The 56,444-nt window shown below is 72.4% G+C and carries 53 protein-coding genes (2 of these 53 running past the window's edge); 28 read left to right on the top strand and 25 right to left on the bottom strand.

What is annotated here, in order from left to right:
* A protein-coding gene (locus tag NDW01_RS04150) for a sensor histidine kinase (protein WP_252816707.1) crosses the window boundary here: on the bottom strand, positions 1–160 show its beginning. The gene continues 1,094 nt to the left of window position 1, outside the view; only the first 160 of its 1,254 coding nucleotides appear in the window; its start codon is at positions 158–160; its stop codon lies off the left edge, out of view.
* Between the two features lie 165 nt (positions 161–325).
* Between NDW01_RS04150 and NDW01_RS04145 the strand changes: the two genes are divergently transcribed.
* The 4 genes from NDW01_RS04145 to NDW01_RS04130 all read left to right on the top strand — a co-directional run bounded on the left by NDW01_RS04145 (position 326) and on the right by NDW01_RS04130 (position 5,764).
* Positions 326–559, top strand: coding sequence for a hypothetical protein (locus NDW01_RS04145; protein ID WP_252816706.1), 234 nt, complete (start codon positions 326–328; stop codon positions 557–559).
* 41 nt (positions 560–600) lie between these two features.
* Positions 601–1,368, top strand: coding sequence for an ABC transporter ATP-binding protein (locus tag NDW01_RS04140; protein ID WP_252816705.1), 768 nt, complete (start codon positions 601–603; stop codon positions 1,366–1,368).
* Positions 1,365–3,917 carry an FtsX-like permease family protein gene (locus tag NDW01_RS04135; protein WP_252816704.1) on the top strand — a complete coding sequence of 851 codons (2,553 nt, stop codon included), beginning with the start codon at positions 1,365–1,367 and terminating at the stop codon, positions 3,915–3,917. Before NDW01_RS04140 ends, NDW01_RS04135 begins: the two co-directional genes overlap by 4 nt.
* 197 nt (positions 3,918–4,114) lie before the next feature.
* The gene (locus NDW01_RS04130) at positions 4,115–5,764 is read left to right on the top strand and encodes a long-chain fatty acid--CoA ligase (RefSeq protein ID WP_252816703.1); all 1,650 of its coding nucleotides are present in this window, start codon (positions 4,115–4,117) and stop codon (positions 5,762–5,764) included.
* A gap of 56 nt (positions 5,765–5,820) precedes the next feature.
* Here the strand turns inward: NDW01_RS04130 and NDW01_RS04125 are convergent, their stop codons facing one another.
* The gene (locus NDW01_RS04125) at positions 5,821–6,018 is read right to left on the bottom strand and encodes a DUF3072 domain-containing protein (protein ID WP_252816702.1); all 198 of its coding nucleotides are present in this window, start codon (positions 6,016–6,018) and stop codon (positions 5,821–5,823) included.
* 68 nt (positions 6,019–6,086) lie between these two features.
* Entirely contained in the window at positions 6,087–6,545 is a 459-nt protein-coding gene (locus tag NDW01_RS04120) for an Lrp/AsnC family transcriptional regulator (RefSeq protein WP_252816701.1), read from the bottom strand.
* Between the two features lie 133 nt (positions 6,546–6,678).
* Here NDW01_RS04120 and NDW01_RS04115 point away from each other — a divergent pair, with 133 nt between their 5' ends.
* The gene (locus tag NDW01_RS04115; protein WP_252816700.1) at positions 6,679–7,527 is read left to right on the top strand and encodes a tryptophan 2,3-dioxygenase; all 849 of its coding nucleotides are present in this window, start codon (positions 6,679–6,681) and stop codon (positions 7,525–7,527) included.
* Positions 7,528–7,539: 12 nt separating this feature from the next.
* Positions 7,540–8,715, top strand: coding sequence for a kynureninase (kynU, locus tag NDW01_RS04110; protein ID WP_252816699.1), 1,176 nt, complete (start codon positions 7,540–7,542; stop codon positions 8,713–8,715).
* Positions 8,716–8,720: 5 nt separating this feature from the next.
* Here the strand turns inward: kynU and NDW01_RS04105 are convergent, their stop codons facing one another.
* Positions 8,721–10,352 (bottom strand): alpha-amylase family protein, encoded by a 1,632-nt coding sequence (locus NDW01_RS04105; RefSeq protein ID WP_252816697.1) that lies wholly within the window; start codon positions 10,350–10,352, stop codon positions 8,721–8,723.
* Between the two features lie 317 nt (positions 10,353–10,669).
* On the opposite strand from NDW01_RS04105, the gene NDW01_RS04100 reads away from it, so the two are divergent.
* A complete protein-coding gene (locus NDW01_RS04100) occupies positions 10,670–11,698 on the top strand; it encodes a mechanosensitive ion channel family protein (protein ID WP_252816695.1) in 1,029 nt (342 codons plus the stop codon).
* 101 nt (positions 11,699–11,799) lie between these two features.
* Here NDW01_RS04100 and NDW01_RS04095 read toward each other — a convergent pair whose 3' ends face one another.
* Entirely contained in the window at positions 11,800–12,213 is a 414-nt protein-coding gene (locus NDW01_RS04095) for a MarR family winged helix-turn-helix transcriptional regulator (protein ID WP_252816693.1), read from the bottom strand.
* Between the two features lie 106 nt (positions 12,214–12,319).
* Between NDW01_RS04095 and NDW01_RS04090 the strand changes: the two genes are divergently transcribed.
* From NDW01_RS04090 to NDW01_RS04075, 4 genes are all read left to right on the top strand, one after another.
* Positions 12,320–12,814 (top strand): universal stress protein, encoded by a 495-nt coding sequence (locus NDW01_RS04090; protein WP_252816691.1) that lies wholly within the window; start codon positions 12,320–12,322, stop codon positions 12,812–12,814.
* A gap of 155 nt (positions 12,815–12,969) precedes the next feature.
* Positions 12,970–13,968 (top strand): alpha/beta hydrolase, encoded by a 999-nt coding sequence (locus NDW01_RS04085; protein WP_252816689.1) that lies wholly within the window; start codon positions 12,970–12,972, stop codon positions 13,966–13,968.
* A gap of 126 nt (positions 13,969–14,094) precedes the next feature.
* On the top strand, positions 14,095–15,117 hold the full coding sequence (locus NDW01_RS04080; RefSeq protein ID WP_252816687.1) for an SDR family oxidoreductase: 1,023 nt from the start codon (positions 14,095–14,097) through the stop codon (positions 15,115–15,117).
* Complete coding sequence (locus NDW01_RS04075; protein ID WP_252816685.1) at positions 15,114–15,461, top strand: hypothetical protein; 348 nt, start codon at positions 15,114–15,116, stop codon at positions 15,459–15,461. The genes NDW01_RS04080 and NDW01_RS04075 overlap by 4 nt, the downstream gene beginning before the upstream one ends.
* A 35-nt stretch (positions 15,462–15,496) precedes the next feature.
* Here the strand turns inward: NDW01_RS04075 and hpnH are convergent, their stop codons facing one another.
* The 7 genes from hpnH to hpnC all read right to left on the bottom strand — a co-directional run bounded on the left by hpnH (position 15,497) and on the right by hpnC (position 23,456).
* A complete protein-coding gene (gene hpnH, locus NDW01_RS04070; protein ID WP_252816683.1) occupies positions 15,497–16,501 on the bottom strand; it encodes an adenosyl-hopene transferase HpnH in 1,005 nt (334 codons plus the stop codon).
* 64 nt (positions 16,502–16,565) lie between these two features.
* Positions 16,566–17,156, bottom strand: coding sequence for a phosphorylase family protein (locus NDW01_RS04065; protein WP_252816681.1), 591 nt, complete (start codon positions 17,154–17,156; stop codon positions 16,566–16,568).
* Positions 17,153–19,306, bottom strand: a complete 2,154-nt coding sequence (gene shc / locus NDW01_RS04060; protein WP_252816680.1) for a squalene--hopene cyclase — start codon at positions 19,304–19,306, stop codon at positions 17,153–17,155. Before shc ends, NDW01_RS04065 begins: the two co-directional genes overlap by 4 nt.
* Positions 19,306–20,319 (bottom strand): polyprenyl synthetase family protein, encoded by a 1,014-nt coding sequence (locus tag NDW01_RS04055; RefSeq protein ID WP_252783656.1) that lies wholly within the window; start codon positions 20,317–20,319, stop codon positions 19,306–19,308. Before NDW01_RS04055 ends, shc begins: the two co-directional genes overlap by 1 nt.
* Positions 20,316–21,767 (bottom strand): hydroxysqualene dehydroxylase HpnE, encoded by a 1,452-nt coding sequence (gene hpnE / locus NDW01_RS04050; protein ID WP_252816678.1) that lies wholly within the window; start codon positions 21,765–21,767, stop codon positions 20,316–20,318. The genes NDW01_RS04055 and hpnE overlap by 4 nt, the downstream gene beginning before the upstream one ends.
* A complete protein-coding gene (hpnD, locus tag NDW01_RS04045) occupies positions 21,764–22,621 on the bottom strand; it encodes a presqualene diphosphate synthase HpnD (protein WP_252783658.1) in 858 nt (285 codons plus the stop codon). Before hpnD ends, hpnE begins: the two co-directional genes overlap by 4 nt.
* Positions 22,622–22,625: 4 nt before the next feature.
* Positions 22,626–23,456 (bottom strand): squalene synthase HpnC, encoded by an 831-nt coding sequence (gene hpnC, locus NDW01_RS04040; protein ID WP_308211629.1) that lies wholly within the window; start codon positions 23,454–23,456, stop codon positions 22,626–22,628.
* A gap of 188 nt (positions 23,457–23,644) precedes the next feature.
* On the opposite strand from hpnC, the gene NDW01_RS04035 reads away from it, so the two are divergent.
* Positions 23,645–25,015, top strand: a complete 1,371-nt coding sequence (locus NDW01_RS04035) for an MGDG synthase family glycosyltransferase (protein WP_252816674.1) — start codon at positions 23,645–23,647, stop codon at positions 25,013–25,015.
* Here the strand turns inward: NDW01_RS04035 and NDW01_RS04030 are convergent.
* Entirely contained in the window at positions 24,972–25,862 is an 891-nt protein-coding gene (locus NDW01_RS04030) for a DMT family transporter (RefSeq protein WP_252816671.1), read from the bottom strand. The genes NDW01_RS04035 and NDW01_RS04030 overlap by 44 nt on opposite strands.
* Positions 25,859–26,734 (bottom strand): DMT family transporter, encoded by an 876-nt coding sequence (locus NDW01_RS04025; RefSeq protein WP_252816669.1) that lies wholly within the window; start codon positions 26,732–26,734, stop codon positions 25,859–25,861. Before NDW01_RS04025 ends, NDW01_RS04030 begins: the two co-directional genes overlap by 4 nt.
* A 289-nt stretch (positions 26,735–27,023) precedes the next feature.
* On the opposite strand from NDW01_RS04025, the gene NDW01_RS04020 reads away from it, so the two are divergent.
* Together NDW01_RS04020 and NDW01_RS04015 are read left to right on the top strand one after the other, a co-directional pair.
* Positions 27,024–27,773, top strand: a complete 750-nt coding sequence (locus NDW01_RS04020) for a nucleotidyltransferase domain-containing protein (protein ID WP_252816667.1) — start codon at positions 27,024–27,026, stop codon at positions 27,771–27,773.
* A 122-nt stretch (positions 27,774–27,895) separates the two neighbouring features.
* Positions 27,896–28,111 (top strand): hypothetical protein, encoded by a 216-nt coding sequence (locus tag NDW01_RS04015; protein WP_252816665.1) that lies wholly within the window; start codon positions 27,896–27,898, stop codon positions 28,109–28,111.
* Between the two features lie 40 nt (positions 28,112–28,151).
* Here the strand turns inward: NDW01_RS04015 and NDW01_RS04010 are convergent, their stop codons facing one another.
* From NDW01_RS04010 to NDW01_RS04005, 3 genes are read right to left on the bottom strand one after another with little or no spacing between them, the layout of a single operon-like run.
* On the bottom strand, positions 28,152–29,000 hold the full coding sequence (locus NDW01_RS04010) for a GNAT family N-acetyltransferase (RefSeq protein ID WP_252816663.1): 849 nt from the start codon (positions 28,998–29,000) through the stop codon (positions 28,152–28,154).
* A 38-nt stretch (positions 29,001–29,038) separates the two neighbouring features.
* Complete coding sequence (locus NDW01_RS44220) at positions 29,039–29,143, bottom strand: DUF397 domain-containing protein (protein WP_406567680.1); 105 nt, start codon at positions 29,141–29,143, stop codon at positions 29,039–29,041.
* Positions 29,143–29,955 (bottom strand): Scr1 family TA system antitoxin-like transcriptional regulator, encoded by an 813-nt coding sequence (locus NDW01_RS04005; protein ID WP_252816662.1) that lies wholly within the window; start codon positions 29,953–29,955, stop codon positions 29,143–29,145. The genes NDW01_RS44220 and NDW01_RS04005 overlap by 1 nt, the downstream gene beginning before the upstream one ends.
* Positions 29,956–30,102: 147 nt before the next feature.
* Between NDW01_RS04005 and NDW01_RS04000 the strand changes: the two genes are divergently transcribed.
* Positions 30,103–30,840, top strand: a complete 738-nt coding sequence (locus tag NDW01_RS04000; protein ID WP_252816660.1) for an ATP-binding protein — start codon at positions 30,103–30,105, stop codon at positions 30,838–30,840.
* Positions 30,841–30,980: 140 nt separating this feature from the next.
* On the opposite strand, the gene NDW01_RS03995 is transcribed toward NDW01_RS04000, so the two are convergent.
* Positions 30,981–31,745, bottom strand: a complete 765-nt coding sequence (locus NDW01_RS03995; protein ID WP_252816657.1) for an NAD(P)H-dependent oxidoreductase — start codon at positions 31,743–31,745, stop codon at positions 30,981–30,983.
* Between the two features lie 71 nt (positions 31,746–31,816).
* Between NDW01_RS03995 and NDW01_RS03990 the strand changes: the two genes are divergently transcribed.
* From NDW01_RS03990 to NDW01_RS03980, 3 genes are all read left to right on the top strand, one after another.
* The gene (locus NDW01_RS03990) at positions 31,817–32,797 is read left to right on the top strand and encodes a GlxA family transcriptional regulator (protein WP_252816656.1); all 981 of its coding nucleotides are present in this window, start codon (positions 31,817–31,819) and stop codon (positions 32,795–32,797) included.
* Between the two features lie 93 nt (positions 32,798–32,890).
* Entirely contained in the window at positions 32,891–33,619 is a 729-nt protein-coding gene (locus tag NDW01_RS03985) for an SDR family NAD(P)-dependent oxidoreductase (RefSeq protein WP_252816654.1), read from the top strand.
* Between the two features lie 45 nt (positions 33,620–33,664).
* A complete protein-coding gene (locus NDW01_RS03980; RefSeq protein WP_252816652.1) occupies positions 33,665–34,474 on the top strand; it encodes a M15 family metallopeptidase in 810 nt (269 codons plus the stop codon).
* A 10-nt stretch (positions 34,475–34,484) separates the two neighbouring features.
* Here the strand turns inward: NDW01_RS03980 and NDW01_RS03975 are convergent, their stop codons facing one another.
* Together NDW01_RS03975 and NDW01_RS03970 are read right to left on the bottom strand one after the other, a co-directional pair.
* Positions 34,485–35,429, bottom strand: coding sequence for an MBL fold metallo-hydrolase (locus NDW01_RS03975; protein ID WP_252816650.1), 945 nt, complete (start codon positions 35,427–35,429; stop codon positions 34,485–34,487).
* A 22-nt stretch (positions 35,430–35,451) separates the two neighbouring features.
* Positions 35,452–36,702: a CynX/NimT family MFS transporter gene (locus tag NDW01_RS03970; protein WP_252816649.1), complete on the bottom strand. Its 1,251-nt coding sequence runs from the start codon at positions 36,700–36,702 to the stop codon at positions 35,452–35,454.
* A 23-nt stretch (positions 36,703–36,725) separates the two neighbouring features.
* Between NDW01_RS03970 and NDW01_RS03965 the strand changes: the two genes are divergently transcribed.
* Positions 36,726–37,397, top strand: coding sequence for a FadR/GntR family transcriptional regulator (locus tag NDW01_RS03965; protein WP_252816647.1), 672 nt, complete (start codon positions 36,726–36,728; stop codon positions 37,395–37,397).
* Positions 37,398–37,584: 187 nt separating this feature from the next.
* Positions 37,585–38,736 (top strand): epoxide hydrolase family protein, encoded by a 1,152-nt coding sequence (locus NDW01_RS03960; protein ID WP_252816645.1) that lies wholly within the window; start codon positions 37,585–37,587, stop codon positions 38,734–38,736.
* Between the two features lie 81 nt (positions 38,737–38,817).
* Here the strand turns inward: NDW01_RS03960 and NDW01_RS03955 are convergent, their stop codons facing one another.
* Both NDW01_RS03955 and NDW01_RS03950 read right to left on the bottom strand, forming a co-directional pair.
* On the bottom strand, positions 38,818–39,321 hold the full coding sequence (locus NDW01_RS03955) for a MarR family winged helix-turn-helix transcriptional regulator (RefSeq protein WP_252816643.1): 504 nt from the start codon (positions 39,319–39,321) through the stop codon (positions 38,818–38,820).
* A 9-nt stretch (positions 39,322–39,330) separates the two neighbouring features.
* A complete protein-coding gene (locus NDW01_RS03950) occupies positions 39,331–40,329 on the bottom strand; it encodes an ArsR family transcriptional regulator (protein ID WP_252816642.1) in 999 nt (332 codons plus the stop codon).
* A gap of 59 nt (positions 40,330–40,388) precedes the next feature.
* On the opposite strand from NDW01_RS03950, the gene NDW01_RS03945 reads away from it, so the two are divergent.
* The 3 genes from NDW01_RS03945 (at position 40,389) to NDW01_RS03935 (ending at position 43,496) form a co-directional block, all read left to right on the top strand.
* Entirely contained in the window at positions 40,389–41,588 is a 1,200-nt protein-coding gene (locus tag NDW01_RS03945) for an MFS transporter (RefSeq protein ID WP_252816640.1), read from the top strand.
* A 65-nt stretch (positions 41,589–41,653) separates the two neighbouring features.
* Positions 41,654–42,604 carry a DNA polymerase domain-containing protein gene (locus NDW01_RS03940; RefSeq protein ID WP_252816638.1) on the top strand — a complete coding sequence of 317 codons (951 nt, stop codon included), beginning with the start codon at positions 41,654–41,656 and terminating at the stop codon, positions 42,602–42,604.
* A 196-nt stretch (positions 42,605–42,800) separates the two neighbouring features.
* Complete coding sequence (locus tag NDW01_RS03935; protein WP_252816637.1) at positions 42,801–43,496, top strand: nucleoside triphosphate pyrophosphohydrolase; 696 nt, start codon at positions 42,801–42,803, stop codon at positions 43,494–43,496.
* 30 nt (positions 43,497–43,526) lie between these two features.
* Here the strand turns inward: NDW01_RS03935 and NDW01_RS03930 are convergent, their stop codons facing one another.
* Positions 43,527–44,024: an LURP-one-related/scramblase family protein gene (locus NDW01_RS03930; RefSeq protein WP_252816635.1), complete on the bottom strand. Its 498-nt coding sequence runs from the start codon at positions 44,022–44,024 to the stop codon at positions 43,527–43,529.
* A gap of 236 nt (positions 44,025–44,260) precedes the next feature.
* A complete protein-coding gene (locus tag NDW01_RS03925) occupies positions 44,261–47,281 on the bottom strand; it encodes a tetratricopeptide repeat protein (RefSeq protein WP_252816633.1) in 3,021 nt (1,006 codons plus the stop codon).
* 489 nt (positions 47,282–47,770) lie between these two features.
* Here NDW01_RS03925 and NDW01_RS03920 point away from each other — a divergent pair, with 489 nt between their 5' ends.
* The 5 genes from NDW01_RS03920 (at position 47,771) to NDW01_RS03900 (ending at position 55,657) form a co-directional block, all read left to right on the top strand.
* Positions 47,771–49,810, top strand: coding sequence for a translocation/assembly module TamB domain-containing protein (locus NDW01_RS03920; protein ID WP_252816631.1), 2,040 nt, complete (start codon positions 47,771–47,773; stop codon positions 49,808–49,810).
* Between the two features lie 23 nt (positions 49,811–49,833).
* Entirely contained in the window at positions 49,834–50,586 is a 753-nt protein-coding gene (locus NDW01_RS03915) for a DUF429 domain-containing protein (protein WP_252816629.1), read from the top strand.
* Between the two features lie 148 nt (positions 50,587–50,734).
* Positions 50,735–51,730, top strand: coding sequence for an aldo/keto reductase (locus NDW01_RS03910; RefSeq protein WP_252816627.1), 996 nt, complete (start codon positions 50,735–50,737; stop codon positions 51,728–51,730).
* 217 nt (positions 51,731–51,947) lie between these two features.
* A complete protein-coding gene (locus NDW01_RS03905; protein ID WP_252816625.1) occupies positions 51,948–53,681 on the top strand; it encodes an ABC transporter ATP-binding protein in 1,734 nt (577 codons plus the stop codon).
* A complete protein-coding gene (locus tag NDW01_RS03900; RefSeq protein ID WP_308211628.1) occupies positions 53,678–55,657 on the top strand; it encodes an ABC transporter ATP-binding protein in 1,980 nt (659 codons plus the stop codon). The genes NDW01_RS03905 and NDW01_RS03900 overlap by 4 nt, the downstream gene beginning before the upstream one ends.
* 134 nt (positions 55,658–55,791) lie before the next feature.
* Here NDW01_RS03900 and NDW01_RS03895 read toward each other — a convergent pair whose 3' ends face one another.
* Positions 55,792–56,444, bottom strand: the 3' portion of a protein-coding gene (locus NDW01_RS03895) for an NADP-dependent oxidoreductase (protein ID WP_252816623.1). The gene runs 271 nt beyond the window's last position; the window shows 653 of its 924 coding nt (coding positions 272–924); its start codon lies off the right edge, out of view; its stop codon occupies positions 55,792–55,794.

Here is a 56,444-nt window from a genome sequence, read left to right as displayed (position 1 = left end):
GCAGCCCGACGCCGACGAGGCAGAGGACGCCGACGACGATCAGTACGAGGGCGGTGAGCAGGGCGAGGGTCGCGGTGCCCAGGCCGCCGACCAGCCGCGCGAGCGCCTCGATCGGGTCGCGCAGCGCGCGTCTGAGCGCGCCGTCGTTCCCGTCCGCCATCCGTTCCTCCCCGAAGATCGGTAGCCACTTTATGACGGATAGCGACCGTTGGTGACGTAACGCCCGAAGAGTGGTGCCTGCTGTACCACGACCGGGTAGCACGTGGGATCGCCGCAGGTCACAGCCGTCCGTAGCGTCGGGGTCAGACCTAAGGGAGGATCCACGATGAACGACCCATATCGGCTCAGCGGCCCCCAGGCGGACCCCGGCACCCCGGACCGGAACGGCATCGGCGCGCGGCGCGCGCTCCTCTGGACGGTCCTGGTGGTCAGCGCCGCCGGGAACGCCGTGACCTCGATGAGCGGGCTGCCCGTCGCGGTGAGCGTGTCGTGCGGCGTCGTGACCATCCTGTGCATCGCCGGCCTGCTCGCGGACCGGTCCCGGCGGAGGCGGGCGTGAGACGGCGCGAAGCGGCCGGCGTCCGGACGGCGGAGGCGGACGTGAGACGGCGGGAGGCGGCCGGCGTCCGGACGGCGCACCCGGGCGAGGTGATCGGCCTGGACCGGGTCACGAAGGTGTACCGCACGGGCACGGTCGCGGTCACCGCGCTCGACGACGTGTCGCTGACCGTGCCCCGCGGAACGTTCCTCGCGGTGATGGGGCCGTCCGGGTCCGGCAAGAGCACGCTGCTGCAGGTCGCGGCCGGGCTGGACACCCCGACGTCGGGCACGGTCACGGTCGGCGGCACGGACGTCTCCGGCCTGAACGAGGCCCGGCGCACCGTGCTCCGCCGCGACCGGATCGGCTTCGTGTTCCAGGGCTACAACCTGCTCCCGGCGTTCACCGTCGAGCAGAACGTCACCCTCCCGCTGCGCCTGGCCGGCCGTGCCCCCGACCGGGACTGGATCCGCGCGCTGGTCGGCCGCACCGGCCTGGCGGAGTTCCTGCACCGGCGCCCCGCGGAGCTGTCCGGCGGCCAGCAGCAGCGCGTGGCGATCGTCCGGGCGCTGGCCGCGCGGCCCGACATCGTGTTCGCCGACGAGCCGACCGGCGCGCTGGACGTCCGCAGCTCCGGCGACGTCCTCACGCTCCTCCGCGAGATCGTCGACGAACTCGGCCAGACCATCGTGATGGTCACCCACGACCCGGCCGCGGCGGCCCGCGCCCACCAGGTCCTGATCATGGCCGACGGCCGGATCGTGGACGTGATGCGCGAGCCCGGTGCGCCGGCGCTCGCCGCCCGGCTCACCTCGCTGGGAGCCCGATGATGCTGCGGATCTCGCTTCTCCTGACCCGCGGCCGGACCGGCGCGCTGGTCGCGATCGTCGGCGCGGTGCTGGGCGGGGCCGCGTTCCTGACGGCCACGGGCGTGCTGGCGGAGTCCGGCCTGCGCTCGCACCCGCCCGTCGAACGTCTCGCCGGGGCGGACGTCGTCGTCGCCGCCCGGCAGTCGGTCGCCCAGGACGGGGACCTGGACGAACCGCTGCCCGAACGCGCCCCGGTCCCGGCGCGGCCGGCCGGGCTGCTGGCCGCGCTGCCCGGCGTCGCCTCCGCCGTCGGCGACGTGAGCCTGCCCGCCGCCGTCATCGGGCGGAACGGCGCCGTCGTCGACGCCGGAGATCCGCGTACCGCCGGGCACGGCTGGTCGTCCCGGACGCTGCCGGGGCCCGGCTCCTTCCAGGGCACTCCCCCGGCCGGCGCCGGGGACGTGGCGCTCGACGCCGCCACCGCGGCGCGCGCCGGCGTCCGCCCCGGCGACCGGGTGACGGTCGTGGCCGCCGGCCGGCGGGGCGGCTACCGGGTGTCCGCCGTCGTCGACGGCCCGCCCGGCGTCTACTTCGGCGACGCCGTCGCGGCCCACCTGGCGGGCCGGGACGCGGGCCCGCGGCGCGGAACGGTCGACCTGGTGGCGCTGCGCGCCGCGAAGGGCACCGCTCCGGGCGCCCTGGCCGCCCGCGTCCGCGGCGCCCTGCGGGCGGACGGCCACGGCGACCTCACGGTGGCGTCGGGCGGGGCGCGCGGCGACGTGGAGGAGCCGGAGGCGGCGACGGGCCGTACGGTGCTGTTCCTGCTCGCCGGCTCGATCGGCGGGGTCGTGCTGATGATCGTCGGTTTCGTCGTCGCGGGCGCGCTCTCGGTGTCGATCGCCGGGCAGCGCCGCGACCTGGCCCTCCTGCGGGCCGTCGGCGCCACGCCGCGGCAGGTCCGCCGCCTCATCGCCGCCCAGACCGGGGTGGTGGCGCTGATTCCGCTGCCCTTCGGCGTGGCGCTCGGGTACGTCCTCGCCGGCCGGTTCGGCGGCCTGCTGGCCGACCACGGCGTGCTGCCGAGACGCCTGCCGCTCGCCTGGAGCCCGCTCCCGGCCGTCACGGCGGTCCTGCTGCTGTCCGTCGCGGTGCGGGTGTCGGCGCTGGGCGCCGCGTTCCGCACATCGCGGATGCCGGCGACCGAGGCCGTCGCCGAGTCGCGGGCCGAGCCCCGTACGCCGTCGGCCGTGCGGACCCGGATCGGGCTGCTGATCATCCTGGCCGGGATGACGCTGAGCGTGGTGCCGCTGTTCCTGCGCACCGCCGAGGCGACGGCCGCGACCGGCTCGGCCGGTCTCCTGGCGGTCATCGGACTCGGCCTCGCGGGCCCGGCCCTCGTCCGGCGCGGCAGCGGCGCGCTGCTGCGGCGGCTGCCGCCCCGCACGTCCCCGGCCACCTGGCTGGCCGTCGGCAACGGCCACGGTTACGCGCTGCGGGTCGGCGGCGCGGTGACGGCGCTCGGCATGGCGGTGACGTTCACGCTGAGCTACGCGCTCACGCAGACCACGCTGCTGGCCGCGACCACCCACCAGGCGAGGGCGGCGACGCACGCCGACGTCACGGTCACCGCGCCCGCGCTCGGCGGGGTCCCCGCGGGCCTGGCCGACGAGATCCGCGCGACGCCGGGCGTCGCGGCCGCCGTGCCGGTGGCCACGACGACCGTCCTGTGGCCGTATCGCGAGGACGGTGACCGGACCGTCGCGTCGTACCAGGCGCTCGTCGCCGGACCGGACATCCCGGCCGTCCTCGACCTGAAGCGGCGCGCCGGCGACCTGGGCCGGCTGACGGGCGCCACCATCGCGGTGAGCAGGACCACCGCCCTGGCCCGGGGCGCCGGGGTCGGCGATCGCGTCACGGTGATCCTGGGCGACGGAACGCGGGCCGCCGCCCAGGTGGTCGCGACGTACGACCGCAGCCTCGGCTTCGGGGACGTCGTCGTCTCCCGCGACCTGGCCGCCGGTCACACGACGGCCGGCCTGGTGGACCGGATCCTGGTCCGCGCCGTGCCCGGGCGGGCCGAGGCGGTACGGCACTCGCTCACCGCGCTCGCCGCACGGGAGCCGGGCGTACGGGCCGACGACGCGCGCGGCGTGATCAGGAACGCGCCGACGCCCCCGGAGGTCTGGGTGAACGTCGTCGTGCTCGCCGTGCTCCTGGGCTACGTCCTGCTCGCGGTGGCGAACCGGCTGGCGGCCGCGGCGGCGCAGCGCCGCGACGAGTTCACGGCGCTCCGGCTGATCGGGGCCACCCCCCGGCAGATCGTCGCGATGGTACGGCGCGAGGCGGCGCTGGTCGCGGTCGCGGCCGTCGGCGCGGGGGCGGCGTTGTCCGTGGTGCCGCTGGCCCTGCTGGGCGCCGGGTTCCTCGGCCGGCCCTGGGCCGCCGGGCCGGTCTGGCTCCTGCCGGCCTGCGCCGCCGCGGTCGCGGGCATCGCCTGGCTGGCCACGGAGATCCCGGTACGCGGCGCGCTCCGAGCCGCCCCCGCGGACGTCCTCGCCCAACGCTCCTGACCCGCCACCCGCAAGCCGGCGCGCAGGCCCACGAGCCGGATGGCGGGCGGTCTGTGCCGAGGATTCTGGTGGCGGGGGCGACCAGAATCCTCGGCGGTGACCGGGGCGGGAGCCGGCTGATCGGCGTAGACCTTACGTAACGGGACATCGTTGACGGGGTGACGGTGCCGCTCCTAACCTGCTACCGACCGGTCGGTATGTCCGTCGGAAGGGCCGTGATGTTCGCCAGCACGATGCAGGAGTTCCCCCTCACCGTTTCCGCGATTCTGCGGCACGGCGCCCGCGTGTACGGCGGGAGCGAATGCGTGACCTGGAAGGGCGGCGGGGAGCCGCGCCGGGCGTCGTACCGGCAGGTGGCGGAGAACGCCGAACGGCTCGCGGCGGCCCTGACCCGGCTCGGCGTGGGCGCGGGCGACCGGGTGGCGACCTTCTGCTGGAACAACCAGGAGCACCTGGAGGCGTACTTCGCCGTCCCGGGGATGGGCGCGGTGCTGCACACGCTGAACATCCGGCTGTTCCCGGACCAGCTCGCGCACATCATCGGGCACGCCGAGGACCGGTTCATCCTCGTCGACGACACCCTCGTCCCCCTGCTCGCCCGGGTCGCCGACCGGCTGCCGACCGTCGAGGCGTTCATCGTCGTGGGCGACGGCGACGCGTCCGCGCTGGGCGACGCGCGCGTGCTGCGCTACCACGAGCTGCTGGCGGCCGAGGAGCCGGGGTTCGCCTGGCCCGAGCTGGACGAGCGGTCCGCCGCGTCGATGTGCTACACCAGCGGCACGACGGGCGACCCGAAGGGCGTGGTCTACTCGCACCGTTCGACGTTCCTGCACGCCATGGTGGCCATGTCGGCGTCGCTGATGGGCATCACCGAGGCGGACCGGGTGCTGGCGATCGTGCCGATGTTCCACGTCAACGCCTGGGGCCTGCCGTACGCCGCGTTCCTGTCCGGCGCCACGCTGCACATGCCCGGCCCGTTCCTCCAGCCGGAGCACCTGACCGCGTTCATCGCCGCCGAGCGGAGCACCGTCTCCTCGGCCGTGCCGACCATCTGGAGCGCGATCCTCAACTACGGCGCCGACCAGGAGCTCGACCTGTCCTCGCTGCGGGCCGGCACCTCCGGCGGCGCCGCCGCGCCCCGCGCGCTCCTGGAGGGCTTCGAGCAGAAGTACGGTCTCCGGATCATTCAGGGCTGGGGGATGACCGAGACGAGCCCGCTCGGCGGGATGGCCTTCCCGCCGCCCGGCGTCGAGCCGGGCACCACGGAGGACGTCGACTGGCGCCTCAAGTCGGGCCGCGTGGCGGCGGGCGTGGAGATGCGGATCGTTGACGCGGCGGGCGAGGAACTCCCCTGGGACGGCGAGTCCGTCGGCGAGATCGAGGTGCGCGGGCCGTGGATCACCGGCTCGTACCATCGCGACCCGGCGCCGGAGAAGTTCCACGACGGGTGGCTGCGCACCGGCGACATCGGCACCATCGACGACCGCGGCTTCTTCCAGATCACGGACCGCGCCAAGGACGTCATCAAGTCCGGCGGTGAGTGGATCTCCTCGGTCGAGCTGGAGAACCACCTGGTCTCCCACCCTGCGGTGCTCGAAGCCGCGGTGATCGGCATCCCGGACCCGCGCTGGGACGAGCGTCCGCTGGCCTTCGTCGTCCTGCGCGACGGCACCTCGGCGACCGCGGCCGAGCTGGCCGACTTCCTGTCCGGCAAGGTGGCCCGCTGGCAGGTCCCGGAGAACTGGGCGTTCGTCGGGGAGATCCCCAAGACGACGGTCGGCAAGTTCGACAAGAAGCCGCTGCGCGCCCGCTACCGCGCCGACGAGGTCAAGGTCGAACGCCTCTGACGGCCGCGCCTCGACGGACTCAGGCGGCCCGGTCACCGGTCGCGCAGGCGTGCCGGTCAGCCACCTCGCAGGCGCTTGCTGCGGCCCTGCAGCTCGTCGATCAGCTCGGACGCCTGCGCCTTGGACAGGTTCTCCGGCACGTCCTCGCCCGCCTCACGGGCGAGGGTGCGCAGGTAGGACTCCTGCGGTCCGGTCATCGGCTCGTCACCCGTCGTCCAGTCCTCGGGGTCCTTCTCCACGGGCCGTTCGGTCATGTCCCCTCCTCCGGTCATCGAACTCAGGTTCGATGGACTACCCCTCTTCAGGGGAGGGAAACCGCAGGTCAGAGATGCGATGGCGGTGTGAGGGGCCGCCAGGCGATCGGCGTGGACAGGACCATCGCCGAGCTCGTCTCGCCGTGCGAGGCGAGGCGCACCAGGATGCGCTCGAGCTCGGCGACCGAGGTGGTGGCGATCAGGACCATGGAGCAGACGTCTCCGGTGAGCCGCGACACCTGGAGTACCTCGGGGATGTCGTCGAGCAGCTCGGGGTGCACGGTGATGCAGCGGGCGCCGTAGCACTTCATCCGGACCTGGGCGACGACGGGGAACCCGGCCGCCGCCGGGTCGACGCGAGCGTGATAGCCGGTGATCACCCCGGCCTCCTCCAGCCGGCGGACCCGCTGGGCGACCGTCGGCGCGGACAGGTGCACCCTGCGGGCGAGCTCGTTGTACGACAGCCGGGCGTCCTCCTGCAGCGCCCCGAGGAGAGCCCAGTCCACCGCGTCGAGGTCCGGTTTCATGCTCGTAAGCCTAAACCCCGGATCCGCTCGCATTCGTAAGAAAACAGGGGTGCTGTGCCTCCCGTCGCCCCTTTGATGTCTGAATCGTCCTGCACACAATGGTCAGTGCCCCGAGTGACGAAGGAGGTCCGAGGTGACGGCCGATGCACTGTCCGGCTGCCCTGTCCTGCACTCCGCCGACGAGCCCAGGCTCGACTTCGGCGGCACCACGCCGTACGAGGACTACGTCCACGCCGCCACGCTGCACGACCTTCAGCGGCCGGTCACCGACGAGCCGCTGGAGCGGTCCTTCCTCGTGGTCACCCAGGTCATGGAGCTGTACTTCGGCCTGCTGGCCTTCGACCTGACGTACGCACGGGACCGGCTGGCCGGCGACGACGTCCGCGCGGCCACGACCGCGCTGCACCGCTGTGTTCTCCACGTCAAGGCGCTGCGGGCCGCCTGGCTGCCGATCGCGCGGATGACGCCACGGGAGTTCAACGCCTTCCGCGACGCGCTCGGCGAGGGCTCCGGCTTCCAGTCGGCGGCGTACCGGCAGGTGGAGTTCCTGCTCGGCGAGAAGTCCGCGTCGATGCTCGTCCCCCACCGGTCGGTGCCCGCCCAGCACGCCGAGCTGTCACGGGCGCTGACCGAGCCCGGCGTGTACGACGCGGCGCTCGCGCTGCTGGCGCGACGCGGGCACGCCGTACCGGACGACGTGCTGAACCGCGACCTCACCCGCCCGTACGCCCCCTCCCCCGCCGTCGAGGACGTCTGGGCGAAGATCTACGCGACCGACGAGGGCGAGCTGCTGCGGCTCGGCGAGGCGCTGACCGACGTCGCCGAGGAGTTCACCGGCTGGCGGCACGACCACCTGATGGCCACGCGCCGCGCGATGGGCGCCAAGACCGGGACCGGAGGCTCGGCCGGGGTGTCCTGGCTGGAGAAGCGCGCCCGCCGGGACCTGTTCCCGGAGCTGTGGACCGCCCGTTCCCACGTCTGAAGGATCACGTTCATGGACCTGACCGCACGCGCCGCCGAGCTCGACGCCGAGGATCCCCTCGCGCGCCTGCGCGCGGAGTTCGACCTTCCGCCCGGCACCGTCTACCTCGACGGCAACTCCCTCGGCGCCCCGCCCCGGCGCGTCGCCGACCGGATGCAGCGGGTGGTCCGCGAGCAGTGGGGCGGCCGGCTCATCCGGTCCTGGTCGGAGGGCTGGTGGGAGGCGCCCCGGCGGGTGGGCGAGCGGATCGCGCCGCTGCTCGGCGCCGCGCCCGGCCAGGTCGTGGTCGCCGACTCGACCAGCGTCAACGTCTTCAAGGCGCTGGCCGGCGCCGTCCGGCTCGCGCCGGGCCGGCCCGAGATCGTCGTCGACGCCGCGACGTTCCCCACGGACGGGTACATCGCGACGTCGGTCGCCGAACTGACCGGCCGGGTGCTGCGGACCGCGGACCTCGACGACCTTCCGGCGGTGCTCGGCGAGCGGACCGCCGTGGTGCTGGCCAACCACGTGGACTACCGCACGGGCCGGCTGCACGACATGGCCGCCGTGACCGCGCGCGTGCACGCGGCCGGCGCGCGCGTCGTGTGGGACCTGTGCCACAGCGTCGGCGTGCTCCCGCTGGCTCTGGACGCCCTCGACGTCGACCTCGCGGTCGGCTGCACCTACAAGTTCCTGAACGGCGGACCGGGCGCACCCGCCTTCCTGTACGTGCGGCGTGACCTACAGGAGGCCTTCGACCAGCCGCTGTCGGGCTGGAGCGGCCACCGGGAGCCGTTCGCCATGGCCCCGGACTACGTCCCCGCCGACGGGATCGAGCGGGGCCGCTGCGGCACTCCGGACATCCTGTCCCTGCTGGCCCTGGAGGCCGCCCTGGAGGTGTGGGACGGCGTCGACCTGGCCGACGTGCGCGCCAAGGGCCTGTCGCTGACCGACTTCTTCGTCGCGTGCGTGACCGAGCTCCTGCCGCCGGGCACGGTCGAGGTGCTGACCCCACGGGACGAGCGGCGCGGCCACCAGGTGTCCCTTCGCCACCCCGGCGCCGAGGCGGTCATGGCGGAGCTGATCGCCCGTGAGGTCATCGGCGACTTCCGCGCCCCCGACGTCCTCCGCTTCGGCCTCGCCCCGCTGTACGTCAGCCACGCCGACGCCCTCCACGCCGCCCGTACCCTGGCGGACGTCCTCGGCTGAGAGTCTCAGATGATGGCGGTGGTCGCCTCGTCGTCGATGAGGCGGAGCCAGCGGTAGCCGTAGCCGGCCAGCTCGATCTCCCGGCCGAGCTCGTTCGCCGGCGCGTCACCGAAGATCTGGCGGACCTGCTCCACGCCGGTCAGGTCCAGGTCGTCGGGCAGCTTGACGCGCACCGGGTCGGCGGAGACGTTGTGCAGGGTCACGACGCGGCCGTCCCGCCACCGGTACGCGAGGCCGAGCACGCGCGTGTCGCCGACGTCCAGGATCTCCCACTCTCCCCAGCCGAACTCGGGGCACTCGCGGCGGACGCGGATCGCGCGGCTCGTCCACGAGCAGAGGGAGTCGGGGTCCTGGCGCTGGCCGATGACGTTCACCTCGCGGAAGCCGTACTCGCCGTCGGCGAGGACCGGGCGGTAGACCTCCTTCGCCCGCGAGAAGCCGCCGTTGGGGCGGGCGGACCACTGCATGGGGGTACGGACGGCGAGCCGGCCGCGCAGGGACAGGTCCTCCCCCATGCCGATCTCGTCGCCGTACAGGATGACCGGCGTGCCGGGCAGCGCGAGGGTGAGCGCGAGGACGAGGCGGATCCGGCGGGGGTCGTTACCGAGCATGGGCGCGAGCCGCCGCCGGATGCCGCGCCCGTACACGCGGTGGGTCTCCTCGGGGGCGAAGGCGGCGAAGACCTCGTCGCGTTCGGACTCGCTGAGCAGGCCGAGGTTCAGCTCGTCGTGGTGGCGGCAGAAGTTGGCGAACTGGCCGCCGACCGGATGCGGCGGCCGGTTCCGCAGCGCCTCGGCGAGCGGTGTCGCGTCGCCGCGGGCGTGCGACAGCCACTGGGCCGCGCAGCCGCGGAAGTCGAACAGCATCTGCACGCCCTCGCCGCCGTCGAGGCCGAAGTAGCGCTGCTGTTCCTCCGGGGAGACGTTCGCCTCGCCGAGGAAGATGGCGTCGCCGCGCCGCCGTTCGAGGAACTCGACCATCGACCGCAGGAAGGTGACCGGGTTGTCCCGGCAGTCGGTGCCGACCGTCTCGATCATGAACGGCAGCGAGTCGACCCGGAAGCCGGAGATGCCCAGCTCCAGCCAGAAGCCGAGGATCTTGTTCATCTCATCGCGGACCTCGGGCTTGGTGATGTCCAGGTCCGGCATAAAGTCGTAGTACCGGTGCATGTACCACTGGCCTCTGGCCTCGTCGTAGGACCAGGTGCCGTCCTGCTCGCCGGGGAAGGCGACCTCGCTGGGCTCCTTGCGGGGGTGGTCGCTCCAGACGTAGTAGTCGGGCCGGTCCCGGAACCAGCGGTGCTCGTTGCTCGTGTGGTTCAGCACGAGGTCGACCAGCACCCGGATGCCGAGGTCGTCGGCGGTGCGGAGCATCTCCACGAAGTCGCCGAGACTGCCGAACCGCTGGTCGACCGCGTAGTAGTCGGTGATGTCGTACCCGTCGTCGCGCAGCGGCGAGGGGTAGAAGGGCATCAGCCACAGGCAGTTGACGCCGAGGCCGCTGAGGTAGTCCAGCCGTCTGGTCAGGCCGGACAGGTCGCCGACGCCGTCGTCGTCGGTGTCCAGCCAGGTCGCCACGTCCACGCAGTACACGACCGCGTTCTTCCACCACAGGTCACTGGTCGCCTTGTCCGTCATGGGCGGCTCTTTACCCTGCTTTACCCGCAGTGCACGTGACCACGAAACGGGCCTGGTCCGCAGGCCCGTCCGCATCGTGGAACCCCACCAGGTCAACCGGCCAGTAACGATCTTGGCCGCACTCGGCCAACCGGCAGGTGAGCACGGAGATGAGCGGCGCGTGATCACCCATGTGCGACATTCCGGTGAAAAGCCGTCTACCAGGCTTTTCACCGGAAACCGCCTCATAGCACCGCATGACGGTGGCGAGCTGGCTACGCTCGCTGATTCGCGGCCCCCGGCCGGCTCAATCCCGACGAAAGTGGAGGAACTCGAACGTGCACTGGCAGCGACTCGTGGTGGCCGTGGCCGTGACCGTCGCCGCGGCGGGAACGGGAATCGGCCTGCGCGCGCTCCTCGCCCGGCTCGCGCACCGCGCGGGCAACACCCGGTGGGCCTGGGACGACCTGTTCGTCAGGCTGCTGCGCGACCTCGCGGTGGTGCCGTGCACCGTCCTCGGCCTGTGGATCTCGGTGCTGACACTGCACCTCAAGCCGGGCATCCGGACGATGACGGGCCGCACCCTCGTGGCGGTCCTCATCCTGACCATCTCGATCGCGATCGCCCGCTTCGCCGCAGGGGTCGTCTCCTCGATCGCGCTGGCCCGGTCGGGCGTCGCGCAGTCCGCGACGATCTTCGTCAACATCGTCCGGGTCGTGGTCGTCGGGATCGGCGCGCTCATCCTCCTGCAGAGCCTCGGCGTCTCGATCACCCCGTTGCTGACCGCCCTCGGCGTGGGCGGCCTGGCGGTCGCGCTGGCGCTGCAGGACACACTGGCCAACCTGTTCGCCGGAGTGCACATCCTGGCGTCGAGGAAGGTGCAGCCGGGCGACTTCGTACGGCTGGACAGCGGCCAGGAGGGCTACATCGTCGACATCAACTGGCGGAACACCACCATCCGCCAGCTCCCCGACAACCTGGTGGTCGTGCCGAACTCCCGCTTCGCCGACGCCATCGTGACGAACTTCCACCGGCCGGCGCAGGACATGTCGATCTCCGTCAAGGTCGTCATCGGTTACCACAGCGACCTGGATCACGTGGAGAAGGTGACCCTCGACGTGGCCCAGGAGGTGATGGCCACCGTCGACGGCGGCGTCAGCGATTACGAGCCCTCGGTCCGGTTCAACACGCTGGGCGAGACGAGCGTCGGCTTCTCGGTCAACCTCCGTACCCGGGAGTTCACCGACCAGTACGTCGTGGTCCACGAGTTCATCAAGCGGCTGCATCGGAGGTTCCGCGACGAGGGGATCGACCTTCCGTTCCCCCAGGGCGGCATCCTCCTCGCGAGCGCGGCCCAGCCCCGCTGACGGCGTCGGCCGGCCGGTTCCGACCAGCCACTCGGTTCGGACGACCCGGCCGGCTGGAGCCCGCCCGGTTCGGACGAGCCTGCCGGTTCGGGTGAGCCGGTTCAGACGAGCCGGTCGGTGATGGCGGACAGGCGGCGGACGAGGGACACGGCGTGGTCGCGTTCGCCGGCCGACAGGTCCGCCCAGAGCTCGGCGAACCGGCCGACGATCTCCTGCCTCTTCTCCTCGAGCACGGCCCGGCCCGCGGCGGTCAGCGCGACGCACCTGCTCCGCCCGTCGCTGGCGTGCGGCGTACGTTCGACCATTCCCCGGCGCTCCAGCGCGGCCAGGGCGCGGGTCACGGTGGGCTGAGCCAGCCCCGCCCGCTCCGCCACCGCCGAGATCCCGCGGTCCCCCGCGACGTCGATCGCCCCCAGGACGACCAGCTGCGGCACCGAGATGGCGTCCCCCTGGACCATGTTGGCCGCGCCGCCCGTACGCCGGGCCGCGCGGAGGAGGTCCAGCACCGCATCCACGAAGGCTTCGAAAAGGTCGGCCTTTTCGTCACTTCCGGTCGTTACAGGACCCCGGTCCGTCATGTATATAGCGTACTATGGAGTCTGAGTGAGGAGACGGGCCACCATGGACGAGTCATTCATTTCCAGCCCCGACGGCGCCGAGCGGGACGCGCGGCACAGACCGCTGTACGTCGTGGGCGTGGACGGATCCGACTCCGGCCGGGCCGCGCTGTGCCAGGCGGCCGACGAGGCGGGCCAGGCCGACGCGCGGATCCTGTGTGTGCACGTGCGCTGCCAGCCGAGCATCGGCGAGATGGCCGCGCTCGTCGCCCCCGGCGCCGCGCTGGCCAGCCGGGACTGCCGGGACCTCATCGAGATGCAGGCCTGGCTGGACTGCGTTCAGATCCTGGATCCGCTCCCCTGTCCGTGGGAGTTCCAGGTCGTCATGGGCCGTCCCGACAAGATCCTGCGTGAGGTCACGATGACCCGGCACGGCGACGCGCTGTTCGTCGGGCAGTCGCCGCGCACCGGCCGATGGGCCCGGCTGTTCCACCGCTGTCCGGCGCGCCGGCTCGCCCGGGCACGGGAGTACTCCGTCCACCTCGCGATCACGCCGTGACGGACCGTCCGCACGGCTGCATGGAGGGGCCGTTTTAGTCCTCCCGTGCCAATCGCCGCTCCGTTTTCGTGCCGGACACGCGCAGCGAACGGGCCGCGGTTTCCGCAAGGGTGATGACTCCTCGTCGCGCGAGCACGGAAAGCGGGAGTCGGCGCATGGTCGGTGGCGGATTCACGCGGGGCCTCACCGGAGTCCTCCTGGCGGTCACCGCCTCGGTGGGCGTCCTGTCCGGTACGGCGGACGGCGCCGTGCAGCGGGTCGCCGCCGGCGACGGCGCGAAGATCACCGCCGAGCACTGGATCGACGCGCGCACCGTCGACCTGACCGTCCGCTCCCCGGCGCTGGGCGCCTCGGTGCCGGTCCGCGTCCTGGTGCCGCGCACGTGGAAGCGGGCCACCAAGGTGTCCTGGCCCGTCGTGTACGCCTACCACGGCGGCCGGGACACGTACGTCTCGTGGACCCGCAGCACCGACATCGCGAAGGTCTCCGCGTCGTACGGCGTCATGGTCGTGATGCCCGACACCGGATGGGCGGGCTGGTTCACCGACTGGTGGAACGGCGGCCGGCGCGGCACCCCGAAGTGGGAGACCTTCCACACGAAGGAGCTGCTCCAGCTGATGGAGCGGAACTACCACGCCGGCACGCGCCGCGCCACGATGGGCGTCTCCTCCAGCGGGTACGGCGCGGTCAAGTACGCCGCGCGGCACCCGGGGATGTTCGAGTACGCCGTCTCGCTCAGCGGCGTCCTCCACCTCACCCAGACCGGCGTGCCCGCGCTCGTGATGTTCGAGGCGAGCGAGAAGTACGACCCGTTCCGCATCTGGGGGATCCCGGGCATCGACGACAGGAACTGGAAGGCCAACGACCCGTACGAGCTCGCGTCGAAGCTCAAGGGCACCGGGCTCTACCTCGCCAGCGGCCTCACCGGGCTGCCCGGCAAGAACGACCCGGCGGGCGGCGAGGCGGTCGAGCTGCAGGAGGTCGTCTGCGGAGCGACGACCACCGCGATGGTCGACCGGCTCCACAAGCTGCACATCCCGGTCACCGCGCACATCTACCAGAAGGGCTACCACGACTGGTCGACGTGGCAGCCGGAGATGCACACCGCCTGGCCGCTGATGATGAAGGCGATCAAGGCGAAGAAGCTCGCCTGAGCGGTCGCCCCCTCAGGACCTCGTCGTCCCGTTAACCCGCGAGGCTCGCGGGTAGGGGCGGAGCGTTGCCATGCCGGGCCGGTGGGCGGGCCGGCGGCTTCTCGAACGCTCGTGAGGGGTGATGGGATGACGGACCGCAACAGCAGACCTCGCGTCGTCGTGGTGACCGGCGCGAGCGGGGGCATCGGACGCGCGGCGGCGCGGGAGTTCGGCGCGCGCGGCGACAAGGTGGCCCTGCTGGCACGGGGCGAGACCGGGCTGCGAGCCGCGGCGGAGGAGATCCGCGACGCCGGCGGGCAGGCGCTGCCGATCCCCACCGACGTCGCCGACTGGGAGCAGGTACGCGACGCCGCCGACCGCGTCGAGGAGGAGCTCGGGCCGATCGACGTCTGGGTGAACGTCGCGTTCAGCTCGGTGTTCGCCGAGTTCAAGGACATCGACCCGGCGGAGTTCAAGCGCACCACCGAGGTGACCTACCTGGGGTTCGTGTACGGGACGAAGGCGGCGCTCGACCGCATGCTGCCGCGCGACCACGGCGTCATCGTGCAGACCGGGTCGGCGCTGGCCAAGCGAGGGATCCCCCTGCAGTCGGCGTACTGCGGGGCCAAGCACGCGATCCAGGGTTTCCACGAGTCGCTGCGGACCGAGCTGCTGCACCGGAAGAGCAACGTCCACGCGACGATCGTGCACATGCCGGCGGTCAACACCCCGCAGTTCGACTGGGTGGAGAGCAAGCTGCCCAAGCACGCGCAGCCGGTCCCGCCCATCTACCAGCCGGAGGTCGCCGCGCGGGCGCTCGTGTACGCCGCCGACCATCCGAAGCGCCGGGAGTACTGGGTGGGCGGCAGCACGGTGGCGACACTGCTGGCCAACCGGATCGCCCCGAGCCTGCTCGACCGCTACCTCGCGCGGACCGGGTACAAGTCGCAGCAGACCGACCGGCCCCGCGACCCGCACCAGCCGGCGAACCTCTGGAAGCCCGCCGACGGCCCCGACGGGCGCGACTTCGGCGCGCACGGCAGCTTCGACGACAAGGCGCACCCGCGCAGCGTCCAGACCTGGGCGGCGGAGCACCGCGGCCTGCTGGCCGCCGGCGCCGGGGCGGCGCTGGGCCTGACCGGCGTCGGGCTCCTGCGGAACGGACGATGACGGCGCCGATGAGGGCGCAGCCGCTCGCGCGGCTGACCTGGGGCACGCTCCTGATCACGGCACCGGGCACGGTGCTGGAGACGATCACCGGCCGGCCCACCACGGCCTCACAGCGCTGGGTGCTGCGCGTGCTCGGCGGCCGGCACGCCCTGCAGGCCGGGATCGACCTCGCCATGCCGACCCCGACGGTACTGCGGCTCGGCGCCGCGGTGGACCTGCTCCACGCGGCGACCTGCGCGGGGGCCGTGGCGTTCCTGCCGCTGTGGCGGCGCCCGGCCGCCGTGGACGGCGTCGGCGCACTCGTCCTCGCGACCGGCGCGCTCGTGCACGCGCGAACCCGGTGACCGCGCAGACCAGGTGACCGCGCAGACCAGGTGGGTCAGCCGCTGCGTACGGCGCGCAGAGTCTCCTTCAGCGAGGACAGGGTGGCGAACACGGCCGTGGGCTCGTAGCCGCAGTGCGCCATGCAGTTGGCGCAGCGGGGATCGCGCCCGCGGCCGTAGGAGTCCCAGTCGGTCTCCTCGACCAGCTCCCGGTAGGTGCGCGCGTATCCGTCGGCCATCAGGTAGCAGGGCCGCTGCCACCCGAACAGCGAGTAGGACGGGATCGCCCAGGCCGTGCACGGGAAGTCGACCCGGCCTTCGAGGAAGTCGAGGAACAGCGGTGAGTGGTTGAACCGCCAGCGCCGCCGGTTGCCCCCGGCGAACGCCTTGCGGAACAGCCTCGTCGTCTCCTCGACGCCCAGGAAGTGCTCCTGGTCGGGCGCCTTCTCGTAGGCGTACGCCGGGGAGATCATCATCTGGTCGACGGCCAGGTCGTCATTCAGGTAGTTCAACACGTCGATGACCGTCTGCGGGCTGTCGGTGCTGAAGAACGTCGTGTTCGTGGTGACCCGGAACCCGCGGCGCCGGCACTCCTGGACGGCGGCCACCGCCTTGTCGAACACGCCCTCCCTGCACACCGAGGCGTCGTGGCGTTCGCGCAGCCCGTCGAGGTGCACGGTCCAGGCGAAGTACGGCGACGGCTCGAACTGGTCGATCTTCCTGGGGATGAGCAGCGCGTTGGTGCAGAGGAAGACGTACTTCTTGCGGGCGACGAGCTCACGGACCATCCGGCCGATCTGCGGGTGCATGAGCGGTTCGCCGCCCGCGATCGACACCATCGGCGCGCCGCACTCCTCGACGGCGGCCACCGCCTGTTCGACGGGCATGCGCCGGCGCAGCACGTCGGCGGGGTGCTGGATCTTGCCGCAGCCCGCGCAGGCGAGGTTGCACGCGAACAGCGGCTCCAGCTCCACGAGCAGCGGGAACCTCCGGACGCGCCGCAGTTTGCGGCCCAGGATGTACGCGCCGATGCGCAGGCTCTGACGGACCGGCATGCTCATGCGTCCTCCTCCGTCGGGGAAGTGACCCGAGGCACGGTGCTCACGGCTCGCGCGCTCCGCTCGCTCATGACATCGCCTCCGCCGTGGTCCCCGCCCAGGCGACCAGGACCGGGGTGACGCGGCGCAGCCGGCTCCGGGCGGTCCGGACGCGGCGGACGGTACCGGGCCGCAGCAGCGGCATGGCCGGGGTGTCGACGATGACGCGCACGGCGACGAAGGGCCTTCCGATGGCGACCTCGGCGAGCGGCCCGGTCTCCATGTCGACGGCGCGGACGCCGGCCGCCGCGAGGCGCAGCCGCTCCCCGCCCGTGACGAGGCGCGGCGAGGTGAACAGCGGTCCCGTGCGCGGGTCCAGGCCGGCGAGCGTCAGCCGTTCGGCGATCGGACGGACCGACGCGCACCGGATGACCCGTTCGCCGAACCGCACCTCCGTCGCCACGAGCACGTCACCGGGGCGCAGCCCGAGGTCGAGCGCGCCGCCGAACCCGGTGACCGCGAGCGCGGCGTGCTCGGGCAGCCGGGCGGCCGCGCGGGCGGCGCGCCGCGGTCCGAGGCCGGTCCGTACGACGCGGACGTCGCGCGCGGACGACGGCAGCCCGCGGCGCACGGCCCGCCGCTCGACGCGCAGCGCGGTGCAGATCACCAGCCCGCTCACGTGCCCTCCGCGAAGCCGCCCGCGGCACCGTCCACGGAACCACCCGCGGCATTGCCCACGGAGCCACCCGCGACATTGCCCACGGAGCCACCCGCGAGACCGCCCACGGAGCCACCTGTGGAGCCGTCTGCGAGAGCGTCCACGGAGCCACCTGTAGGGCCGCCCGCGGAGCTACCCGCGGCACCGGCAGTGGGCCCCTCCACGAGACCGTCTGTGGAGGCGTCCGCACGCAGGTAGCGGCCGAGGGCGCTGATCGGGAAGACGAGCCGGTACAGGTGGTAGTTGATGTAGAAGTCGCCGGGGAAGCCGGTCCCGGTGAAGTAGGGCTCGTCCCAGGTGCCGTCCGCGCGCTGGGCGCCGACGAGCCACGCCACGCCCCGTTCGACGGCCGCCGAGCGCTCCCCCGCCGCCAGGAGCCCGATGAGCGCCCATGCGGTCTGGGACGGGGTGGAGTGGCCGCGCCCGATCCAGGCCGGGTCGCGGTACGACCGCAGGTCCTCGCCCCAGCCGCCGTCGTCGTTCTGGTGCCGTTCGAGCCAGGCGACGGCCCGCCGGACGCACGGCCGCTGCGGGCGCACGCCGGCCGCGACCAGGGCGGGCAGCACCGCCCCGGTGCCGTAGACATGGTTGGCGCCCCAGCGGCCGAACCAGGAGCCGTCCGGCTCCTGGGCCTCCAGGAGCCAGACGACGGCCCGGCGCAGCACGTCCCCGTACTCCGCCGGGCGCTCGTGCGCCAGCGCCTCGACGACGTGCGCGGTCACGTCGGCGGACGGCGGGTCGATCACGGCGCCGAAGTCGCAGAACGGCAGCCGCAGGCACAGCTCACGGGTGTTGTCGGCGTCGAACGCGGCGAACCCTCCGTCGCGGGACGCCATCCCGGCCATCCAGCGCAGTCCCCGGTCGATCGCGGGCCGTACGCCCGGAAGCGCGACGCGGCGCAGCGCGAGGATCACCTCGGCGGTGTCGTCGGTGTCCGGATAGCCGTCGTTGTCGAACTCGAACGCCCAGCCGCCCGGCGGCAGCGACGGCCGCCGTACGGCCCAGTCGCCGGGGCCCTTGACCTCCTCGTCGAGCAGCCATTGACCGGCCCGCACGAGCGCGGGGTGGTCGCCGGGCACGTCCGCGTCGCGCAGGGCGTTGACGGCGAGCGCGGTGTCCCACACCGGTGACTGGCACGCCTCCAGGCGGCGGCCCCGCTCGTCGCGGATCGTGAACCGGTCCAGCCCGGCCAGGCCCCGGCGCATGACGGGATGGTCCACGTCGTAGCCGGACAGGTGGAGGGCGATGAGCGAGTACACCCACGGCGGCTGGATGCCGCCCCAGGAGCCGTCCGGCTCCTGCCGGGCGACGATCCACTCGACGGCGCGGCGCAGGGCCGCGCGCCGCAGGCCGGGCACGGGTCGCCGTTCGTAGCGGTGCAGCGCACGGTCGAGGGCGCCGAAGAACCCCTCCCAGCCGAGGCGCGGCCGGCGGCGCGGCCTGCGGCCGGTGCGCAGCTCGTCCAGGTCGAACGGCAGCGGGCGGACCGGGCGCCGCGCGCTCACGATGGTCAGCGGCACCACCGTCTGCCGGGCCCAGCACGCCCAGTCATAGACGTTGAGCGGGAACCACGGCGGCAGGAACACCAGCTCGGGCGGCATGACCGGCAGGTCCGTCCACGGCCACTGCCCGAACAGCGCCAGCCAGATGCGGGTGAAGACGCGGCTGGCCTCGATCCCGCCGTGCCGACGCGCGAAGGCGGCGGCGGCCCGCATGTGCGCGGCGTCGGCCGGATCTCCGGCCAGCCGCAGCGCCGCGTACGCCTCGATGGTGGTGGACAGGTCGCCGGGGCCCTCGTGGAAGTTGGCCCACGAGCCGTCCGCGCGCTGCTCGGAGCGGATCCAGCGGGCGGCCTCGGCGGTGTCGTCGGCGTCGCGGACGCCGAGGAACTCCCGCAGCAGCAGGTCCTCGGCGTCCATCGTGACGTTCGTCTGCAGCTCGGCCTTCCACCAGCCCTCCTCGGCCTGCAGGCCGAGGAGGTGGTCGCAGGCCGCCTTGAGAGCCACGTCGGCCTTGAGAGCCACGTCGGCCTTGGGTGCCACGTCGGCCTTGAGAGCCACGTCCGCCGTGAGAGCGACGCCGGCGCCGGTCGTACGGGTGTCTGTGTCCACTAGTGGTCCCGGGATGCGATGAAACGGATGATCTCCCCGAACTCCTCGCGGACGCCCCGGGGCAGGTCCAGGGCGGCGAGCTGGCGCTCGGCCGCGTCGAGCCGGTGCTCGGCCTCCGCCTCGGCCCACGCGCGCCCGCCGGCCTCCTCGACGAGCCGGGCGGCCTCGGCGAGTTCGGCCTCCGAGAGCGGGTCCGGCTGGGCGAGGAGCTTGGCCAGGCGCTCACCGGCGGTCGTCCCGCTCGTGATGGCGGCGACGACCGGCAGGCTCTTCTTGCGCGCCCGCAGGTCGGCCAGGACCGGCTTGCCGGTGACCTCCGGCGCGCCCCAGATGCCGAGCAGGTCGTCGGCGAGCTGGAAGGCCAGGCCCGCCTGCGCGCCGAAGGCCGCCAGCGCCGCGACGAGGTGCGCGGGCCCCTCGGCGACCATCGCCCCGATCGAGCAGGAGCAGGCCAGCAGCGAGCCGGTCTTGTCCGCCGACATCCGGCGGCACTCCTCCAGGCTCACGTCGGGCCGCCCCTCGAACTCCAGGTCGGACGCCTGCCCGGCGATGAGGCGCTGGGTGGCGGCGGCCAGCCCCCGCGCCGCCCACACCCCGCCGCGCGTGCCCTGTTCGAGGAGGAGCTCCCCGGCCAGGACCAGCAGCGCGTCGCCGGCGAGCATGGCGGCCGACCGGCCGAACACGGTCCAGGCGGAGGGCCGGTGCCGGCGGACGCGGTCCCCGTCCATGATGTCGTCGTGCAGCAGCGAGAACGCGTGCACGAGCTCCACCGCGGCGGCGGCCGGCAGGCACGACCCGACGTCCGCGCCCGCCGCGCGGGCCGACAGGATCGCCAGCGCGGGCCGCAGCGCCTTGCCGCCCGGTGTGGCGGGCCGGCCGTACGGATCGCTCCAGCCGAGGTGGTACCCGGCGACCCGGGCGGTCAGCGGGTCGAGCCGCGCGACGGCGTCGCGGAGCACCGGTTCGACGAGCGAGCGGGCGCCGGAGACCGACGGCGGGGCGATCGCCGTCATGAGGCGCTTCCCGTCAGGCGGCTCCGGACCAGACGGGCGGCGGTGAGTCCGCTGCGCACGGCTCCCTCCATCGTGTCGGGCCAGCCCGTGTCGGTCCACGAGCCGGCGAGGTACAGCCCGGGCCACCGTGTGTCGGGCCCGGGCCGGAGTGCGCCGCTGCCGGGCGCCTGGCGGAAGGTCGCGCGGCGTTCCCGGGTGACGAAGAAGTCCCGCAGCCCGGCGTGGCGGGCCGCGGGGAACAGCTGCTCCATCGCCGGGACGAACTCGGCGCGGAGCTTGGCGGCCGGCTCGTCGATCCAGCGGTCCGCCGCCGACACCGAGACGGCGAGGTACTGGCCGGTACGGGCGCCGGAGGGGCGGGTCCGGTCGAAGATCCACTGCACGGGCGAGTCGACGACGGCCGCGAACGGCAGGTCGGTGACCGGCCGGTCGTAGTGAAGGTGGACGTTCACGATCGGGCTCTCGCCGAGGCCGGCCCAGCGCTGCCGGTCCGGGGCGGCGTCCCACGGCACGAGGTGCGCGGCCTGCCGGTGCGGGGTCGCGACGATGACGGCCGCCGCGTCGATCCGCTCGCCGTCCACCACGACCACCGGCCCGGGCTCGATCGCGGTGACCTTGGCAGCCGGCCGTACGCGGCCGCCCCGCTTCTCGATCGCCGCCGTCGCGGCGGTGCCGTGCAGGTCGCCGAGGGGCACGACGGGCACGCCGATGTCGGCGGCGTCCGCCCGGCCCAGCAGCGCGGTGCGGAAGACCATCGCGGCCGGCCCCAGGGCCGCCTCCTCCACGCCGATGTTCAGGGCGGCGACGGCGAACAGCTCCCACAGCGCCCGCCGTGCCGTGTCCCGCTGCCCGTGGGCGGCCAGCCAGTCCCCCAGGGCGATCCCGTCGAGCTCGGGGCCGGCGGGGTCGAGGCGGCGCAGGGCGAGCGCGCAGCGTACGGCCCGCATCCGGTCGGCCGGCCGCAGCAGCGAGTAGGCCGCCAGGGCCGGCATCAGGTGCAGCGGCCCCGGCAGTGTCGCGCGCCGGAGCCGGCCGGGCCGGCCGGCGGGCGTGAGCACCCGCAGGTCGAACCGGTCCTGGAGGCGGACCCGGTCGGTCCCGCCGAGCCGGTCGAGCAGGCCGCGGTAGGCCGTGCAGCAGCGCAGGAAGACGTGCTGGCCGTTGTCCACGACGAGCCCGTCCCGCTCGAAGGAGTGGGTGGCGCCGCCCAGCCGGGGACGCGCCTCGTACAGCGTGACCGGGAGACCGGCCTCGCCGAGCGCGAGCGCGGCGGTGATGCCCGCCAGTCCGCCGCCGACGACGGCGACCGGAGCCATCGCGGCGTGACGGCCCGGCGGATCCACCGGCCGCCGGGCGCTCGACGGCGCCGGCCGGCCGGCGCGGCCCGCCACGGGCCGCCCGCCGGGGCCCGGCGCGCCGGGCCGCCCGTCCAGCACCGACGGATTCACCGGCCCGCCCCGACCAGGGCGCGGGCGGCGACCATGGCCTTCTCCCACGTCGGCAGCGCCGAGCGGGCGGCCAGGGCGGCGGTCGGATCGGTGGCGATCCGTTCGAGCAGCGACTGGTAGATGCCGGCCATCGCCGCCGTGCAGGCCGCGCTGCGCCGGTCCAGCAGGGGCAGCAGCCGCAGGCCGCGCAGGTACCAGCCGCGGGCCCGGTCGGCCTCGAACCGGATCAGCGCCGCGAGCCGGTCCGGCGGGTCGGTGAAGGCGCCGTCGCAGTCGAGGTCGAGCGTGCAGCCGAAGCGGTCCAGGTCCTCGGCCGGGATGTAGATCCGCCCGATCAGGCGGTCCTCCCGTACGTCCCGGAGGATGTTGGTGAGCTGCAGGGCGATGCCGAGGGAGTCGGCCAGCGGCGTGGCGGCCTCGACGTCGTCGGCGCCGAAGACGCCGAGCGAGAGGCGGCCCACCGATCCGGCGACGCTGCGGCAGTACGTGACGACGTCCTCGGCGCGGGCGTACGTCGTGCCGCGCACGTCGGACGCGCACCCGTCGATGAGTTCGTTGAACGCCGCCAGGGGGATGGGCAGGCGGCGCGCGGCGTCCCGGAGGGCGACGAGCACCGGGTCGCCGGGGTCGGGCGTGCGGCGGTGCAGGGCGGCGCGCTCCTCCTCCAGGCGAGCCAGCCGCCGGTGGGCGGGCCCGTCACCGTCCCCGATGTCGTCGATCCGGCGGGCGAAGGCGTACACGGCGCTGAGCGCGCGGCGCTTCGGCCCCGGCAGCAGCCGGATGCCGTAGGAGAAGTTCCGCGCCTGCGTGCGGACGATCTGCTCACAGCTTCGATAGGCGTCGGATACGCTCACCGGCTCACCTTCCTGTCGCGAGGACGCGCAGCCACGTCGTCAGCAGCCGCGTCCGCCGGGGGCGGACGGCCCGGCCGAGGACGTCGTGGTCCGCGGCCACGAGCGCGGTGATCGTGGCGCGGCCGCCCGCGATGTAGCCAGCCACGGCGACGCGCGCCGGGCCGGTCAGCTCCGAGACCAGGGAGGTCCCGGCGTCCAGGAGCGCGCCGGCCCGGGTCGTCTGCAGGGCGACCGCGCGGCGCAGCCGGTCCGGGGTCTTCGCGCGCGCGAAGTCGTCGTCCGTGCAGCCGAACCGGCGCAGGTCGGCGCCCGGCAGGTAGACCCGGCCGCGCGTGTAGTCCTCGCCGACGTCCTGGCAGTGCTCGATCACCTGCAGAGCCGAGCAGACCTGGTCCGAGAGGGCGCAGCGCCGCCGGTCCGCCGCGCCGAACACGTGCAGCACGATGTGGCCCACCGGGTTCGCGGACAGCTCGCAGTAGGCGAGCAGGTCCTCGAAGCTCTCGTAGCGGGTGACCGCCTGGTCGCGCCGCCCGGCCCGGATCAGCCGCCGGAACGGCTCGGCCGGGATCCCGTACTCGCCGACGGTCCGTTTCAGCGCCCCGACGGCCGGCACCTGCGCGACGCGCCCGGCGTAGAGACGTGCCAGGTCGTCCTCGACGACGTCCAGCAGGCGGAGCCGGTCGGCAGGCGGGGCCTCGTCTCCGATGTCGTCGATGAACCGGGCGAAGCCGTACACCGCCATCAGGTGCCGGCGGTACCCGCGCGGCAGCAGCCGCGACGCCACCGGAAAATTCTCCCGGCGCGCTTTGTATATGACACCCTCTGCCGATGACACGGCTTCACGATTTCCCTGGAGAGACGACGTAAACGACTGGGCGGCCGATAACAGCCGAGCAGACCGTATATCGACGATGATTTGACTCTTCAGAGATCAGCAGGTTGCCCTCATCAGGGAGAACTCATACTGACGACGCCGCCGTCGAGCGAGGAAAAGGCCCGCCAACAAGGACTCACGGAACTCTAATGAAAAGCACCGAGAAAGCCCACCTGAGCATTCCCGGAAATGGACCCGGCACCGGCCTCCGCGTACTCGTCCTCAGCGCCGGGATGGGCGCCGGTCACGACGCCGTCGCCGTCGAACTCGCCGCCCGGCTCGCGGCCGCCGGTCACGACGCCGACGTCGCCGACGTGCTCGACCTGCTCCCGCTGGGCCTCGGGCGCGTCCTGCGGGCCTGGTACGGCTGGATGATGCGGCGTGCGCCCTGGTCGTACGCTCTGATCTACCGCGTGTTCTTCTCGCCCGGCCGCCGGTCGCGCGCGGCCCCCGCCGACCACCGGGCGCGCGCGACCTCGGCCGACCGCCGAATACCCGCGGTCGCCGCCGAACACGGGCCACGCGCGGCCTCCGCCGGCCGCCGGACACGCGCGGTCGCCGCCGAACACTGGGCACGCGCGGCCTCCGCCGGCCGCCGGGCGCTCACGGCGTCCGCCGGGCGGCGGCCGGCGTGGCTCGCGTCCCCGCTGACCGTGCTGGCCGCCGCGCGCCTGGACCGCCTGCTGCGCCGGCGTTCGCCGGACCTGGTCGTCTCGACGTTCCACCTCGCCGCGCAGGCGGCCGGGCACCTGCGCCGCGCGGGACGGTCACCGGCCCCCAGTGCGGTGCTGCTCACCGACTTCGCGGCCCACCGGCTGTGGCTGCACCCGGGCGTCGACCGCTACCTGTGCCCCTGCCCGGAGACGGCGCGTGACGTCGCCGCCGCGACAGGTCGTCCCGCCGCCTGCCACGCTCCGCTGACGCGTCCCGCGTTCCAGAACGCGCGGGCCGACGCGGCGGCGGTCCACGCCCGGCTCGGCACCCGGCCGGAGGACCGTCTGGTCCTGGTCTCGGCGGGCTCGTGGGGCGTCGGCGAGGTCGAGGAGACCGCACGGGTGCTCGCGCGCTCGGGCCGGTACGTGCCCGTCGTGCTGTGCGGCCGCAACGACGCGCTCCGCGCCCGGCTCGACGCCGCCGAGGGGACCGTCGCGCTCGGCTGGCGTACGGATCTTCCCCAGCTGATGGCCGTCGCCCACGCCCTGGTCGACAACGCGGCGGGGCTGACGTGCCGGGAGGCGTTCGCGGCGCGGCTGCCGGTCGTGTCGTACCGGCCGATCCCGGGCCACGGCCGGGACGGCGTCCTGGCGATGGCCCGCGCCGGGCTCAGCGTCCATGCCGAGGACGCCGGGCGGCTCCTCACCGAGCTCGACCGGCTCGCGGACCCCGCCGTACGGGCCCGGCCGGTCGCCCGCGCGGCGGCGTTGTTCGACGCTCCCCCGGCCGAGGACCTGCTCCTAGCGCCGTACGCGACGGCGGTCAGTGCCCCAGAGGGGTCTCACTCTCCGGACCGGGCGGGTTGACCTGGGGGTGGTCGCGGACGGGCGGTGACTGGGCCAGCAGCCTGCTGCCGTACAGGAGCAGGCCGACGCCGAGGAGCTCCAGGACCACCCACCCGCCGAGGCGGATGTTCTCGCCGAACAGGCCGACCCCGTACGCGATGCTGGAGACCGGGTCGGAGACGTTCAGGGCGGGCTGCACGGCGACGAGCGTGCCGCTGTGCAGGGCGTTCTGCAGGAGGAAGAGGCTGCCCAGCCCGGCCGCCACCATGGCCCACACCGACCAGGAGGTCAGCAGCGCGACCGGACCCGCGGGCAGGACATGGGTCGCCTCCTTCATCAGCGCGGCCGTGAACGCGAACCCCAGACCCGAGGCGACCCCGAGCAGCGCCGCGCGGCTCGCCCCGCGGGTGACCTTCGCCACCGAGACGAGGTAGGCGGCCAGGCCGAGGGTCACCAGCGTGGCGATCGCCCACTCGATCCGGTTCGGATGCCGGTGCCCGGCGGACGGGGCGGCGGAGGCCAGGAGGACGGCCAGCCCGACGGTCAGCGCGGCGACCGCCCGCCAGGACTCCGTGCCGAGCCGGATCCGGAAGAGACCGGCCAGCAGCAGCATCGTGATCGGCAGTTCGGTGACGAGGATCGGCTGCACGAGGGACAGCTCTCCGGTGGTCAGCGCGGCGGCCTGGAACAGGAACCCGAACATCAGCGCGACGATGCCGCCGAGCCAGTCCGGGCGACGGATGAGATCCCAGATCAGCGCGAGCCGGAACGCCTCGTCCTCGGGCACCAACCGTGCCGCATGCCGCTGGAGCACGGATGCGAGGGCGTTGCTCGCCGCGGCGAGGACCGCGAACAGTACGGAGATCATCCCGGCCCGCCGCCCTGCCGCGCGGCCGGTCCCGGCTTGTCGAGGAAGGACGAGCGGCCGAGCACGCCGATCCCGGCGACGATCATCAGCAGGCCGAGGACCTCGGCCGCGATCGCGGGCCCGGTGAACCGGAGGTGCTCGGCGAAGACGAAGATCCCCAGAATGATGCCGATGATCGGCTCGACCGCCGTCATCGCCGGCAGCGAGATGCCGATCGGCGCCGCGTCGAACGCGCTCTGCGCGAGCAGCAGCGACAGCAGGGCGATGATGATCAGGGCGTACGGCTGCCAGCTCCGCAGGGCGACCGGCACCCCCTCCCCCAGCTCGAGCAGCGAGCTGCGGGTCAGCGCGTCCTGCACGCCGAACAGCATTCCGGCCGCCGCCGCGAACAGCATCGCCTTGGTCCGCAGGGAACGCGGGAGGGCGGCCAGCACGAGCCCGGCCGCGACCACCACCACGGCGCCGGCCACAAGCCAGCGGAACGACGACGGTCCCGTGGTCCGCCCCCCGTGCGGCTGCCCGAAGGCCAGAAAGATCACCGCTCCACCCGTGACGAGCGATCCGCCCAGCCAGACCTCCCGGCTGAGCGGCTCCTTGTAGACCCCGTGAGCGATGACGAGCGCGAAGATCAGATTGGTCGCCAGCAGCGGCTCGACCCGGCCCAGGTCGGCCTCGTCGAGCGCCACCGCACTCAACACCTGCCCGCAGATCATCGCGGCGATGCCCAGGAGCCACACCGGCTGGCGGATGAGATGGGCGAGCAGCTTGAACCGCAGCATCTCGTCCAGCGGCTCGCGGTATGCCACGTGCTGCTGGGCGACGAATCCGATGCCGAGGAAGCAGGCCGCCGCGAGAGCGAGGAACGTCTTCATCGGCCGCCCGCCGAACTCACGTAGGGGGTGGTACCCCTACGCCCCGTCTCCTACCGGCTGACCTGCGATTCCATCGGCCTGCCGCTCGGGACGGGCGGCCGCGCCCTCGGGACGGGCGGCCGGCCTCGGCCGCGCCCATGACCGGAACGCGATCCCCACGACCGGTCGGCCGGACGGCCGGACAGCCGGACGGCCGGACAGCCGGACAGCCGGACGGCCGGACAGCCGGACAGCCGGACGAGAAATATTCGCACGACCGGTCCATGGCGGGGACGAGAGGATGATCCTCATGACCGACACCACGTTCCTCGACCTCGTCGCCGACCGGCTCGCGGCGCTGCCCGCCGTGCGAGCCGTCACTCTCGGCGGCTCGCGCGCCCAGGGCACGCACGGCCCGGACAGTGACTGGGACCTGGCCGTCTACTACCGAGGCGGGTTCGACCCGGCCGATCTGCGCGCCGTCGGCTGGGACGGCGAGGTCTCCGAGCTCGGCGGCTGGGGCGGCGGGGTCTTCAACGGAGGAGCGTGGCTCACCATCGACGGCCGGCACGTGGACGTCCACTACCGCGACCTCGACGTCGTCGAGCACGAACTCGCCGAGGCCCGGCAGGGCCGCTTCCACTGGGAGCCGCTGATGTTCCACCTCGCCGGCATCCCCAGCTACCTGGTGGTCGCCGAACTCGCCGTCAACCGGGTGCTGCGCGGCACGCTGCCCCGCCCGGAGTACCCGCGGGCGCTGCGCGAGGCGGCTCCGCCGGTGTGGCGCGGCCGCGCGGCCGTGACGCTCCAGTACGCCGAGGACGCCTACGCCCGGCGCGGTCAGGCCACCGAGGTCGCGGGGGCGCTGGCCACCGCCGCCATGAACACGGCACACGCGGTGCTGGCCGCGCGCGGTGAGTGGGTCACCAACGAGAAGCGCCTCCTGGAGCGCGCCGGCCTGCGCGGCATCGACACGATCACCACCGGACTGCGCCCGGAACCCGGCGCCCTCGTGACGGCGATCAGGCAGGCGGAGGAGCTGTTCGAAGCCGTGATCTAGACGCCGCCCCATCACCGCCGTGGATTCTCGTCGCCGGTGACACCGAAATCCTCGGCGCAAGCGTCACTCCCCCGGTCTTAACCACTCGACAGCGGCTCGGATCTGGCCGCAAAGTAGTACGCATGCGCATCGCGTTAACGGGGATCGGAATCATCTGCGCGGGTCTGTTCATCTACTGGATCACGGGGCCGTACGGCGCCGTCGCGTTCACCTTCTTCGGCCTGTGGGCCATGCTGCTGACGCTGTCGGCCGCGTTCGTCTCGGGGGCACCGGCGGCGGACGTGGTACCGGCCGAGGAGCCCGCCGAAGAGGGGAGCCGCGTGGCCGGCGGATCGTGACGGGGGCCGCCGCGCCTCCGCGAGCCGGAGGCGCGGTCCCTCAGGCGCGGCGTCCGCCGAAGGAGATCACCAGGTAGTCGTCCAGGGGCTGGAAGCCGATACGCCGGTGGATCGCGTTGATCCCCGGGTTGGCCAGGTCGGCGAAGACGACGACCTCTTCCGCCCCGGCCTCGACGACGGCCCGGCCGACCGCGGCCGTGGCGGCTGCGCCGTACCCGTGCCGCCGGTGCTCCGGCGGGGTGTAGACAGGGGCGATCCGCGCCATCCCGGCGACCATCCGGGTCTGACCCGCGAGGGCCACCGGCGTGCCGTCCCGTTCCCAGAGCGTCAGCCCGCCGTACGCGATCCGGTCGTCGACCGCCGCCGCGTGATCGCCGGGGCGCTTACGGATCTCCCGTTCCGCGTCGTGGTACCAGTCGAGGAGCAGGTCGCGGTCGGCGGGCTCGGCGAGGCGTGCCCGGCCGGGCGTGTCCGGGACGCGCACCTCTTCCAGTCGGTAGAGGCGCCGGCGTTCCCAGATCGTGCAGCCGGATCCGGTCTCGGCCCGCCAGCGTTCGGCGAAGATCTCGGCGAGCTGGTGGCGGCCGGTGACCCCCGCCAGCCGCCGTCTCTCGGCGGCCAGGGTCTTCGCCAACTCGGTGACGGCCTGCGCCGGCATGGCGCTGAGCAGCAGGGGGAAGGGCGGCGTGTGCACGAACGCCCCGGCCACGCACCCGGTGGACAGGAAGAATCCCATCACCGCCGGCGCGTCACCGTACGCGGTCAGTCCCCGGGCGCGCAGGGACTCGGCCACGGTGATCAGGACCGTGTTCTCGACCGGCCGGGACCGGAGGAAGAACCCAGCGGTCGCGTCATATTCCGCAATATCCCCGGTCATAACCCAGCCCATGAGCCCCATACTGCCCAGTATTCGGCTGGGTTCTCAGGTCAACCGGCGATTGTGACCAACGCGTCACGCTCAACGACGGCGACCTCGACGCATGCCCCGCCCTGATTGGTGCTTCGGCTGCTCTTACGCCACGATGAACCCATCACATGACCTCCATGATCTGTTTGATCATGTCCCGCGACGCGGTCTCGGGCAATGCCTGATGCCCGATCCGCTCGTAGCGCAGATCGAATGACGTCACCTCATCGATATTGGGGACGAGTCGCCCTCCTCCCGGAGCCTCGACGTAGGCCACCTCACCGAACGGATCGGCCAGCCTGAGGATCATGAACGCTCCGTCAAGGCCCGGATGATGTCCGACGGCCTTCGGGACGACCCGCACTCCGATATTGGGGCGTTCCGAGAGCTCGAGGATGTGGGCGAGCTGGGCTCTCATGACGTCCCGCCCGCCGCAGGGCGTTTCAAGGAGGGACTCCGACAGCAGAGCCCATAGAACGGGGGCGTCTTCCCGGTCGAGCACCGCCTGGCGAGCCAGGCGGTGCTCGAGTGCCGCATCGACGTCGCTGACCCCGCCCGACGCGAGACCGGCCCGCGCGTAGTCGGCCGTCTGGAAGAGGCCGGGAACCAGGGCGAGTTCCCAGATACGGATCACCTTGGCGCGGGCTTCGAGGTCGAGGTACTGCTTGAACCAGTCCGGATCATGACCGAGCGTCGCATACCAGACGAGAAGGGAGAATATCCCGCCAGTCTGCCATTTACGGTCGATCGCCTTGGCGCGCGTTTCGTCGAGTCGCATCTCGCCGGTTTCCAGCCGTGAAACTGTCGACTTCGAACCACCGAGCACCTCCCCCATCAGGTCGCCGTTGAGCTTGCGCTGCTGGCGGCAGAACCGCAGGTAGTAGGCGATGAGCGCCCACATCGACGACTTGGGGTCTGGGGATTCCCGGAAACTCATGGCCATCCTCCGGCGTTTCGCTGACTTGCGGGACTTGTCGGCAACCGAGACGACTTTAGGGCGAGAAAGGCACGGTGTTAGCGGGAACACAGAAATTAACGACCCGCGAGGGCGGCAGAAATGACGCATACCATGCAACCCGGATATATGGCCGCGGCAGAAATCGCCGAGAACGGTGCGGCCGCGTGGCGGCTACCCCCGGATCCGCGGTGCGCCTCGGCCGGCCGGTCGCTGGTCCACGACACCCTCACTGCGCTCCGGCTGCCCGGTGACCTGGTCGACGCCGCGGTGCTGACCGCGAGCGAACTCGCCACCAACGCCCTCAAGCACGGCCTCCGCCCCGGCCCGTACGACCCCGTCATCCCGGCCGAACTCTGGATCTGGAGCCGTACGACTCCACGCCCGGAGCTCGTGGTGGCGGTCTTCGACGCATGCCGGACCGCCTGGCCGGCCGCGCGGCCGGGCGATCTGCTCGCCGAGCACGGCAAGGGACTCGACATCGTCGGCACGGTCTCCGGCTCCTGGGGCGCCCACCTGTCGCGGTCCCGCCTGGGCGCCGGGCCGGGGAAGGCGGTGTGGAGTGCCTTCCCCCTGGGTGACGCGTCGCGGCCCGCCGCCCGGCCCGTAGTCGCCTCCGCCGTCGCTCAGAACCTCGCGGCGGCGCTTTCCGCACGCGGCATCGACGACGTCGCGCACCGCCACGGGGTCCGCGTCTCCCTGGTCGGCGTCCCGCTGCCCGGCGGCGGCGCCCTGAACGTGTGGGTGCGCGCCGAGGGCTTCGACTTCGCCGGGTCCGGCGGTATCCGCGTCCATCGCCCCGTCACCGACCTGCAGGACGTCGCCGAGCACCTCGTACGCCACATCGAGGAGCACGGCCGTCGGTGATGGAGGCGCCCTCCACGCGGACACTGGCGCCGCTGACCGCGCGGTGAAGGCGGCCCCACGACCGGGCGCCCACGTCCACGGCATGATGCTCGCCGATGTGGGCGCCCAGAGTGTCCCTGTATCGGGGTTCTGTACCAGCGTCAGGCCACGTGCGCTCCCAGCCCTGTCAGGCCCGGTGCCACGTCCGGTCGCAGCACGAGGTTGGGGTCGTAGTCTCCGCCGTTCTGCGTTCGGTACGCGATCGGCTCGGTCGCCGGGATCGCGAGCAGGCGCTCGCGCAGTTCCTTGGCCGCCGCCTCGCCCTCCTCGGGCGTGAACCTGTCGGCACCCGAGATCAGCACCGGGGGCAGCACCTGTGCGCCCGCGTAGAACAGGGTGCCGTGCTGCAACGGGAACAGCAGCTCGTCGACGGCTCCGTGGATGCCCCGCTCACCGTAGAACCACGCCGGCCCGCCCATGGTCACGACCGCCATCGCACGCTTGCCCGCGAGGAACCCGTCTCCGTAGCCGATCCACTCACCGTTCGGGCCGCGCAACCCGTACGCGAAGCCCTGGTGCCAGACCCGGTCGAACCAGCCCTTGAGGATGGCGGGCATCCCGAACCACCACATCGGGAACTGGACGACGAGGGTGTCCGCCCGGTTGATCTTTTCCTGCTCGGCTCGGATATCGGCGCTCAGCGCGCCGCTCTGATACGCCTGCTTCGCGGCGGCGGCGACCCGGAACCGCTCCGCCGGCGGGTGGGCGTAGCCGGCGGCGTCGACGACGGGGTTCCAGCCCATCGCGTACAGGTCCGACACCTCAACGTGGTGACCTTCGGCGCGGAGTGCGCGCTGCCCCTCCGCGGCGAGGTGGCCGTTGAGCGAGCGGGGTTCGGGGTGGGCGAGAATCCAGAGAACATCCATGGCTTCGATCATGAACGGGCGACACGGCCACCACGACTGGCCTGATGGACAACATGTGCGAGGATCGGGCCATGACCGCCTTCGCCGATGACGGGCGCCACCGTGTGGCGGTCCTGGTCCGTGACGAGATCCTGTCCTTCGAGCTCAGCATCGTTCACCGCCTCTTCGGCCAGGCGCGCTCGGCCGCCGGTACCGCGCTCTACGAGGTCGTGACCTGCGCGCTCGACCCGGGGGACGTACGCACGGACGCCGACTTCACCATCACCGTCGTTCACGGCCCCGAGGCGCTGGCCGAGGCCGACACCGTCGTCGTCCCGGGATCCCGAGTCGACTTCGAGCCCCGAAGCGGGCCGCTCGCCCCCTCGCTCACCGCCGCGCTGGCGCGGATCCGGCCCGGCACGCGGATCGCTTCGATCTGCTCGGGATCCTTCGTGCTGGCCGCGGCGGGCCTGCTCACCGGGCGGCGAGCGACCACGCACTGGCGCTCATCCGCCCGGTTCCGGGAGCGATTCCCGAACGTCGTATTCGACGTGGACGTCCTCTACACCGACGACGACGGCGTCCTCACCTCCGCCGGAGCGGCGGCAGGCATCGACCTGTGCCTCCACATGATCCGTACCGACCATGGCGCAGCGGTCGCCAACGAGGTGGCGCGCGGCTCCGTCGTCCCGCCACACCGCGAGGGCGGGCAGGCGCAATACGTGCAGCGACCGATGCCGGACCCGAGGGTCTCCTCAACCGGCAAGGCACGCCAATGGGCACTCGCGAACCTGCACCGGCCCATCACGCTCCGGGAACTGGCAGCCCAGGAATCGACGAGCACGCGAACATTCACCCGACGATTCCGAGACGAGATCGGCACCTCGCCGGGACGGTGGCTCACCCAACAGCGCATCGAGCGAGCCTGCTCCCTCCTGGAACGCACCGACCTGCCCATCGATGAGGTCGCCGTCACCGCGGGCTTCGGCACCGCCGGCTCGATGCGGTTGCACCTGCAAGCCGAGCTGGGGGTCTCCCCCAGCGCCTACCGCGCCACATTCCGCGGCCCCTGACAGGCTTGAACGAGCACCTCGGCCCCTCCGCGAGGCCGTACCTCAGGGCGGGCACCAGGGATCAGCGGGGTACACCGGGGGAACGGGTGGGGTATGCGGCTGAGCGGGGCGCGGGTGCTGATCACCGGGGCGTCCTCGGGGATCGGGGCGGCGACGGCGCGGGAGATGGCGCGGGCCGGTGCGCGGCTCGTCCTGACCGGGCGGGACCGGCGGCGGCTGGACGCCGTCGCGGCCGAGACCGGCGGGCGGGTGGTGGCGGGCGACCTGGCCTGGGACGTCGCCCGGCTGGCCTCACGCGCCGGGCCGGTCGACGTCCTGGTGAGCAACGCCGGGGCGGGGTGGGCCGGGCCGCTGACGCGCATGCCCGGCAAGGCCGTCGACCGGCTGGCCGCGGTCAACCTGACCGCGCCGATCCAGCTGACCCGGCTCCTGCTGCCCGGCATGGTCGAGCGGGGCGGCGGCCACGTGGTGTTCGTGTCCTCCATCGCCGGCGCCGTGGGCGTACGGGAGGAGGCGGTGTACTCCGCGACCAAGGCCGGGCTGATCGTCTTCGCGGAGGGGCTCCGCCACGAGGTGCGCGACGTGGGCGTGTCGGTCGTGCTGCCGGGCGTCGTGGACACGCCGTTCTTCGCGCGGCGCGGCCGGCCGTACGCCCGCCGGTGGCCCCGACCGGTCTCGCCCGAGCGGGTCGCGCGGGCCGTCGTCGCCGCGGTCGAGCGGGACCGCGCGGAGTGCTACGTGCCGTGCTGGCTCCGGCTGCCCTCCCGCCTGCGGGGCGCGGCGCCGGGCGTGTTCCGCTCGCTCAGCGGCCGGTTCGGCTGAGGGGGAAGGGTTCCGCCCGGAGCGCGGACCTGATAGGCCAGAGGGATGCAGAGACCCGCCACCGTCGTCCGCCGCCTGACCGTCGCGCTCGCGGCGCTGCTGGCCGTGACCGCCGCGGCCCCGGCGGCGCAGGCTCGTACAGAGCCGAAGGCCCCCAAGGGGTTCGTCGCGCTGAGCGACGTCGACCCGACGATCATTCAGGAGATGCGCTACCCGACGAAGCACAACTTCGTGGGCCGGCCCATCGACGGGTACCGCCAGCCGATCTGCATCCTGACCAGGACGGCCGCCCAGGCCTTGCACGAGGTGCAGCAGAGGCTGGTGCGCCGCGGCTACTCGCTGAAGGTGTACGACTGCTACCGCCCGCAGCGCGCGGTGAACGACTTCGTCGCGTGGGCCGAGGACCCCAAGGCCACCCAGATGAAGGCCGAGTTCTACCCGCGCGTCGACAAGTCGCGGCTGTTCGCGGACGGGTACATCGCGGAGAAGTCCGGGCACAGCCGGGGCAGCACGATGGACCTCACCGTCGTCAGGCTGCCCGCCCGGCCGACGCCGCCGTACCGCCCCGGGCAGCGGCTCGTGCCCTGCTACGCGCCGAAGTCCGAGCGGTTCCCCGACAACTCGATCGACATGGGCACCGGGTTCGACTGCTTCGACACGCTCGCGCACACCCTCGACCCGCGCGTCAAGGGCACGCAGCACGCGAACCGGCTGCTGCTGAAGCACGCCATGGAGGCCGCGGGCTTCGTCAACCTGGCCGAGGAGTGGTGGCACTACACCTACCAGCCCGAGCCGTTCCCGAACACCTACTTCGACTTCCCGGTCTCGCGCGCCTCGCTGCACGGGCGGCGCTGAGCCGCGTGGTTCAGACGGCGCAGCGGAGCGGGCCGCCGTTGTAGGCGATGGCGTCGGTGAAGGCGGCGATCAGGTCGAGTTCGGCGCCTTCGGCGTCCGCGTACGCGCGGTGCAGGTTGAGGACGATCCGCTCGCGGTCCGGCCACGCGGCGAACGGCCCGAGGTCGCACGCCCGGGCGGCCTCCAGGGGGGTCAGCCCCTCCTCCCGGCCGCGCCGCGCGATGTCGAGGATGAGGCGGTAGTACGCCTCGTGCGCCGCGAGGACGGGCGCGAACTCGCCGGTGATGATCGCTCCGTGGCCGGGCACGACCGTACGGGCGCCGAAGCCGGCCAGCCAGTCCAGCGAGCGCAGCGCCCCTTCGACGGATCCCATCAGGACGAGCGGCGTCACGCCGTGGAAGACCAGGTCGCCGGTGAACAGCACCTGCTCCTCCGGCAGCCACGCGACCACGTCCCCGGCCGTGTGGGCGCGGTGTCCGGGATGCCGGAGCTCGATCCGCCGCTCACCCGTGAACAGGGTCAGCTCGTCGTCGAGGACGACCGCCGGTGGCCGGATGTCCGAGACGCCCCAGTCGGGGGACGGCGACCAGATCGGCGGGGTGGCCCGCAGGATGAAGTCCGCCAGGAGCTCCTCGCGGGTCGCTCGGTGGCCGACCACCACGGCGGAGGCGGGGAGGAGCGCGTTGCCGTACGCGTGGTCCCCGTGGAAGTGCGTGTTCACCGCCATCCGTACGGGTGCCCCGCCGGTCGCCGCGTCGACCGCCGCGAGGAACCGCCGGGTGCGCTCGGCCGTCGCGCACGTGTCGATGAGGATCACGCCGTCGGCCCCGTGCACGGCTCCGGCGTTGTTGATCCACCACGACCCGTCCGGCTGATGCCAGGCGTGCACGCCCGGCGCCACCTCGGTGAGCCGCGGTCCGCCGCCGTCGGCCATCGTCGTCTCCTCGCTCGGCATCCGGCGATCTTATCGATCGGTGTCAGGCGATCCGGCGATCGCGGCCCGCGACGAGGCCGGCGGTGAGCTGCAGCACCATGAGGACGGCCATGAGCACCAGTGGCGTCCGCCAGCCGCCGCTGTGCTGGTAGAGCACCCCGACGAGGATGGGCACGGGGATCGAGATGAGGTAGCCGGTGCTCTGCGCGAAGGCCGACAGCCGGGTCACCGTGGCGCCGTCCCGACCGCGCATTCCGATCATGGCCAGGGCCAGCGGGAAGGCGGTGTTGGACAGGCCGAGCAGCACCGCCCACAGCCAGGCCGCGCCGGCCGGCGCGGCCCAGAGCCCGGCGAACCCGGCCAGGCCGCACAGGGCGAGGCCCGCCGCCAGGCCGCTCTGACTCCGCAGGCGGCCCGCGAGGGCGGACAGCGGGTAGGACAGGGGCACGCTGAGCAGGGAGGTCACCGCGAAGAGCAGGCCCGCGGCCTCCGCCGACAGCCCGGCGTCACGGAACATCTGCGGCAGCCAGCCGATGATGACGTACGCGCCGCCGGCCTGCAGGCCGAAGAAGACCGCCAGCGCCCAGGCCGTGGGGCTCCGGGTGATGCGCACGTCGGGCACGTCACCCGGTGCGCCCGCCGCCCCGCCCGGCGCGGCGGCGAGCGGTGCGCCGCGCCGGCGGCCGAGGACGAGCCAGGCCGGAACGGCGACGGCGGCGAGGACCGTCCAGGAGCCCAGACCGGCCTCCCACCGCCCGCCGAACGCCCGGGCCAGCGGAACGGTGCCCGCGGCGGCCGCGCAGGCGCCGACGTTGAGCGCCATGGAGTACACGCCGGTCATCGCGCCGACCCGGTCCGGGAAGCGCTGCTTGACCACCACCGGCAGCAGCACGTTCGTCACCGCGATGCCGGCCAGCGCGACGGCGCTGAGCACGATGAAGACGAGCGTGCCCGATGAGAAGGGGCGCGCGACCAGGCCGAGCGTGAGCGCCACGGCCCCGAGCGCGATCACCCCGTCCGCCCCGTACCGCCGGGCCAGCCGCGGCGCGGCGAAGCCGACGAGCGCGAAGCACACCTCCGGCAGCGAGGTGAGCAGCCCGGCGACGGTGCCGCTCATCCCCAGCGCGGAGCGCACCTCTTCGAGCACCGGGCCCAGGCTCGTGACGGCGGGGCGCAGGTTCAGCGCGGCGAGGACCAGCGCCACGACCGCCAGCCTGCGGCTCGGGAGCGGCGACGCGGTGAGGTCCTGCGACGGTTCGGCGTAATGCGGACGAACCGCCTCATTTTTCGACATGGCGCCAATCGTAGAATCATGGGATGAATCTCGCACCAGTCCCGCGCCGGGGCGCGCTGTCGGACGAGGTGATCGCCCGGCTGCGGCAGCAGATCACCTCCGGCGCCTGGCCGGTCGGTTCGCGCATCCCCACCGAGCCGGAGCTGGTCGAGCAGCTGGGCGTCGCCCGCAACACCGTGCGGGAGGCCGTACGGGCGCTGGCCCACAACGGGATGCTGGACATCCGCCAGGGCTCCGGCACCTACGTCGTGGCGACCAGCGAGCTGTCCGGCGTCATGCGGCGCCGCTTCGCCGAGGTCGGCCGGCTCGACGTCATCGAGGTACGGGGCGCCCTGGAGGCCGCGGCGGCGGGACTGGCCGCCGCGCGGCGTACGGATGAGGACCTGCGCCGGCTCGACGCCCTCCTGGCCGGGCGGGAGAAGGCCTGGGCCTCCGGCGATCGGGACGCCTTCGTCGACGCGGACGCCGCCTTCCACCTGGCGGTCGTCGCCGCGTCCCACAACGAGGTGATGGCCGAGCTGTACGCGGACCTCGGTCAGGTGATCCGGGACTCGCTGCGCGAGCACTTCGGCGCCGAGCTCTCGCCCGAGGGATACATGGACCACTCCCGGCTGCTCGACGCCATCCGCGCCCGTGACGCCGACACGGCCACCGCCGAGGCCGCCTCCCACACCGCCCACCGCACCGACCCGTGACCCCGCTCCGGCGACGTTGCCGGCTTCCGGAGCACGCCGCGGCGCTGTAGGGTCCTGGGCAGCGGAACGACGCGAGGAGGTGAGCCCGATGACGACGACCGGTCCTTTCCGGGCGCTCCTCGCCGACGCGGCTTTCTGACCCGCACCGGGGAGTGTCCGTCCGTACACACTCCTCAGCGAAGGAAGCATGACAGTCACGCCTTTTCAGATCTCCGTATCCGACGACGTCCTCGACGACCTGCGCGCACGCCTCACCCGTACGCGCTTCACGACGGCGTCCGACACCACCCCGTGGGCGGCCGGGGCCGATCCCCGCTACCTACGCGAGTTCGTCGCGTACTGGGCGGACGCGTTCGACTGGCGCGCGGCCGAACGAGCGCTGAACGCCTACCCGCACCACCGCGCCGAGATCGCCGGCCGGCGGGTCCACTTCGTGCACGTACGCGGCGTGCGTCCCGAAGGCGGACCCGAGCCGCTTCCACTCGTCCTGACGCACGGCTGGCCGAGCAGCTTCCTCGAGATGCTGCCCGTCGCCCGGCGCCTCGCCGACCCGGCCGCGTACGGCGGCGATCCCGCCGACGCCTTCGACGTCGTGATCCCCTCGCTGCCCGGATTCCTGTTCTCCGAACTTCCGGACGGCCCCTTCACCCGCCGCGGCGTCGCCGAGACCTGGCACGCGCTGATGACCGAGACCCTCGGCTACCGGCGGTTCGGGGCGTTCGGCGGGGACATCGGGGGCGGCGTCACCCAGTGGCTCGGCGCACTCTTCCCCGAGAGCCTGGCCGGCGTCCACGTGACGTCCGCGGTGATCACCGAGGACTTCGGTGACCGGCCGCCGACCGCCGAAGAGCAGGCGTTCCTCGACGACCTGCGCGCCTACGACGAGAAGGACGGCGGGTACAGCGAGATCATGTGGACCCGGCCGGACACGATCGCCGCGGCCCTCATGGACTCCCCCGCAGGGCTCGCCGCCTGGATCATCGACAAGTACCGCGACTGGAGCGACTGCGGCGGTGACCTGGAGGCCCGCTGGGACATGGACACCCTGTGCACGATCGCGACCCTGTACTGGGCGACCGGCACGATCGGGTCGTCCTTCCGGCAGTACTACGACTATCCGCTCAACGCGCCGATCCCGCGGATCACCGTCCCGGCAGCGGTGACGCTGAGCAACGAACCTGCGCTGCGGGCCCTGCCCCGGAGCCTCGCGGAGCGGGTGTACGCGGACCTGCGCCACTGGCACCGGCCCGAGCGGGGTGGGCACTTCATGGCGCATGAGGAGCCCGAGCAGGTGGTCACCGACCTGCGCGCCTTCTTCCGGCCGCTGCGGACCGGCTGACGGGGGTACTCCCGGTCGATGCCGGGCGGGGACGCCGTCCCGCCTGGCACGGTCGGCGGGGACGCCGCCCTGCCTGGCGCGTCACGCTCCGCTCTTGCGGCGGCGCGGCGCTGCCGAGCGGGGCGGCGTCGAGCGCATGTGGTCTCGTACCGGCCCCAGCAGGCCGGCGAGGGATTTGACGTCGTCGCGTGAGAGCGGCTCGAAGAGCAGGCCGCTGACGACCTCGATGTGACCGGGCAGCACCTCCGCGAGCAGCGCGCGGCCGGCCTCGGTGATGGTGACCGTGATGCTCCGCTCGTCATCCGGAGAGGGGGCGCGCACGACCAGGCCCGCCTTCTCGAGCAGACCCGCCTGGTAGGTCAGACCGCTGCGGCTGTAGACGACGCCGTCGGCCAGGTCGGTCATGCGGTGACTGCCCGTCGGTGAGTCCCCGAGACGGGCCAGCAGCTGGAACTGCACGTAGCTGAGATCGCCGGCCTCGCGCAGCTGCTGCTCGACCGCGTGCCGCAGCAGGCTGGTCACCTCGATGAGGGCGAAGTAGGCGCCGAGCTGCACGGGGTCGAGCGACGGCGGTGAGTCAGGCATGAGAGGAGTCTACTGCTTCGAATTCGAAGGGCCGCCGTCATCGGGGGCCTGGGCGCGGATGAGGACCTCGCCGGCGGCGGTGCGGTCGTAGAGGACGGCTCGTCCGGCGCGCCGGCGCCGGACGAGCCGGGCATCGAGCAGGACCCTCAGGTGGCGGCCCACCGAACCCAGTCCCTGGCCGGTCAGGGCGACCAGCTGCGTCGTGGTCTTGGGCGTGTCCAGGAGGACGAGCACCCGCGCCCGCGCGGGCCCGAGCAGCGCCCCCAGGGCGTCGGAGACCGGAGCCGGCTCGGGGCCGGCGAGCACACCGGAGCAGGGATAGATCACGGCGTGCCGGTCGGAGTCGTTCCAGGAGACCCAGCCGACGCCCGGCGTGACCGGGACGAACAGCAGCCGCGTTCCGGACAGGTCCCGGGGCGGGGAGTCGTACCGGTTGATCTGGAGACGGCCCTCTCCCAGCCAGCGCATTCCCGGACGCATCGCGTCGAACGCGGCGGCCCATCCGGCCTGGCCGAGTTGCGCGGTCCGCGCGACGATGTCGGCCTCGATGACGCGCCGGCGCCGCGCCCAATCCGGCTGGACCATCTCCGTCCAGATCCACTCCAGCAGGCCGGCGAGGCGTTCGGCCAGGTCCGTTCGGCGGAGTCCCGCCGGGACGGGGCCCCGCAACGCGACCTCGAGATGCCGATGGACCTGGTCGGCGGGCACCTCGCGGATCGCCGTCAGTTCGTCGTGGAAGGCCGGATCCGCCGCACCGGAGGACGGAGGGACCACGAAGTCCGCGATCCAGCCCGGACGCAGCGCGGAACGTACGAGGAGCGCGGTGACCGGATCGCCGGCCAGGCGTGCCCGGTAGGCGGCCAGGTGGGCGTCGAGCCACGCCCGCTCGCCGGGGTGCGCGCCCGCGTTCTTGTGCAGCGCGAGGAGGCACGCGGTGGTCTCGGCCAGCGGCGAGACCACGAACCGGCTCTCCGCCAGTGTGTCCGTGCTGAGTCGCCACCAGCCCACGTTTCGCCTCCCCGCGAAACGTTAACGGCCCCGTCCCGCCGGGCGTGACACTCCCGATCATGCCGACCACCTACCGAGGGCTCTTCCGCACGCCCGAGTTCGCCCCGCTCTTCGCGACCGCGTCGGTCCAGATCGCCGCGACGACGGTGAGCGGCCTGGCCCTGGGCACGCTCGTCTACACGGCGACGGGCTCACCGCTGTTGTCCGCGCTGAGCATGTTCGGCCCGTCGCTGGCGCAGGTGATCGGGGCGACGGCGCTGCTGTCGGCGGCCGACCGGCTGCCGCCCCGCGCCGCGACGGCGGGCCTGGCGCTCGCCTTCGGGTCGGGTACCGCCCTGCTGGCCGTCCCGGGCCTGCCGATGTGGGCCGTCTTCGCCGTGATCATGTTCCTGGGGCTCGTGGGCGCGGTGGGAGGCGGGGTGCGATACGGCCTGCTCAGCGAGATCCTTCCCGGCGAGGGCTACCTGCTCGGCCGTTCCGTGCTGAACATGTCGGTCGGCATCATGCAGATCTGCGGGTTCGCCGTGGGCGGCGGGCTGGTGACGGTCCTGTCCCCGCGCGGCACGCTGCTGACCGGTGCGGCCCTTTACCTCGTCACGGCGGCCGTGGCCCGGTTCGGTCTCAGCGGCCGCCCACCGCGGGCCTCGGGACGGCCGTCGATCGCCGCGACGTGGCGGACGAACGCGCGCCTGTTGTCCTCGCGGCCCCGCCGGTACGTCTACCTCGCCCTGTGGGTGCCGAACGGCCTGATCGTCGGCTGTGAGTCGCTCTTCATCCCGTACGCGCCACGGCACGCGGGACTGCTGTTCGCCTTCGCGGCCGGGGGGATGCTGCTCGGCGACACGCTGACCGGCCGGTTCGTCCCGCCGGGCCTGCGGCGGTCGCTCGACGCGCCGCTGCGCCTGCTGCTCGCCGCGCCATACCTCGTCTTCGCCGCGCACCCGGGCCTCACCATCGCCGTGGCCGCGATCACGCTCGCCTCGATCGGGTACTCGGCCACCCTGCTGCTGCAGGACCGTCTGATGGCCCTCACGCCGAAGGACGTGCACGGGCAGGCGCTGGGCCTGCACTCCGCCGGCATGCTCACCATGCAGGGCGTCGGCGCGGCCCTCGCCGGGGCGGTCGCCCAGCACGTCTCCCCCGCGACGGCGATGGCCGTGATGGCGGCGGCCTCGGTGACGGTGACCGTCCTCCTCGCCCCCGGGCTGCGCGGCGAGCCCGCACCCGTACCGGAGGCTTCTCCGCAGTCGGCCGCCTGACACCGGCATGCCGGCGCCCGGCGCGGGCATGGACGACTCCGTCCGGTACGGCGGAGGATGGGGCGATGAGCGGGGACGGCGAGCAGCGCGACGGGGTGGCCCTGACCAACCTGGACCAGCCCCTGTTCGAGGGGGCCGACGCGACCAAGCGGGAGCTGGTGGACTACCTCGACGCGGTCGCCGACCGGATCATCCCGAACCTGCGGGAACGCCCGCTGTCGGTGATCCGGGCCCTGCGCGGGCAGCGTCCCTTCATGCAAAAAAACCTCCCGAAGTACGCCCCGTCGTGGATCCCGGCCGTGCGGACGTGGGCGGAGGCGTCCCACCGGGAGGTGACGTACGCGGTCTGCGACGACCGCCGGACGCTGCTGTGGTTCGCCAACCAGCGCGCCGTCGAGTACCACCCCGCACTCCTGCGCGGCGACCGGGTCACCCACCTCGTGCTCGACCTCGACCCGCCGGACGACGGGGCGTTCGGTCTCGCCGTGCGTGCGGCCCGCCTCGTTCGCGAGGTCCTCACGGACGCCGGCCTCACCGGCGTGGTCAAGACCAGCGGCGCCAAGGGCGTCCACGTGTTCGTCCCGGTCGACGGGCGGGTGACCGCGGAGGAGGCCGCCGCGGCCACCCGGGCGATCGGAGCCCGCGCCGAACGCCTGGATCCGGCGCTCGCCACCACGGCGTTCATCCGGGAGGACCGCGGCGGCAAGGTGTTCATCGACTCGACCCGCGCGGGCGGCGCGACCGTGGTGGCCGTCTACAGCCCGCGCGTACGACCGGGGGTGCCCGTCTCGTTCCCCGTCGCCTGGGAGGACCTGGACGAGGTCACGCCGGCGGACTTCACGATGCGGACCGCGCGCAGCCTGCTCGCCGAGAGCGACCCGTGGGCCACGCGGATGCCCGGTCCGCAGCCGCTGGATCCGGACCTGGTCGCCGAGGGCCGTACGATCCCGGTGGCCCGTGTGCAGGCGATGCACGAGGGGAAGCGCCGGGCCCGCGCCCGGCGTTCCGGCGCCTGAGGGCGGGTTGCCGGGTCAGAAGCGCCGTGCCCCGGGCCCGGCGTTCGGGTGCCTGAGGGCGGGTTGCCGGGTCAGAAGCGCCGTGCCCCGGGCCCGGCGTTCGGGTGCCTGAGGGCGGGTTGCCGGGTCAGAAGCGCCGTGCCCCGGGCCCGGCGTTCGGGTGCGTGACGAAGGGGCGCCGGGTCAGACTGGGCCCATGAGCGATGCCGACGAGCCGTACGGTGACCCGTCCCCCGGGGACTCCGGCGTTCCCCGTTCCCTCGACCGTGTCCTCGCGGACGTCGCCGCCGAGCGCGCGGCGCAGGACGTGATGTGGGGCGTGCAGGACCTCCCGGACGGCACCGGGAGCGAGCACACGGCGGCGGCGGACTCCGCCAAGCGCGACTGCCGGGAGGCCTGGGCCGACGCCCGGCTGACCTGGCGGCACATCCTCGCCGAGGAGTTCTGCGAGGCGCTGGCCGAGACCGACCCGCGTGCCCTGCGCACGGAGCTGATCCAGACCGCCGCCGTCGCGGTGAAGTGGGTGCAGGCGATCGACCGCCGCGACGGAGAGCTCACCCACCGGGCCCCGGCCGGCCCCGGGCGGATGGAGAAGCTCGTACGCGATCGGGTGCCGGACCTCATCCGCGCCGACGGCGGGGACCCCGACGTACGGGCCGCCGGGGACGGGGAGTACCTCATGCTGCTGCGGGCGAAGCTGTACGAGGAGGCCGGGGAGTTCGCGGCGTCCGGTGACGTCGAGGAACTCGCCGACGTGCTGGAGGTGGTCTACGCCCTCGCCGCCGCGCGCGGCGTCACGGCCGGCGAACTGGAGCGGCTCCGCGCGGCCAAGGCCGCCCGCAACGGGTCCTTCGAGCGGCGTCAGGTGCTCCGCCGCTCTGACCGGCACTAACTTCAAGGGCCGCCCCGGCGTCGCGCCCGTTCAGTCGCCCTCGTCCCGGTGCCGGTCGTCCTCGGCGAGCTCGTCGACGGCGACGGCGACGGCGAGGACGAGCGGGACGTCGGGGTGACCGACCTCGATCCCGTACGTGTCGCGGATCCGGAACCACTTGCGGGAGGTCTGCGCGACGACGCCCTCGTCGGCCTCGATCCGGTAGTTCTTCTCGATGAGGTCGCCGGTCGCGGTCCACTCCTGCCCGTCGGCGAGCTCGACCACCATCTTGTGGCGGAGCGGGCTGAACAGCTTCTTGTGCACCTTCGCGACGGTCTCGCCGTCGCGTTCGACAAGCATGGTGTCGCGGATGCTGACCATCTTCTTCCGGATGACGGCGAGGACCTCCCCGCCCGGCCCCTTCAGCTCGAACGTCTGGCGCAGCCGCAGCGCCTTGCCGTCGACGAGGAAGGCGCGCTCACCCGCCTCGTCCTCGATCCAGAAATCGTCGCCGATGCTGAACATCCGCTCGCGCATCACGAACTTCACGGCGCCTCCTCGGTCCGTCCTTCTCGCCGGGAGGATCCCCGTCTCGCCGACGATCACTCGTCCGGAAACGGGTGACTTCTCCGGCGAGGCACAGAGGCTCACACGAACCGCGTGCCCGATTGATACCGCCGTCGGCGGCGATTCCGGCGTGCGGGCCGCCGGGGACGGGGAGCACGTCATGCCACTGCGGGCGACGGTTGCAGGAGGAGACCGGCCCAGCGCTCCTCACCTGCCCGTCATGAACTCCCCGGCGCATTCCCTTCGGAGCGTCCGAGCCTTTGTCGGACCACGTCCCTCTCTGACCGTATACCGCTGACCCTTCGATCGTCCTCTCCTACTGCGGCGGCCATCGCGACTTCGACGGCCTCGAGGTCCGTTAGTGCGGCCTCGTCGTCGATCAGTTGAAGGGCGTGTCGGACCTGGATCAATTGGAATCTCGTCATCAGCGTTTCGTGGTGATCGGAACCGAGCGTCCGCATCTCCGCTTCGAGCACTGCCTCGTAGGCGTCCCGCGCTTCAACCAGTCGTCCGGCCTTTCGCAGCAACCATCCCAAGCAGTAACGGGTCGTTCGCATGGTCTCGTCGTCGTCCTCCAGCACATCTTCGTACGCCGTCACCACCGTCCGCATTTCCTGCACGGCTTCGTCGTAACGACCCTGGTCGCCTATGGCATGGGCCAGGCAGTGACGCTCCCGCAGCACGACCGAGTCCTCTTCCCCACCCGCACGTCGCCGCAGGTCGAGTACCGCCCGGATCTCGGCTTCGGCGTGCGCGGGCCGGTCCGCGCTCCGCAATAGATCACCGAGTTCGTGCCGGGATGCCAGCATGGCCGCGCTGTCCTCCGAATGATCTCGGCCGAAGAGCGACAAGAAGTCCTGAAACTCGACACAGGCGTCGACGTTCCGCTTCTGACTCCGGAGATTCCAGGCCAGACACCGCTTCATATCCCGATAGAGGTTGCTATCACGAGCATCAGCTCTCTCGAGCTCACGGATGATGGAGCGGTAATCTTTCTCTGCTTCCGCGTATCTGCCTTCGGAATCCAGAACATGCGCCAGCTGGTGCCGATAGTCCAGCGAAAGGAAGCGATGGTCTCCGTCGGAATGCTCGATTATTTTCTTGTATTCCGCAACAGCTTCTTCCGAATGTCCGCGTTTGTTCATGATCCGCGCCAGCTCACCACGCGTGATGAGCGTATAAGGGTTCGACGGACCGAGGACACGCCGCCGAGCCTCGAGAACAGCCCGCAACCCCGCTTCCGCCTCTGCCAGATCTCCCGAGCCGAAGAGGCTGGCGGCGAATTGATGGTGAGTGATCAGCGTTTCCGGGTGATCGGCGCCGAGAGCCTTCCGCTGCGCGGCGAGGATTTCGCCATATTCGGCGTGCTCTTCCTCGCCCTGCATATGCGCCAGCGCGTACCGATGCCGGATGGACAGGCCGATGGGATCCGTTGAGTCGAGCTCTTCGCTTCGCCTCCTCAGCAGGGAGGCCAGCAACTTCCCGTCCTCGAAGTTGCCCGAGAACCAAAGGTAAGAGAAAGCGTTCAAGCCCGCCTTCAACAGCCGCGAGAGCACATGCTGATCTCCATTCTGCACGGTTTCCACGGCCGCGAATATATGCGACGACAGCAGGCGCCACCACACCCAGTTCTGCGGGGCCTCCGGGGCGATCCGGGTGCCGAGTTCCAACATCTCCGCGGCCGCCCGCCAGATCGCGGTGCGGTGCTTGGAGGGGGACGCGCGTAGCCACTCGGCATTCGACTCCAGAACGAGCCGGTGCGCCTTGACACAGGTGAAGGCCTCTTCTTGTGCCTCCGCCGACGCACCAGCGTCGGTCACCTCCAGGAGGCTGATGTCGACCAATGCCTCGAGTGCCTGATCGATGCGTTCGATGAGAGTGGTCGCAGGGACGAGTCCATGCTTGATCGCGATGTCTATGTCGATCAGATCTACCGGGAAGGGAGTCGCGGCGAAACAGGACAGCAGCCTCATGAGGCTTCGCGCCTCCGGAAGGCCCTGAGTGTCGAGCAGACCCAGCGTCAGTTCCCACGTACGACCGATGAGCCGCCGGTGCAACCGCTCCGCCTGCCCGTCATCAGCGAATCCGCCGCGAGCGCCGCGATCCAGAAGGGCTGTGCCCACGTCACCGAGCGCCTCCTGGTACGCGGCGAATGTGCGTACGTGAGACGGGTTGCCGCCCCGATGACGGAGGAGACCCGCCCCTCGTGCGGTCCGGGCAAGGTAGGACCCGGCCAGACGAAGCGCGAGCGGCAATCCCCCCAGCCGCTCGGCCAGCAGGCGGGCCTCGCTTCCGGTGCCCGCATGTCCCGCGAGGTCGATCAGCACTTCGGCGCCGTCCTCGGGTGTCAGCACGCCGACGTGGTGGCAATCAGCCTCACCTCCCCACGTCTCGGCCGTTCCCACACGACTCGTGACGAGGGTCAGCCCTCGCTCACTCGGCCGCGCCCACCCCGTGCCATCGCCAGGGGATCCGTTCTCGGCTGCGAGCCGAATCGGCTCGTCCGCGGTGTCGATCACCAGTAGCCAAGGCTGAGCAGCGGAATCCAGGTATCGCCACACGAGGTCCATCGCGCTGGTTCTCCCCGTCCAGCCGTCGGAGATCTCCTTCTCAGTAGCGCCCAGTTCGCGTGTCACCTCCCGCATCCCCGTTATCAGCCTGTCCTTGTCTTCAGCCGACACCCAGAACACCCGGAAGCCCTGCTCCCGCGCATCATGTGCGAGTCGCAGTGCAACCGTCGTCTTGCCGCACCCGCCGAGCCCGTGCAGAACCTGGATACGGCCGGGCGGAGCGACCAAGCAGGCTCGCAGGTCCTCCAACAGGGCATCCCGCCCACGCACTCGAGTCGGGAGTTCCCCGAAAGGCGGCCTGATGGAGAACATCCCGGGTGCCGGTGCAGTAGTCTCCGGCTGCGCCGACGCCGTCGCCGGAGTCCCGCCGGTCACCCGCGCGGCCTGTCGCCATTCTCGCTCGGCGGCCTTCGCGCGTTCTTGCGCACCGAGCCACTGGTTATTCGCCTGAACGCCGCACGCTTTCAAGATTGCGCGTACCGTTTGCCAACTCGGCGCCCGGCCACCGCTCAGCGCGTCCGAAACCGTGGTGTGTCCGAGGTCAGCGGTCTTCGCCAACTCCCGGACCCCCGCGAAGTCCGCCGCGTCCGTCACACGGCGCAGTCGCTCCGCCAGGTCACGCATCGGCTCCGGAGCCTCTTGATCGACCGGCCCCTGCAAGCGTCCCACCCGACTCCCCCTCGCCGCCGTCCGCACGATGGCCCGGTCCGGGCCATGTCCTCCGGACATCGGAATTGTCCTATGGACGCCCCTCGTCACGGAACCGTTGTCCGCGGATTGTCCGTGACCAGTTCAGTACAACAAGGAGCCGGCTTACGACTGGAGCTGTCCACGAGGCAGACACAGGAGGAGGCCGCCATGATCACGATCATCGAAACGCTTTCGCGTTACGCCGCGGATAGCGTCGTGATTCTGCAGGTGATACGAACGGCGCTCGACATAGCACGCGACCTGCAAGAGCTACGAAGGAGTCACGGACACGACCGGAAAGCACATGATCGTAATACGGTTGTCCGAATTCAGAATCTCAAGTTCTTCCGGCTCCTACGAGCGCACCGGGTAGACCGACAGGTCGACGAGGCCCGGAGCGAGGACGTTCGTCCCGTCCGTAACTGAAAGGGGTGGCTTCTCCGCCCTTCCTCCCCGAGGATGGGCGCCGTGCCCCTTGATCATCTGACCGAGGCCGAGAAGCTCGTCTGGCGGAGGTTCCGCACCGGGGACTGGGCGGACCTGCGTACCGGCGACCCCGCCCTGGACGACGTGACCGGCGGCGCGTCGTGGGGGCCGGAGCGCACGGTCGACGCGGAGGTGATCCGGGCACTACTGCTCGGCGCCGCCGGCGCGGAACCGGGGCGCCATCCGGCGCTGCGGCTGCGCGGCGCGCGGGTGACCGGGCGGCTGGACCTGATGGGCGCGTCGGTGGAGTACGCGCTCGTGTGCGAGGGCTGCCACTTCGAGGAGCCGCTGCGGTTCGTCGAGGCGAGCACGAAGACGGTGCGGATCACCGGCAGCAGGCTCCCGGCCCTCAACGGCGCCCGGCTGCGTCTCGACGGCATCCTCAACCTCCACCTGAGCCGGGTCGAACACGGCGTGCGGCTCGACCGGGCGAAGATCACCGGTGAGGTCACCCTCCGCGGCGCGACTCTGGGCCCGGACAGCGCCGGGGTGGCGCTCGCGGCCGACGGGATGGCCGTCGACGGCAACGTCGAGTGCGACGAGGGCTTCACCACCGACGGCGCCGTACGGCTGCGCGGCGCCCGGCTCACCGGCTCGATGTCCCTGATCCGCGCCCGGCTGAGCTGTCCCGGCGGCCGGGCCCTCGACGGGAGCAACCTGACCGTGGACGGCTGGCTCGCCGTACGGGCGGCGACGGTGACCGGGCGGTTCGGGCTGCAGAACGCGCGGATCGCCGGCTGGATCGATCTGGCGGCCGCCCGGCTGAGCAATCCCGGCGGGGATGCCTTCACCGCGGGCGGCCTGGCCGTCGACGGCGGCGTGTGGGCCCATCGCGGCTTCGCGGCCGAGGGCGCGGTACGGCTCGTCGGCGCCCGCCTCGGCGGCAACCTCACGCTCACCGGCGCGCACCTGGACAATCCGGGCGGCACCGCCCTGAACGTCGCACGGGCCTCGATGGCCGACCTGGACGCCGACGAACTCACGGCACGCGGCGTGGTCATCATGGCCGGGGCGGAGATCGCCCGCCGGGTCACCCTCAAGGACGCCCGGCTCGACGACGGCCCGGACGACACCGCCCTGAACGCCGACGGGCTCACCACGGGGACGCTCGTGATGCTCGGGGTGCGGGCCCGGGGCGCGGTGGTGATCCGCACCGCGCGGATCAGCGGCCGGATGACGCTGGCCGACGCCCGGCTGAGCGCGCCGGACATCGCCCTGCGGCTGTCCCGTACCGAGATCGGCGCGGACCTGTTCTGCCACCGCATGACGATCGAGGGCCGGGTGAAGCTGACGGGCGCCCGGATCGGCCGGGAGCTGATCCTGGACCGGGTGCGGTTCACTCCTCCCGGCGACGTCGCCCTCGACGCCCGCACGATCACCGTCGGCGAGCTGACGCTGACCGGTCCGGTCGAGGGCGCCGTCCAGCTCGACCACGCCCGCGTGGGAGTGCTGCGGGACGATCCGGACCACTGGCCGTCCGCCCTGCAGCTGGACGGATTCACGTACGACGCGCTGGAGCCGCGCCTGTCCGCCGCGGAACGGCTGACGTGGCTGTCCCGCGACCCCGGCGGCTGCCCGCCGCAGCCGTACGAGCAGCTGGCCGCCTTCTACACCCGGATCGGCCAGCCGGGCCAGGCGCGCCGGGTGCTGTACGCCCGCGAGCTGCACCAGCGCCGCACGCTGTCGCGGGTCGGCCGGGTGTGGAGCTTCCTCCAGGACGCGACGGTCGGCTACGGCTACCGATCCTGGCGGGCCGTGGCCTGGCTGGCGCTGCTGCTCGTCGTGGGGAGCGTCGTCTACGGGACCGCCCATCCCCCGCCGCTCAAGGCCGGCGAGGCCCCGCACTTCAACCCCGTCGTCTACACGCTCGACCTGCTGCTCCCCATCGTCGATCTGGGCCAGCAGAACGCCTTCAACCCGGCGGGCGCGGAGCAGTGGTTCTCGTACGTCCTGGTCGCCGCGGGCTGGGTCCTCGCCACCACCATCGCCGCCGGCGTCGCCCGCGTCATCACCCGCCGCTGACCCGTCCCTCCTATCGTTGGGTCGTGCTGACGGTCGGACTGGACCTGGCGGCGGAGGCCGGGAACACCGCGCTCGCCCGGCTGGAGTGGGCGGGCGGCGCCTGCTCGGTCCGCGGGATCCAGCTCGCGTGCGAGGACGAGACGATCGTCGACGCGCTGCTGACGGCGGACAAGGCCGGGGTCGACTGCCCGCTCGGCTGGCCGGTCCCGTTCGTCGAGTTCGTCACCGCGCACCGGTACGGGCACGTTGACGTGCCGGTCGGGACGCGCGGCCGGGACTGGCGCCGGAACCTCGCGCTCCGGCTGACCGACCGGGTGGTCCGCGAGCGGACCGGGCTGACCCCGCTGAGCGTCTCCGCCGATCGGATCGGCCACGCGGCGATGCGCTGCGCCGCCCTCCTGTCCCGCCTCGCCCGGGAGGGCCGTCCGGTGGACCGGTGCGGCACGGGCGTGGTGGTCGAGGTCTACCCGGCCGCGTCCCTCAGACTGTGGGACCTGCCGTACCGCGGTTACAAGCGCGCGCACGACCTCGCGGCGCTCGGGCGTCTGGTCGACGCCCTGCTGGCCGCCGCGCCCTGGCTCGACCTCGGCGCGCATGAGACGCTCTGCCGCCGCTCGCATGACGCCACCGACGCGGTCATCGCGGCCCTCACCGCCCGCGCCGCGGCCCTCGGCCTGGCCACATCCGCAGGACCGGACGAGATCGAGACGGCGAGTTCCGAAGGCTGGATCGCCCTCCCCACGTGCTCCCTCGACGGCCTCCGGCCTCGTACGTGACACGCGGGCCGGTTCCTCGGGCCTGGCACACCGCGATGCCCGTGTCGCGTCGGCGCCGCTGTGGTCTCCTTGTCGTCGACTTGAAAACAGCGGGTGAGTGCACAAGCGCACTTGCGTTGGAGTGCGCTCCAGGTGTTTGGGTGCTGTCATGGACTACGTACAGCTTGGGCGGACCGGCCTCAAGGTCAGCCGGCTGGTGCTCGGCACCATGAACTTCGGCCCGCAGACCGACGAACCCGACAGCCACGCGATCATGGACGCCGCGCTCGACGCGGGCATCAACTTCTTCGACACGGCCAACGTCTACGGCTGGGGCGAGAACAAGGGCCGTACCGAGGAGATCATCGGCACCTGGTTCGCCAAGGGCGGCGGCCGCCGGGACAAGACGGTCCTGGCGACCAAGGTGTACGGGAACATGGGCGCGGAAGGCGACCCCTGGCCGAACTACGACAAGCTCTCCGCGGTCAACATCCGCCGCGCCGTCGACGCCTCCCTGCGCCGGCTCGGCACGGACCACATCGACGTCTACCAGTTCCACCACATCGACCGCGCGACGCCGTGGGAGGAGATCTGGCAGGCGATGGACGTCCTGGTCCAGCAGGGCAAGATCCTGTACGTCGGGTCGTCCAACTTCCCGGGCTGGGGCATCGCCCGCGCGAACGAGCAGGCGGCCCGGCGCGGCTCCCTCGGCCTCGTCAGCGAGCAGTGCCTGTACAACCTGATGGAGCGCCGGGCCGAGATGGAGGTCATCCCGGCCGCCGAGGCGTACGGGCTCGGCGTGATCCCCTGGTCGCCGCTGCACGGCGGGCTGCTCGGCGGGGCGATCCGCAAGGAGCGCGAGGGCGGCTCCGCGCGCTCGACGTCCGGGCGGTCCGCGGAGGCACTGGCCGACCCGGCCCAGCGCGAGCGGATCCAGGCGTACGAGGACCTGTGCGAGCAGCACGGTTTCGCACCCGGCGACGTGGGCCTGGCCTGGCTGCTGACCCGTCCGGGTGTGACCGGGCCGATCGTGGGACCGCGCACGCGGGAGCAGCTCGACTCGGCGCTGCGGGCGCTCACCCTGGAGCTGTCGGAGGAGTTCCTGAAGGCGCTCGACGAGATCTTCCCGGGGCCCGGCCCGTCCCCGGAGGCGTTCGCCTGGTGACATTGCACGGAGCTCGCCCGTAGTCCTCCGCCGTGGGCGGGAGACATTCCCCGCCCACGGCGGAGCGGTGAGGGGAACGCCGGGCGCCGGCCGGCCGGTCGCGCTGGCCCTGACGCCGCGTCATGCCGGTATTTTTCCGGTTGCACGTGCTCGAAGTGGTTTGTCACCGTAGAGCCGGTGCGTCTCCTGTCGCCGTCCCCTGCCGAGAGAGTTCCGTGTGCTGATCCGACTCTTGCGGGCCCACCTGCGCCCCTACCGCTGGCCGCTCGCCCTGGTGGTGGCGCTGCAGTTGGTGCAGACGCTCGCCACGCTCTACCTGCCGACCCTCAACGCCGACATCATCGACCAGGGTGTCGTGAAGGGCGATACCGGTTACATCCTGAGCACCGGCGGCGTGATGCTCGCCGTGTCCCTCGTGCAGATCGTCTGCTCGATCGGCGCCGTCTACTTCGGCGCCCGTACGGCGATGGCCCTCGGCCGTGACGTACGCGCCGCCGTCTTCACCCGGGTCCAGTCGTTCTCGGCCCGCGAGGTGGGGAGGTTCGGCACGCCCTCGCTGATCACGCGGACGACGAACGACGTGCAGCAGGTCCAGATGCTGGCCCTGATGACCTTCACGATCATGATCGCGGCTCCGATCATGGGCGTCGGCGGCATCGTGCTGGCGCTGAACCAGAACGTCTCGCTGTCCTCGCTGCTGCTGGTGATCGTCCCCGTGCTCGGGGTGGTGATCATGCTGATCATCTCGCGGATGCGGTCGCTGTTCCGGCTCATGCAGGTGCGCATCGACACGATCAACCGGGTGCTCCGCGAGCAGATCAGCGGCGTGCGGGTCATCCGGGCCTTCGTCCGCGACGTCCCCGAGCAGGGGCGTTTCGAGACGGCCAACACCGAACTGCTCGACGTGTCGCTGGGGACCGGCCGGCTGATGGCGCTGATGTTCCCCTTCGTGATGTTCGTGGTGAACGTCTCCAGCGTCGCCGTCCTGTGGTTCGGCGGCCACCTGATCGACGGCGGGTCGATGCAGGTCGGCGCGCTGACCGCGTACCTCAGCTATCTGATGCAGATCCTCATGGCGGTCATGATGGCGACCTTCATGTTCATGATGGTGCCGCGCGCGGAGGTGTGCGCCGAGCGCATCCAGGAGGTCCTGGAGACCGAGTCCAGCGTGGTCCCGCCGGCGGAGCCGGTGCGGACCCTGCGCACGCACGGTCACCTGGAGCTGCGGGACGCCGAGTTCCGCTACCCGGGCGCCGAGGAACCCGTCCTGTCCGGTGTCGACCTGGTCGCCCGGCCCGGTGAGGTCACGGCGATCATCGGCTCCACCGGCAGCGGCAAGACGACGCTGCTCAACCTCATCCCCCGGCTCATGGACGTGACCGGCGGCGCGGTGCTCGTCGACGGCGTCGACGTCCGCGAGCTCGACCCGGTGACGCTCTCGGACGCGGTCGCGTTCGTTCCCCAGCGGCCGTACCTCTTCTCCGGGACGGTCGCCTCCAACCTGCGGTACGGCAAGCCGGACGCCACGGACGAGGACCTCTGGCACGCCCTGGAGATCGCCCAGGCCAGGGACTTCGTCGAGAAGATGGACGGCCGCCTGGACGCCAAGATCGACCAGGGCGGCACGAACGTCTCCGGCGGCCAGCGCCAGCGCCTCGCCATCGCCCGCGCGCTCGTCCGCCGGCCCGAGATCTACCTGTTCGACGACTCGTTCTCCGCGCTGGACTACGCGACGGACGCGGCCCTGCGCGCGGCACTGGCCGCCGAGACCGCCGAGGCGACCGTCGTGATCGTCGCGCAGCGGGTCTCCACCATCCGGCACGCCGACCGCATCATCGTCCTCGACGAGGGCCGCGTCGTCGGCACCGGCACCCACCACGAGCTGATGGACACCAACGAAACGTACCGGGAGATCGTGCTCTCCCAGCTCACCGAGCAGGAGGCGGCGTGACGTCCCCGAACGGCGAACGCGCCGTACCCCGCCGCGGACCGGGACCATCCGGCCCGGCCCACGGGCCGGCCAGGTTCATGGCCGGGCAGTCGACCGAGAAGTCGCTGAACTTCCGCGGGTCGAGCCGCCGGCTGCTGCGGATGCTGCGGCCGGAGCGGCCGCTCATCGTCGCGACCCTGCTGCTCGCCGCCGCGAGCGTCACGACGACCGTCGTCGGCCCGCGGATCCTCGGCCACGCCACCGACCTGGTCTTCGCCGGGGTCATCGGCCGCAGGTTCCCCGCCGGGACGACCAAGGCCGACGTGATCGCCGGGCTGCGGCACACCGGTCACGGCACCCTCGCGGACATGCTGAACTCGATCGACTTCGTGCCCGGCCACGGCATCGACTTCGGCAAGGTCGGCACGGTGCTGCTGATCGCCCTGGCGCTGTTCGCGATCGCCGCGGTCTTCGGCGTGGTGCAGGGGCGTCTCACGACGACGATCGTGCAGCGGTCGATGTTCCGGCTGCGCGAGCAGGCGGAGCTGAAGCTGGCCCGGCTGCCGCTGAGCTACTTCGACCGTCAGCCGCACGGCGAGGTGCTCAGCCGGGTCACCAACGACATCGACAACCTCGCCCAGACGCTGCAGCAGACCCTCAGCCAGATGCTGACCTCGCTGCTCACCATCGTCGGCGTGCTGACCATGATGATCACGATCTCGCCGCTGCTGGCCCTGATCGCCCTGGTCACCGTCCCGATCTCGGTGCTGGTCGCGGGAAGGATCGGCAAGAAGGCGCAGCCGCAGTTCATCAAGCAGTGGTCCACGACGGGACGGCTGAACGGCCACATCGAGGAGATGTACACCGGGCACTCCCTCGTCAAGGTCTTCGGCCGGCAGGAGGAGTCCCTGGAGACCTTCCGGGAGCACAACGACACGCTGTACGCGTCGAGCTTCCGGGCCCAGTTCATCTCCGGCATGATCCAGCCCGCGATGATGTTCATCGGCAACCTGAACTACGTGCTCGTCGCGGTCGTCGGCGGCCTGCGGGTGGCGTCGGGCGCGCTGTCCCTGGGTGACGTGCAGGCGTTCGTGCAGTACTCCCGGCAGTTCACCCAGCCGATCACGCAGGTGGCCAGCATGGCGAACCTGCTGCAGTCGGGCGTCGCCTCCGCCGAGCGCGTCTTCGCGCTGCTGGACGCGGACGAGCAGGAGCCGGACCCGCGGACGCCCGTACGGCCCGAGGAGGTACGCGGGCGGGTGGTCTTCGAGAACGTGTCCTTCCGCTACAACCCGGACACTCCGCTGATCGAGGACCTGTCCCTGTCCGTCGAGCCCGGCCAGACCGTCGCCATCGTCGGCCCGACGGGCGCGGGCAAGACCACCCTGGTCAACCTGCTGATGCGGTTCTACGAGGTCACCGGCGGACGGATCATGCTCGACGGCGTGGACGTCGCCGAGATGACCCGCGAGGACCTGCGGGCCAGGACCGGCATGGTGCTGCAGGACGCCTGGCTGTTCGGCGGCACGATCGCCGAGAACATCGCGTACGGGGCGGCCGGCGCCACCCAGGAGCAGATCCTGGAGGCGGCTCGGGCCACCTACGTCGACCGGTTCGTGCGCACGCTGCCCGACGGATACGACACGGTGATCGACGACGAGGGCGGCAACGTCAGCGCCGGCGAGAAGCAGCTGATCACGATCGCCCGCGCGTTCCTCGCCCGGCCCACGATCCTCATCCTGGACGAGGCGACCAGCTCGGTCGACACCCGGACCGAGGTCCTGATCCAGCGCGCGATGAACTCCCTGCGCAAGGGACGGACCAGCTTCGTCATCGCCCACCGGCTGTCCACCATCCGCGACGCGGACCTCATCCTCGTCATGGAGTCCGGCAGCATCGTCGAGCAGGGCACCCACGACGAGCTCCTGAAGGCCGAAGGCGCCTACGCCCGTCTGTACCAGGCCCAGTTCGCCCAGGCCGTCGCCGAGGTCGACTGAACCGAAGGCCGTGACCGGCGAACCCGGCCCGGGAGCCGGGACGGGTCGGGGCCTCGGTCGTGCGCGGCAGGCCGCCCCCGGGGGCGGCCGCGCACGCCCGCCCGGGGGGGCGCCCCCCCACGCCCCGCCGTGGGTCACGGCACCAGGACGATCTTGCCTCGGGTGTGGCCCTTCTCCAGCTCGCGGAAGGCGTCCTGAACCCGGTCGAGCGGGTAGGTGCGGGCGATCGGGATCTCCAGCTCGCCCTTGTCGATGAGCCCGGCCAGTTCGGCGACCACCTCGATGGTGGCCGCCTCCGCGTTCGCGTCGGTCCTGACGCCGTGCTTCGCGGCGGCGGTCCAGTCCTTGATGGTGTCGATCCGGTCCGGAGCGACGCCGAGCTCGATCGCGAGGTCGACGTAGCCGAAGCCGTAGGCGTCGATGAACGCGTCGACCCTCCCACCGGGAGCGGCGGCCCTGATCCGGTCGGCGACGCCCTCGCCGTACGTGACGGGGATCGCCCCGTGGTCGGTCAGCCAGCGGTGGTTGGCCTCACTCGCCAGACCGATCACCGTCGCGCCGGCGCGCCGGGCGAGCTGGACCGCGATCGTCCCCACCCCTCCGGCGGCGGCGGAGATCACGACCGTGTCGCCCCGCCCCGGGGCGACGGCGCGCACCGCCGCGTACGCCGTCGTCCCCGCGACGTACAGCGACCCGGCCTGCTCCCACGAGACGTTCGCCGGACGGGGCATCAGGTTCGCCGCCTCGACGAGGACGAACTCGGCGTGGCTCGCCCGGTCGTCGGTGA

Source organism: Actinoallomurus soli, assembly GCF_024055715.1.
Classification (GTDB): domain Bacteria; phylum Actinomycetota; class Actinomycetes; order Streptosporangiales; family Streptosporangiaceae; genus Actinoallomurus; species Actinoallomurus soli.
Note: the sequence above shows the minus strand (reverse complement) of the source record. Positions and strands in the feature narration are given on the sequence as shown.

Coding starts and splice junctions, on each gene's coding strand:
- NDW01_RS03985 (WP_252816654.1), top strand. CDS start 32,891: ATGCGGCTGAGCGGGGCGCGGGTGCTGATCACCGGGGCGTCCTCGGGG.
- NDW01_RS04020 (WP_252816667.1), top strand. CDS start 27,024: ATGACCGACACCACGTTCCTCGACCTCGTCGCCGACCGGCTCGCGGCG.
- NDW01_RS03995 (WP_252816657.1), bottom strand. CDS start 31,745: ATGGATGTTCTCTGGATTCTCGCCCACCCCGAACCCCGCTCGCTCAAC.
- NDW01_RS03955 (WP_252816643.1), bottom strand. CDS start 39,321: ATGCCTGACTCACCGCCGTCGCTCGACCCCGTGCAGCTCGGCGCCTAC.
- NDW01_RS04075 (WP_252816685.1), top strand. CDS start 15,114: ATGACGGCGCCGATGAGGGCGCAGCCGCTCGCGCGGCTGACCTGGGGC.
- NDW01_RS04015 (WP_252816665.1), top strand. CDS start 27,896: ATGCGCATCGCGTTAACGGGGATCGGAATCATCTGCGCGGGTCTGTTC.
- kynU (WP_252816699.1), top strand. CDS start 7,540: ATGGACCTGACCGCACGCGCCGCCGAGCTCGACGCCGAGGATCCCCTC.
- NDW01_RS04130 (WP_252816703.1), top strand. CDS start 4,115: ATGTCCGTCGGAAGGGCCGTGATGTTCGCCAGCACGATGCAGGAGTTC.
- NDW01_RS04135 (WP_252816704.1), top strand. CDS start 1,365: ATGATGCTGCGGATCTCGCTTCTCCTGACCCGCGGCCGGACCGGCGCG.
- NDW01_RS04055 (WP_252783656.1), bottom strand. CDS start 20,319: ATGACGGCGATCGCCCCGCCGTCGGTCTCCGGCGCCCGCTCGCTCGTC.
- NDW01_RS03975 (WP_252816650.1), bottom strand. CDS start 35,429: ATGCCGAGCGAGGAGACGACGATGGCCGACGGCGGCGGACCGCGGCTC.
- NDW01_RS03935 (WP_252816637.1), top strand. CDS start 42,801: ATGAGCGATGCCGACGAGCCGTACGGTGACCCGTCCCCCGGGGACTCC.
- NDW01_RS04010 (WP_252816663.1), bottom strand. CDS start 29,000: ATGGGCTGGGTTATGACCGGGGATATTGCGGAATATGACGCGACCGCT.
- NDW01_RS04085 (WP_252816689.1), top strand. CDS start 12,970: ATGGTCGGTGGCGGATTCACGCGGGGCCTCACCGGAGTCCTCCTGGCG.
- NDW01_RS04145 (WP_252816706.1), top strand. CDS start 326: ATGAACGACCCATATCGGCTCAGCGGCCCCCAGGCGGACCCCGGCACC.
- NDW01_RS04035 (WP_252816674.1), top strand. CDS start 23,645: ATGAAAAGCACCGAGAAAGCCCACCTGAGCATTCCCGGAAATGGACCC.
- NDW01_RS03960 (WP_252816645.1), top strand. CDS start 37,585: ATGACAGTCACGCCTTTTCAGATCTCCGTATCCGACGACGTCCTCGAC.
- NDW01_RS04005 (WP_252816662.1), bottom strand. CDS start 29,955: ATGAGTTTCCGGGAATCCCCAGACCCCAAGTCGTCGATGTGGGCGCTC.
- NDW01_RS03910 (WP_252816627.1), top strand. CDS start 50,735: ATGGACTACGTACAGCTTGGGCGGACCGGCCTCAAGGTCAGCCGGCTG.
- NDW01_RS03980 (WP_252816652.1), top strand. CDS start 33,665: ATGCAGAGACCCGCCACCGTCGTCCGCCGCCTGACCGTCGCGCTCGCG.
- hpnH (WP_252816683.1), bottom strand. CDS start 16,501: ATGAGCATGCCGGTCCGTCAGAGCCTGCGCATCGGCGCGTACATCCTG.
- NDW01_RS03965 (WP_252816647.1), top strand. CDS start 36,726: ATGAATCTCGCACCAGTCCCGCGCCGGGGCGCGCTGTCGGACGAGGTG.
- NDW01_RS04080 (WP_252816687.1), top strand. CDS start 14,095: ATGACGGACCGCAACAGCAGACCTCGCGTCGTCGTGGTGACCGGCGCG.
- NDW01_RS04120 (WP_252816701.1), bottom strand. CDS start 6,545: ATGAAACCGGACCTCGACGCGGTGGACTGGGCTCTCCTCGGGGCGCTG.
- NDW01_RS03945 (WP_252816640.1), top strand. CDS start 40,389: ATGCCGACCACCTACCGAGGGCTCTTCCGCACGCCCGAGTTCGCCCCG.
- NDW01_RS03970 (WP_252816649.1), bottom strand. CDS start 36,702: ATGTCGAAAAATGAGGCGGTTCGTCCGCATTACGCCGAACCGTCGCAG.
- NDW01_RS03940 (WP_252816638.1), top strand. CDS start 41,654: ATGAGCGGGGACGGCGAGCAGCGCGACGGGGTGGCCCTGACCAACCTG.
- NDW01_RS04030 (WP_252816671.1), bottom strand. CDS start 25,862: ATGATCTCCGTACTGTTCGCGGTCCTCGCCGCGGCGAGCAACGCCCTC.
- NDW01_RS03990 (WP_252816656.1), top strand. CDS start 31,817: ATGACCGCCTTCGCCGATGACGGGCGCCACCGTGTGGCGGTCCTGGTC.
- NDW01_RS44220 (WP_406567680.1), bottom strand. CDS start 29,143: ATGGGTTCATCGTGGCGTAAGAGCAGCCGAAGCACCAATCAGGGCGGG.
- NDW01_RS04090 (WP_252816691.1), top strand. CDS start 12,320: ATGGACGAGTCATTCATTTCCAGCCCCGACGGCGCCGAGCGGGACGCG.
- NDW01_RS04000 (WP_252816660.1), top strand. CDS start 30,103: ATGGCCGCGGCAGAAATCGCCGAGAACGGTGCGGCCGCGTGGCGGCTA.
- NDW01_RS04025 (WP_252816669.1), bottom strand. CDS start 26,734: ATGAAGACGTTCCTCGCTCTCGCGGCGGCCTGCTTCCTCGGCATCGGA.
- NDW01_RS04105 (WP_252816697.1), bottom strand. CDS start 10,352: ATGACGGACAAGGCGACCAGTGACCTGTGGTGGAAGAACGCGGTCGTG.
- NDW01_RS04125 (WP_252816702.1), bottom strand. CDS start 6,018: ATGACCGAACGGCCCGTGGAGAAGGACCCCGAGGACTGGACGACGGGT.